General features: G+C 69.9%; 53 protein-coding genes and 4 tRNA genes (1 of these 57 only partly in view). 26 read left to right on the top strand and 31 right to left on the bottom strand.

Annotation, left to right across the window (positions count from 1 at the left end):
• Positions 1–934, bottom strand: the start of a protein-coding gene (locus QSV35_RS09680) for an Rne/Rng family ribonuclease (protein ID WP_286288537.1). Its footprint begins 1526 nt before the window's first position; the window shows 934 of its 2460 coding nt (coding positions 1–934); it begins with the start codon at positions 932–934; its stop codon lies beyond the left edge, outside the window.
• 277 nt (positions 935–1211) lie between these two features.
• On the opposite strand from QSV35_RS09680, the gene QSV35_RS09675 reads away from it, so the two are divergent.
• Positions 1212–1823 (top strand): vitamin K epoxide reductase family protein, encoded by a 612-nt coding sequence (locus QSV35_RS09675; protein ID WP_286288536.1) that lies wholly within the window; start codon positions 1212–1214, stop codon positions 1821–1823.
• 67 nt (positions 1824–1890) lie between these two features.
• Here the strand turns inward: QSV35_RS09675 and ndk are convergent, their stop codons facing one another.
• From ndk to QSV35_RS09650, 5 genes are all read right to left on the bottom strand, one after another.
• The gene (gene ndk / locus QSV35_RS09670; RefSeq protein ID WP_286288535.1) at positions 1891–2304 is read right to left on the bottom strand and encodes a nucleoside-diphosphate kinase; all 414 of its coding nucleotides are present in this window, start codon (positions 2302–2304) and stop codon (positions 1891–1893) included.
• Position 2305: 1 nt separating this feature from the next.
• Complete coding sequence (locus tag QSV35_RS09665) at positions 2306–2821, bottom strand: DUF4233 domain-containing protein (protein ID WP_286288534.1); 516 nt, start codon at positions 2819–2821, stop codon at positions 2306–2308.
• Positions 2818–4170, bottom strand: coding sequence for a bifunctional folylpolyglutamate synthase/dihydrofolate synthase (locus tag QSV35_RS09660; protein WP_286288533.1), 1353 nt, complete (start codon positions 4168–4170; stop codon positions 2818–2820). The genes QSV35_RS09665 and QSV35_RS09660 overlap by 4 nt, the downstream gene beginning before the upstream one ends.
• Positions 4167–7529, bottom strand: a complete 3363-nt coding sequence (gene ileS / locus QSV35_RS09655; protein WP_286289087.1) for an isoleucine--tRNA ligase — start codon at positions 7527–7529, stop codon at positions 4167–4169. Before ileS ends, QSV35_RS09660 begins: the two co-directional genes overlap by 4 nt.
• Before the next feature lie 272 nt (positions 7530–7801).
• On the bottom strand, positions 7802–8284 hold the full coding sequence (locus tag QSV35_RS09650; protein WP_286288532.1) for a hypothetical protein: 483 nt from the start codon (positions 8282–8284) through the stop codon (positions 7802–7804).
• Between the two features lie 98 nt (positions 8285–8382).
• Here QSV35_RS09650 and QSV35_RS09645 point away from each other — a divergent pair, with 98 nt between their 5' ends.
• Together QSV35_RS09645 and QSV35_RS09640 are read left to right on the top strand one after the other, a co-directional pair.
• A complete protein-coding gene (locus QSV35_RS09645; RefSeq protein WP_286288531.1) occupies positions 8383–9714 on the top strand; it encodes an MFS transporter in 1332 nt (443 codons plus the stop codon).
• A complete protein-coding gene (locus QSV35_RS09640) occupies positions 9714–10373 on the top strand; it encodes a pentapeptide repeat-containing protein (protein WP_286288529.1) in 660 nt (219 codons plus the stop codon). The genes QSV35_RS09645 and QSV35_RS09640 overlap by 1 nt, the downstream gene beginning before the upstream one ends.
• A gap of 6 nt (positions 10374–10379) precedes the next feature.
• Here the strand turns inward: QSV35_RS09640 and QSV35_RS09635 are convergent, their stop codons facing one another.
• The 4 genes from QSV35_RS09635 to QSV35_RS09620 all read right to left on the bottom strand — a co-directional run bounded on the left by QSV35_RS09635 (position 10380) and on the right by QSV35_RS09620 (position 13551).
• On the bottom strand, positions 10380–11732 hold the full coding sequence (locus tag QSV35_RS09635; RefSeq protein ID WP_286288528.1) for an MFS transporter: 1353 nt from the start codon (positions 11730–11732) through the stop codon (positions 10380–10382).
• Positions 11710–12387, bottom strand: a complete 678-nt coding sequence (locus tag QSV35_RS09630) for a hypothetical protein (RefSeq protein WP_286288527.1) — start codon at positions 12385–12387, stop codon at positions 11710–11712. The genes QSV35_RS09635 and QSV35_RS09630 overlap by 23 nt, the downstream gene beginning before the upstream one ends.
• Positions 12384–12548, bottom strand: a complete 165-nt coding sequence (locus tag QSV35_RS09625) for a ribbon-helix-helix protein, CopG family (RefSeq protein WP_286288526.1) — start codon at positions 12546–12548, stop codon at positions 12384–12386. Before QSV35_RS09625 ends, QSV35_RS09630 begins: the two co-directional genes overlap by 4 nt.
• Positions 12549–12723: 175 nt before the next feature.
• Positions 12724–13551, bottom strand: a complete 828-nt coding sequence (locus tag QSV35_RS09620) for an endonuclease domain-containing protein (RefSeq protein ID WP_286288525.1) — start codon at positions 13549–13551, stop codon at positions 12724–12726.
• A gap of 398 nt (positions 13552–13949) precedes the next feature.
• On the opposite strand from QSV35_RS09620, the gene valS reads away from it, so the two are divergent.
• Positions 13950–16553, top strand: a complete 2604-nt coding sequence (gene valS, locus QSV35_RS09615) for a valine--tRNA ligase (protein WP_286288524.1) — start codon at positions 13950–13952, stop codon at positions 16551–16553.
• Between the two features lies 1 nt (position 16554).
• On the top strand, positions 16555–16791 hold the full coding sequence (locus QSV35_RS09610) for a hypothetical protein (RefSeq protein ID WP_286288523.1): 237 nt from the start codon (positions 16555–16557) through the stop codon (positions 16789–16791).
• A 136-nt stretch (positions 16792–16927) separates the two neighbouring features.
• Here the strand turns inward: QSV35_RS09610 and QSV35_RS09605 are convergent, their stop codons facing one another.
• Genes QSV35_RS09605 through QSV35_RS09595 form a run of 3 tightly spaced genes read right to left on the bottom strand, consistent with a single transcriptional unit; the run spans position 16928 to position 19078 of the window.
• Complete coding sequence (locus QSV35_RS09605; protein ID WP_286288522.1) at positions 16928–18268, bottom strand: MFS transporter; 1341 nt, start codon at positions 18266–18268, stop codon at positions 16928–16930.
• Positions 18265–18483 (bottom strand): hypothetical protein, encoded by a 219-nt coding sequence (locus QSV35_RS09600; RefSeq protein WP_286288521.1) that lies wholly within the window; start codon positions 18481–18483, stop codon positions 18265–18267. Before QSV35_RS09600 ends, QSV35_RS09605 begins: the two co-directional genes overlap by 4 nt.
• Before the next feature lies 1 nt (position 18484).
• Entirely contained in the window at positions 18485–19078 is a 594-nt protein-coding gene (locus QSV35_RS09595) for a winged helix-turn-helix domain-containing protein (RefSeq protein ID WP_286288520.1), read from the bottom strand.
• A 94-nt stretch (positions 19079–19172) separates the two neighbouring features.
• Between QSV35_RS09595 and QSV35_RS09590 the strand changes: the two genes are divergently transcribed.
• Positions 19173–21218, top strand: coding sequence for a M3 family metallopeptidase (locus QSV35_RS09590; RefSeq protein WP_286288519.1), 2046 nt, complete (start codon positions 19173–19175; stop codon positions 21216–21218).
• A gap of 35 nt (positions 21219–21253) precedes the next feature.
• Here the strand turns inward: QSV35_RS09590 and QSV35_RS09585 are convergent, their stop codons facing one another.
• From QSV35_RS09585 to QSV35_RS09560, 6 genes are all read right to left on the bottom strand, one after another.
• The gene (locus tag QSV35_RS09585) at positions 21254–22453 is read right to left on the bottom strand and encodes a benzoate/H(+) symporter BenE family transporter (RefSeq protein WP_286288518.1); all 1200 of its coding nucleotides are present in this window, start codon (positions 22451–22453) and stop codon (positions 21254–21256) included.
• A gap of 4 nt (positions 22454–22457) precedes the next feature.
• A complete protein-coding gene (clpX, locus tag QSV35_RS09580; RefSeq protein ID WP_286288517.1) occupies positions 22458–23726 on the bottom strand; it encodes an ATP-dependent Clp protease ATP-binding subunit ClpX in 1269 nt (422 codons plus the stop codon).
• Positions 23727–23872: 146 nt separating this feature from the next.
• The gene (locus QSV35_RS09575) at positions 23873–24550 is read right to left on the bottom strand and encodes an ATP-dependent Clp protease proteolytic subunit (protein ID WP_286288516.1); all 678 of its coding nucleotides are present in this window, start codon (positions 24548–24550) and stop codon (positions 23873–23875) included.
• Between the two features lie 27 nt (positions 24551–24577).
• Positions 24578–25162, bottom strand: a complete 585-nt coding sequence (locus QSV35_RS09570; RefSeq protein ID WP_286288515.1) for an ATP-dependent Clp protease proteolytic subunit — start codon at positions 25160–25162, stop codon at positions 24578–24580.
• Positions 25163–25317: 155 nt separating this feature from the next.
• Entirely contained in the window at positions 25318–26745 is a 1428-nt protein-coding gene (gene tig, locus QSV35_RS09565) for a trigger factor (RefSeq protein WP_286288514.1), read from the bottom strand.
• A 71-nt stretch (positions 26746–26816) separates the two neighbouring features.
• Positions 26817–26890, bottom strand: a tRNA-Pro gene (locus QSV35_RS09560).
• Positions 26891–27029: 139 nt separating this feature from the next.
• Between QSV35_RS09560 and QSV35_RS09555 the strand changes: the two genes are divergently transcribed.
• From QSV35_RS09555 to QSV35_RS09545, 3 genes are all read left to right on the top strand, one after another.
• Positions 27030–27103, top strand: a tRNA-Gly gene (locus tag QSV35_RS09555).
• A gap of 262 nt (positions 27104–27365) precedes the next feature.
• Entirely contained in the window at positions 27366–28268 is a 903-nt protein-coding gene (locus tag QSV35_RS09550; RefSeq protein ID WP_286288513.1) for an alpha/beta fold hydrolase, read from the top strand.
• 105 nt (positions 28269–28373) lie between these two features.
• On the top strand, positions 28374–29441 hold the full coding sequence (locus QSV35_RS09545) for a ParB-like protein (RefSeq protein ID WP_286288511.1): 1068 nt from the start codon (positions 28374–28376) through the stop codon (positions 29439–29441).
• 145 nt (positions 29442–29586) lie between these two features.
• Here QSV35_RS09545 and QSV35_RS09540 read toward each other — a convergent pair whose 3' ends face one another.
• The gene (locus QSV35_RS09540; protein ID WP_286288510.1) at positions 29587–30123 is read right to left on the bottom strand and encodes a gamma carbonic anhydrase family protein; all 537 of its coding nucleotides are present in this window, start codon (positions 30121–30123) and stop codon (positions 29587–29589) included.
• Positions 30124–30233: 110 nt separating this feature from the next.
• Between QSV35_RS09540 and QSV35_RS09535 the strand changes: the two genes are divergently transcribed.
• Positions 30234–30719, top strand: coding sequence for a Dps family protein (locus QSV35_RS09535; RefSeq protein ID WP_286288508.1), 486 nt, complete (start codon positions 30234–30236; stop codon positions 30717–30719).
• A gap of 23 nt (positions 30720–30742) precedes the next feature.
• On the opposite strand, the gene QSV35_RS09530 is transcribed toward QSV35_RS09535, so the two are convergent.
• From QSV35_RS09530 to QSV35_RS09510, 5 genes are read right to left on the bottom strand one after another with little or no spacing between them, the layout of a single operon-like run.
• Positions 30743–31417 carry a GAP family protein gene (locus QSV35_RS09530; RefSeq protein WP_286288507.1) on the bottom strand — a complete coding sequence of 225 codons (675 nt, stop codon included), beginning with the start codon at positions 31415–31417 and terminating at the stop codon, positions 30743–30745.
• Position 31418: 1 nt separating this feature from the next.
• The gene (locus QSV35_RS09525; RefSeq protein WP_419956831.1) at positions 31419–32894 is read right to left on the bottom strand and encodes an amidohydrolase; all 1476 of its coding nucleotides are present in this window, start codon (positions 32892–32894) and stop codon (positions 31419–31421) included.
• The gene (locus QSV35_RS09520) at positions 32894–33535 is read right to left on the bottom strand and encodes an FMN-binding negative transcriptional regulator (RefSeq protein WP_286288505.1); all 642 of its coding nucleotides are present in this window, start codon (positions 33533–33535) and stop codon (positions 32894–32896) included. Before QSV35_RS09520 ends, QSV35_RS09525 begins: the two co-directional genes overlap by 1 nt.
• A 58-nt stretch (positions 33536–33593) precedes the next feature.
• On the bottom strand, positions 33594–34610 hold the full coding sequence (locus QSV35_RS09515) for an Fpg/Nei family DNA glycosylase (RefSeq protein ID WP_286288504.1): 1017 nt from the start codon (positions 34608–34610) through the stop codon (positions 33594–33596).
• Entirely contained in the window at positions 34610–35152 is a 543-nt protein-coding gene (locus tag QSV35_RS09510; RefSeq protein ID WP_286288503.1) for a ribose-5-phosphate isomerase, read from the bottom strand. Before QSV35_RS09510 ends, QSV35_RS09515 begins: the two co-directional genes overlap by 1 nt.
• Positions 35153–35209: 57 nt before the next feature.
• Between QSV35_RS09510 and QSV35_RS09505 the strand changes: the two genes are divergently transcribed.
• The 10 genes from QSV35_RS09505 (at position 35210) to QSV35_RS09460 (ending at position 46996) form a co-directional block, all read left to right on the top strand.
• Complete coding sequence (locus tag QSV35_RS09505) at positions 35210–35572, top strand: ArsR/SmtB family transcription factor (RefSeq protein WP_286288502.1); 363 nt, start codon at positions 35210–35212, stop codon at positions 35570–35572.
• Positions 35569–37221, top strand: coding sequence for a SulP family inorganic anion transporter (locus QSV35_RS09500; RefSeq protein WP_286288501.1), 1653 nt, complete (start codon positions 35569–35571; stop codon positions 37219–37221). The genes QSV35_RS09505 and QSV35_RS09500 overlap by 4 nt, the downstream gene beginning before the upstream one ends.
• A 108-nt stretch (positions 37222–37329) precedes the next feature.
• Positions 37330–39909: an aminopeptidase N gene (gene pepN / locus QSV35_RS09495; protein ID WP_286288500.1), complete on the top strand. Its 2580-nt coding sequence runs from the start codon at positions 37330–37332 to the stop codon at positions 39907–39909.
• Positions 39910–40045: 136 nt separating this feature from the next.
• A complete protein-coding gene (locus QSV35_RS09490) occupies positions 40046–40957 on the top strand; it encodes an ABC transporter ATP-binding protein (RefSeq protein ID WP_286288499.1) in 912 nt (303 codons plus the stop codon).
• Complete coding sequence (locus QSV35_RS09485) at positions 40954–41760, top strand: ABC transporter permease (protein WP_286288498.1); 807 nt, start codon at positions 40954–40956, stop codon at positions 41758–41760. The genes QSV35_RS09490 and QSV35_RS09485 overlap by 4 nt, the downstream gene beginning before the upstream one ends.
• Before the next feature lie 10 nt (positions 41761–41770).
• Positions 41771–43060 (top strand): sensor histidine kinase, encoded by a 1290-nt coding sequence (locus QSV35_RS09480; protein WP_286288497.1) that lies wholly within the window; start codon positions 41771–41773, stop codon positions 43058–43060.
• Between the two features lie 71 nt (positions 43061–43131).
• A complete protein-coding gene (locus tag QSV35_RS09475; RefSeq protein ID WP_419956838.1) occupies positions 43132–43749 on the top strand; it encodes a response regulator in 618 nt (205 codons plus the stop codon).
• A 36-nt stretch (positions 43750–43785) separates the two neighbouring features.
• Positions 43786–44877 carry a mechanosensitive ion channel family protein gene (locus QSV35_RS09470; protein ID WP_286288495.1) on the top strand — a complete coding sequence of 364 codons (1092 nt, stop codon included), beginning with the start codon at positions 43786–43788 and terminating at the stop codon, positions 44875–44877.
• On the top strand, positions 44874–45302 hold the full coding sequence (locus QSV35_RS09465; protein ID WP_286288494.1) for a globin: 429 nt from the start codon (positions 44874–44876) through the stop codon (positions 45300–45302). The genes QSV35_RS09470 and QSV35_RS09465 overlap by 4 nt, the downstream gene beginning before the upstream one ends.
• Before the next feature lie 29 nt (positions 45303–45331).
• Positions 45332–46996 carry an FAD-binding dehydrogenase gene (locus tag QSV35_RS09460; RefSeq protein WP_286288493.1) on the top strand — a complete coding sequence of 555 codons (1665 nt, stop codon included), beginning with the start codon at positions 45332–45334 and terminating at the stop codon, positions 46994–46996.
• 190 nt (positions 46997–47186) lie between these two features.
• On the opposite strand, the gene QSV35_RS09455 is transcribed toward QSV35_RS09460, so the two are convergent.
• The gene (locus QSV35_RS09455) at positions 47187–47858 is read right to left on the bottom strand and encodes a DUF8185 domain-containing protein (RefSeq protein ID WP_286288492.1); all 672 of its coding nucleotides are present in this window, start codon (positions 47856–47858) and stop codon (positions 47187–47189) included.
• Between the two features lie 112 nt (positions 47859–47970).
• Between QSV35_RS09455 and QSV35_RS09450 the strand changes: the two genes are divergently transcribed.
• Positions 47971–48819: an acyl-CoA thioesterase gene (locus QSV35_RS09450; RefSeq protein ID WP_286289085.1), complete on the top strand. Its 849-nt coding sequence runs from the start codon at positions 47971–47973 to the stop codon at positions 48817–48819.
• Between the two features lie 36 nt (positions 48820–48855).
• Here the strand turns inward: QSV35_RS09450 and QSV35_RS09445 are convergent, their stop codons facing one another.
• From QSV35_RS09445 to QSV35_RS09430, 4 genes are all read right to left on the bottom strand, one after another.
• Positions 48856–49365, bottom strand: coding sequence for an acyl-CoA thioesterase (locus tag QSV35_RS09445; protein WP_286288491.1), 510 nt, complete (start codon positions 49363–49365; stop codon positions 48856–48858).
• Positions 49358–51037, bottom strand: a complete 1680-nt coding sequence (gene ettA, locus QSV35_RS09440) for an energy-dependent translational throttle protein EttA (protein ID WP_286288490.1) — start codon at positions 51035–51037, stop codon at positions 49358–49360. The genes QSV35_RS09445 and ettA overlap by 8 nt, the downstream gene beginning before the upstream one ends.
• 146 nt (positions 51038–51183) lie before the next feature.
• The gene (locus tag QSV35_RS09435; RefSeq protein WP_286288489.1) at positions 51184–51732 is read right to left on the bottom strand and encodes a DUF6993 domain-containing protein; all 549 of its coding nucleotides are present in this window, start codon (positions 51730–51732) and stop codon (positions 51184–51186) included.
• 51 nt (positions 51733–51783) lie between these two features.
• Positions 51784–52368, bottom strand: a complete 585-nt coding sequence (locus QSV35_RS09430) for a single-stranded DNA-binding protein (protein ID WP_286288488.1) — start codon at positions 52366–52368, stop codon at positions 51784–51786.
• Positions 52369–52595: 227 nt separating this feature from the next.
• On the opposite strand from QSV35_RS09430, the gene QSV35_RS09425 reads away from it, so the two are divergent.
• Positions 52596–52865 (top strand): hypothetical protein, encoded by a 270-nt coding sequence (locus tag QSV35_RS09425; RefSeq protein ID WP_286288487.1) that lies wholly within the window; start codon positions 52596–52598, stop codon positions 52863–52865.
• A gap of 7 nt (positions 52866–52872) precedes the next feature.
• Here QSV35_RS09425 and yczR read toward each other — a convergent pair whose 3' ends face one another.
• Complete coding sequence (gene yczR, locus QSV35_RS09420) at positions 52873–54300, bottom strand: MocR-like transcription factor YczR (protein WP_286288485.1); 1428 nt, start codon at positions 54298–54300, stop codon at positions 52873–52875.
• A 62-nt stretch (positions 54301–54362) separates the two neighbouring features.
• Between yczR and yczE the strand changes: the two genes are divergently transcribed.
• From yczE to QSV35_RS09400, 4 genes are all read left to right on the top strand, one after another.
• Complete coding sequence (gene yczE, locus QSV35_RS09415) at positions 54363–54995, top strand: membrane protein YczE (RefSeq protein WP_286288483.1); 633 nt, start codon at positions 54363–54365, stop codon at positions 54993–54995.
• Positions 54986–55058 (top strand) — tRNA-Arg (locus tag QSV35_RS09410). Before yczE ends, QSV35_RS09410 begins: the two co-directional genes overlap by 10 nt.
• A gap of 65 nt (positions 55059–55123) precedes the next feature.
• Positions 55124–55750: an oligoribonuclease gene (orn, locus tag QSV35_RS09405; RefSeq protein WP_286288482.1), complete on the top strand. Its 627-nt coding sequence runs from the start codon at positions 55124–55126 to the stop codon at positions 55748–55750.
• A gap of 37 nt (positions 55751–55787) precedes the next feature.
• A tRNA-His gene (locus tag QSV35_RS09400) sits at positions 55788–55863 on the top strand.
• The last annotated feature ends 9 nt before the right edge of the window (positions 55864–55872 follow it).

Below are 55872 nucleotides of genomic sequence, written 5' to 3'. Positions count from 1 at the left end.
CCATGCTGGGGAGGACGTTCTGCACGCGACCGAGGTACACGTTGCCGATGAGGGATGCGTCCTGGTTGCGCGCCACGTAGTGCTCGACGAGGACCTTGTCCTCGAGGACCGCGATCTGCACGCGGCCGTTCTTGGACCGGACGATCATGACGCGGTCGACCGCCTCGCGGCGGGCGAGGAACTCCGCCTCGGTCACGACAGGACGACGGCGCCCGGCCTCGCGGCCGTCGCGACGGCGCTGCTTCTTGGCCTCGAGACGCGTCGAGCCCTTGATGCGCTGCGGCTCCGTGATGAGTTCGACCGCGCGCTGGCGCGGCTGCTGCTGTACGACGGGCTGCTCGTCGGCGCCATCCTCACGGCCGCCGCGGCGGCGACGCCGGCGGGAGCTGCTGGATGCGGACTCCTCCGGCTCCGGCTCGGGCCGCGCGGGAAGGTACGTGACCGCGGGGGCGTAGAAGTGCAGCTGAGTGGAAACCGCCGAGACGAACACCTCGGGAAGGAGACCGAGCGAGACGGCCGTGACTTCGGCGGGCTCGGACTCGACCTCGACTTCGGGCTCCGCCGGCGCCTGGGACTCTGCGGGCGCCTCGGGCTCGGCGGGCGTCTGGTGCCCCGCGGTTGCTTCCGGGGCTTCGGCGGGCGACTCGGAGTCGTCGGCAGACAAGGCCTGCTCCGGAGACGACCCCTCGACAGGCTCGGGGACCTCGGAAGGCTCGACGTCGTCGGCTGCCGCACGTTCGGGCACCTCGACGGTCTCCAGAGCATCAGCCTCAGCGATCTCGACCGCTTCAGGCACCGCGGCCTCCGGGACCGCGGTCTCTGTGGTCTCCGCCTCTTCGGCGGGCGCGTCAGCCTCGCTCGGGCGCGGCGTCAGGGACGCCGCATCCTGTTCTGCATCGAAGTCGAGGTTGTCGTTGTTCTCATCGGTCGTCACCGGCGTACTCCCAGCGGGGCGACACCGCGCGTCGCCCGGCGAAATTCTCGTGCGGCGCCCGCACCTGCGGTGCCGCGAACTCACTCGGTCTGCAGCCGGCCCGTGGCTCGAGCTGCGAGGGCTTTCATCGCCCTGAAGTCTTCTGTGATGCGCTGTGCGGCGCGGCCGCCGCGCATCGACCTCCATTATCGCACCAAGTGGGCCGGATGCGCGAAGCGAGACGTCGAGGGTGTCGCGAACGCGCTCCGTGGACAGCCGCGGATGCCATAATCCGAGCATGGTCACCGAACCCGACGCCGCCCCCGAGACGCGGACGCACTACGCCCTCGCCATCCTGCTGATCATCGGCGGTGCCCTGGGTCTCCTGGCCGCCTTCAACCTGACGATGGACGAGATCGCGCTCCTGAAGACGCCCGATGCGGCTCTGACGTGCAACATCAACGGCCTCCTCAACTGCGGTAAGAACATCGATTCCCCGCAGGGCAGCACGTTCGGGTTCCCGAACCCGATCCTCGGCCTCATGATGTTCCCGGCCCCGGTCGTCGTCGGGTTCGCCCTCCTCGCCCGCGCGAAGTTCGCCGCGTGGTTCTGGTGGATCTTCAACGCCGGGATGCTCTTCGCCATCGTCTTCATCTACTGGCTGGCGTTCCAGAGCATCTTCGTGATCGGCACGCTGTGCCCGTGGTGCGCGCTCGTCTACCTCGTCGTGATCCCGATGTTCCTCGGCGTCACGGTCAGGAACTTCCGCGCCGGACTCGCAGGGCGCGCGCTGCAACGGTTCGGCGACGCGATCGGGGCGTGGATCCCGCTCATCGCCATCGTGGGCTACGTCATCATCTTCGGCGCGGCGCAGCTGCACCTCAACATCCTCGGCTCGCTCTTGCGCTAGTCGACGAGACGAAGAACGCCGGGGTGCACCAGACGGTGCACCCCGGCGTTTCTCGCAGGATCTCGGATCAGAACCAGATGTCGAGCTCGCGCGCGGCCGACTCGGTGCTGTCCGAGCCGTGGACGAGGTTCTGCTGCACCTTGAGGCCCCAGTCGCGGCCGAAGTCGCCGCGGATCGTCCCGGGTGCCGCGGTGGTCGGGTCAGTGGTGCCCGCGAGCGAGCGGAAGCCCTCGATGACGCGGTTGCCTGCGACGCGGATCGCGACCGACGGGCCGGACATCATGAACTCGACGAGCGGCTCGTAGAACGGCTTGCCCTCGTGCTCCGCGTAGTGGCGCTCGAGGCGCGCACGGTCGGGCTCGACGAGGCGGACGTCGACGAGCGCGTATCCCTTCGCCTCGATGCGGGCGAGGATCGCGCCGGTCAGTCCGCGGGCGACACCGTCGGGCTTGACGAGGACGAGGGTCTCTTCCGTGGTCATGTCAGACTCCGTTCGAGGATTCGGGTTCTTCGGGGGTGGATGCTTCGGCCTCGCGTGCGAGCCGAGCGTTGCGGCGGTCGAGCGACGCCCCCTTGATGGTCGCATACGCCCACATGCCGCCGAAAATCACCGCGATGACCAGGATGGCGGGCACCCAGAACGCGGCGAGCGCCACGACGACCTGAAGGAGCCAGCCCACGACGATCGCCCAGCGATACCGCAGCAGGCCGGACACGACGAGCATGAGCACCGCGACGACGGCGCCCCCGACGATGCCCCACCACGGCTCGATGCCGGGCGGCGTCGCCTTCAGGCCGTAGACGACGAGGCCGGCGAGGAACACGATGATCGACTCGAAGGCGAGCACGATCGATCCGAGCGATTCGGCGGCGCCACGCGCGCGGCGGGGGCGCGGCTGCCTCCCCGTCTTCTGATCGGGCGTCCCCGACACCGCGTCGGACGTCGCGTCGGGGTCGGGCGTCGCACCGTCCGCGGGGATGTCGGCGTGTTCGCTCACGACTCCCACCCGCCCTTCCAGTCCTCGGCAGCGGCGAGGGCGAGCGCCTCGCCCGCGAGCACGACCGAGCCCGCGATGACGACGGCACGCCGATCGGATGCCGCGGCCCACTCACGCGCGGAGTCGGCAGCATCGGCGAGGTCGTGGTGGACGGTGACCGGGAGCTCGAGCTCTTCGACCAGGTCGGCGACCGCATCCGCCTCGCTCGCTCGCTCCGAGTTCGGCGCCGTCGCGAAGACGTGGGCGGCCATCGGCGCGATCTCGCGAACGATGCCGACCGCATCCTTGTCGCTCAGAACCCCGAGGACCACGCCCCACTCGTCGAAGTCGAAAGACGTTTGCAGCGCCTCCACGAGCGCGTGCGCGCCGTGCGGATTGTGCGCGGAGTCGACCAGGACCGTCGGCGCGACGCCGACGAGCTGCAGACGTCCGGGCGACGTCGCTTCGCCGAGCCCTTCGGCGAGCACGTCGCCGGCGATCGGCTGGTCTCCCCCGCCGATGAGCGATTCGACGGCGGCGATCGCGAGCGCCGCGTTGCGCGCCTGATGCGAGCCGTACAGGGGCAGGTACTCGTCGTCGTACCTGCCGGCGAGCCCGCGCACCGAGATCTGCTGGCCTCCGACCGCGAGGCGGTCGTCGGTGAGCGCGAAGTCGTCGCCCTCGAACGCGATGGTCGCTCCGCGCTTCGCCGCGGCGGCGCGCAGCACGGCCTCGGCGGCCGCATCCTGCCGCGCCGAGACGGCGAGCGCGCCGTCCTTGATGATGCCGGACTTGACGGTCGCGATCTCCGCGATCGTGTCGCCGAGGCGGTCGGCGTGGTCGATGTCGATCGGTGCGAACACGGCGACGTCCCCATCGGCGGTGTTCGTCGAGTCCCACGATCCGCCCATGCCGACCTCGATGACCGCGACGTCGACGGGAGCGTCGGCGAACACGACGAACGCGAGCGCGGTAAGGAGCTCGAAGAAGGTCAGCGGCGCTTCATCCTGGGTCGCGAGCTCGGCGTCGACGAGCGCGACGAACGGCGCGAGCTCCTCCCACGCATCCGCGACGGCGCCGTCGTCCGCCGGCTTGCCGTCGACGGCGATGCGCTCGGTGAAGCGCTCGAGGTGCGGGCTCGTGAACAGGCCGGTGCGCAGTCCGTGCGCACGCAGCAGGCTCTCGATCATGCGGCTCGTCGACGTCTTGCCGTTCGTGCCGGTCACGTGCACGACGCGATAGGTGCGCTGCGGGTTGTCCAGGAAGTCGAGGAGGCGCTGGGTGCGCTCCACACGCGGCTGGACCCAGCGCTCACCCTGACGGGTCAGCAGCTCGGCGTACACGGCGTCGGCGCGGGTGCGGTCGCTCATGCGCGACCTCCCGTCCGGCCCACCGACACCGTGAAGGCGCCGCGATTCGCGTACGTGCCCGCGTCGATGACCGCCTCATACTCGACGGGCACATCACTCCCGCCCGCGGCGATCAGCTCGGCCGTGCGCGTCCGGACCGCATGCGCGACGGCGAGCGTCTCCCGCGCGACGTCCGCGACACCGAAAGCCGAGGCGACCGCATCGCCGTCGGCGCCGTCGTCGAAGAGCAGACCGAGGCGGATGCGATCGCTGACGTCGAATCCGGCGGCTTTGCGGGTGTCCTGCACGGCGCGGATGACGTCACGGGCGAGCCCCTCAGCCTCCAGTTCTGGTGTGGTCGTCGTGTCGAGGAGTACGAAGCCGCCGTCGGCCAGGAGGGCGATCGCGGTGCCCTCCGCGACGCCGCCCGCCTCAAGAGTCAACTCGTATTCGCCGGGCTCCAGGGCAATCCCGTCGACGACCACGACACCGTCGAGCTCCTCCCACACGCCCGCCTTCGCGCCGGTGATGACGTGCTGCACACGCTTGCCGAGGCGCGGGCCCGCAGCGCGGGCGTTGACGGCGAGCCGCTTGCTGACCCCGTAGCGCTCCGAGACGTCGTCGGTCAGCTCGACCAGCTCGACGGCCTTGACGTTCAGCTCGTCGCGGAGGATCCCGTCGAACTGCGCGAGGGATGCGGCATCCGCGATGGCCACCGTCAGGGATCGCAGCGGCAGGCGCACGCGCTTGCCCTCCTTCTTGCGCAGCGCGTTCGCGACGCTGGACACTTCGCGCACCGCATCCATCGCGGCGCGGATGTCGGACGCGGACGCGAAGGCGTCCGCATCCGGCCAGTCCTCGAGGTGCACACTGCGGCCGCCGGTGAGCCCCTGCCACACCCGCTCGGCGACGAGCGGGATGAGCGGGGCCGCGACGCGCGTGAGCGTCTCCAGCACCGTGTACAGGGTGTCGAACGCCTCCGGGTGCTCCTCGGCGCCCACCCAGAAGCGGTCGCGCGACCGACGGATGTACCAGTTCGTCAGCACCTCCGCGAAGTCGCGCAGACGCTCGGCGGCGGTCGTCGAGTCGAGCCCCTCGAGGTCGGCGGCGACGTCGCGGACCAGGTCGCCGGTGAGCGCGAGGATGTAGCGGTCGAGCACGTCGGGCGAATCGGTGCGCCAGGATGCCTCGTACCCGCCGGCGGATGCATTGGCGTACGTCGCGAAGAAGTACCACGCGTTCCACAGCGGCAGGAGGAACTCGCGCACGCCGGCGCGGATGCCCTCCTCCGTGACGATGAGGTTGCCGCCGCGCAGCACGGAGCTGCCCATGAGGAACCACCGCATCGCGTCGGAGCCGTCGCGGTCGAAGACCTCCGAGACATCCGGGTAGTTGCGCAGCGACTTCGACATCTTCAGCCCATCGCTGCCGAGCACGATGCCGTGGCAGGCCACCCCGGTGAACGCAGGCCGGTCGAACAGCGCCGTCGACAGCACGTGCATCAGGTAGAACCATCCGCGCGTCTGACCGATGTACTCGACGATGAAGTCCGCGGGCGAGTGCGAGTCGAACCACTCGCGGTTCTCGAACGGGTAGTGCACCTGGGCGTACGGCATCGAGCCGGAGTCGAACCACACGTCGAAGACGTCCTCGATGCGGCGCATGGTGCTCGCACCCGTCGGGTCGTCAGGGTTCGGACGGGTCAGCTCGTCGATGTACGGACGGTGGAGGTCGACCTCGCCCTCGGGGTTGCGCGGCAGCATCCCGAAGTCGCGCTCGAGCTCTTCGAGCGACCCGTACGCGTCGACGCGCGGGTAGGCGGGGTCATCGCTCTTCCAGATCGGGATCGGCGAGCCCCAGTACCGATTGCGGCTGATCGACCAGTCGCGCGCGCCCTCGAGCCACTTGCCGAACTGGCCGTGCTTGACGTTCTCGGGCACCCACGTGATCTGCTCGTTGTTGGCGAGCATGCGGTCCTTGAAGTCCGTAACGCGCACGAACCAGCTGGAGACCGCCTTGTAGATGAGGGGGTTCCGGCAGCGCCAGCAGTGCGGATAGGAGTGCTCGTAGCTCGCCTCGCGCAGGAGGCGGCCCTCCTCGCGCAGCAGGCGGATGAGGGGGCGGTTCGCGTCCATCCACAGCTCGCCGGCGACATCCGTCACGTGCGGGAGGAACCGTCCGCCGTCGTCGAGGCTCAGGATCGTGGGGATGCCTGCGGCCTCGGTGACGCGCTGGTCGTCCTCGCCGTACGCCGGGGCCTGGTGGACGATGCCGGTGCCGTCGCTCGTCGTGACGTAGTCGTCGACGAGGATGCGCCAGGCGTTCTGCATCCCCCACGCGTCATCCGCGTAGTAGTCGAAAAGGCGGTCATACGAGACGCCCTCGAGGTCGGCGCCGCGGACCGTCTGCTCGACGGCGGCCTTCGCGTCGTCGGCGGACGCGTAGCCGAGATCCTTCGCATAGCCGGACAGCAGCTCCTGAGCGAGGAGGTACCGATGCGCGGTGGCGCCCTCGCGGTCGTACACCTCGGCCCCCGGGCCCGTCGAGGGGACGTCCGCAGCACCGGCGGGGCCGCCGGGGACCACGACGTACGTGATGTCCGGGCCCACCACGAGCGCGGCGTTCGTCGGGAGGGTCCACGGGGTCGTCGTCCAGGCAAGCGCCCGCACACCGGTGAGCCCCATCGTCTCGGCCTTCACCCCGACGAGCGGGAAGGTCACCGTCACGGACGGGTCCTGACGCATCTTGTAGACGTCGTCGTCCATCCGCAGCTCGTGGCTCGAGAGCGGCGTTTCATCCCGCCAGCAGTACGGCAGCACGCGGTAGCCCTCGTAGGCGAGGCCCTTGTCGTAGAGGGTCTTGAACGCCCACAGGACGCTCTCCATGTACGACGTGTCGAGCGTCTTGTAGCCGCGCTCGAAGTCGACCCAGCGGGCCTGGCGGGTGACGTAGTCCTCCCACTCGCGCGTGTACTCGAGCACCGATCCGCGCGCCTTCGCGTTGAAGGTCGCGATGCCCATGCGCTCGATCTCGTCCTTCTCCGTGATCCCGAGCTGCTTCATCGCCTCGAGCTCGGCAGGAAGGCCGTGCGTGTCCCAGCCGAAGACGCGGTCGACCTTCTTGCCGCGCATGGTCTGGAAGCGCGGGAAGAGATCCTTCGCGTAGCCGGTCAGGAGGTGCCCGTAGTGCGGCAGGCCGTTCGCGAACGGAGGGCCGTCGTAGAAGACCCACTCCTCGGCGCCCTCGCGCTGCGCGATCGACGCGCGGAACGTGTCGTCGGCCTTCCAGAAGGCGAGCACGTCGCGCTCGATCTCTGGGAAGCGGGGGCTCGGAACGACGTCCGCGGCGGGGCCAAAGGCGGAGGGCTTCGGGTAGGTCATCGTCATCTCTCGCAGAAATCCAACGGATGCTTCTGCCGGGACGACCCTCGCGGACCGCGGTACCACCCTGCGTGCCCTGCGTTTCGACTCGGCTGGCGCCTCGCTCAACGACCCGTAGGGCCCCTCTCACTGCGGCTGTGACGGGCCTGCCCCGCTCGGGTCTAATGAACCCCGGTCCCCCGCGATCCCCGCGCTTGTCGAGGGGTCGAGGGGTCGAGATCGTTCTTCCGAGTGCTCCCCGGTGATGGCCGGATCGACGCTGTCCGTAGATTCTACGCGGTCGCCCGCCGCTTCCGCGCGTCGCGTTCGCGTCGACGTCCGTCGGCGATGAGCCCGCCGACGAGGGAGGTCACCGCGCCCAGCCAGCAGCCGGCCATGATCGCCGAGGAGAAGTCCTCGCCGTAGTCGACGAAGCTCATGCCGTTGAAGAACGCGCCGAAGGTGAAGAGCGCGGTCAGCCCCCAGGCCCATCGCCATCCGCTCGCCCGCTGCACGAGCGCCATGGCGAACACCATGATCGCGAGAAGGAAGATGAGCGAGCCGAGTGCCGCGTGGAGGAACAGCGGGATCCCGCCGCCGAGCGACAGCGCCCACACGAGGCTCGTGAACGACCGCGAGAAGTACTCGTCGCCGGTCGAACCCGGGTGCGTGGTCGGCAGCACCACGAAGAGGTTCAAGAACATGCCGGCGGCGAACTGGATGCCGAGGAGCACCAGCATCCCGATCGTCCGCGCACGGAACCCGCTGTCTCGCACCCCCCTTGTCCTACGCCGACCCGGCGCGAGCCGCAAGGCCGCATGGGAATGAGTCATCCCGCCCCGGAGTACTTGGACTCGTGCCAAGATCGTTGACCGTGACCACCGCATCCCCCGCACTCGCACCGTCGACCACGCCCGTCCGCCGGGTGGCGTGGGCCTCGATGGTCGGGACCTCGCTCGAGTCGTTCGACTTCTACGTCTTCGCGTACTTCTCGGCGTATTTCGCCGGCCCCGCGTTCTTCACGCCTCTCGGGCAGTTCGGCGGCTCGATGCTGGCGTTCTCGACGATCGCGCTGGCGTTCGTCGTGCGGCCGATCGGCGCGATCATCTTCGGCCACATGGGCGACCGGCTCGGCCGCCGCGCGACGCTCCTGTGGACCGTCGGGATCATGGGTGTCGCGACGGGCCTCATCGGCCTGCTGCCCACCTACGCGCAGGCCGGGTGGTTCGGGGCGTGGGCGCTCGTCGTCCTGCGCATCGTGCAGGGGCTGTCGCTCGGCGGCGAGTGGGGCGGGTCGATCCTCCTCGCGACCGAGCACTCGGGCCGTGTGAAGCGCGCGTTCTACGCCGCGATCCCCCAGCTCGGCTCGCCGGTCGGCTCGACCCTGACCGCGGCGGCGTTCCTCATCATGGCGTTCACGCTCAGCCCGGAGCAGATCGTGGCGTGGGGATGGCGCATCCCCTTCCTTCTCGCCATCCCGATGCTGCTCATCTCGCTGTACCTGCGCTTCTCGATCGACGAGACGCCGGTGTTCAAGGAGGTCGTCGCCGAGAAGCGGCGCGACCGCGTGCCGTTCGTGACGATGTTCCGCAACGCCCCCACCGCGTTCCTCCTCGCGGTCGGCGCGGCCCTGCTCGGCATCGGCTCGTACTCGCTGATGAACACCTACACGCTGAACTACGGCTCGGAGCACCTCGGCTACGACTACATGCAGCTGACCCTCGCGACCACGATCGGCGCGCTCGTGCAGTTCGTCACGATCCCGCTGTTCGGCATGTGGGCGACCCGGATCGGCTCGGCGAAGGTCGTCATGTGGGGCGCGCTCGGCACACTCGTCATCGCGTTCCCGATGTACTTCCTCCTGCAGTCCGCGACGTTCGCGGTGCTCGTCGGTATGATGATCATCGGCGGCATCCTCCCGACCGCCGCATGGGCGGCCCTCGGCGGGCTCATGAACGATCTGTTCCCCGACCACTTCCGCTATTCAGCGCTGTCGATCGCGTACGCGATCGCCGCGACGCTCTCCGGCTTCGTGCCGCTGATCACGCTCGAGCTCGGGAAGGACACCTCCTACGCCTGGTGGCACCCGGGCATCGTCCTGGCCGTGATGTCCGTCGTCACCCTCGTGTGCGCGTGGCTCGCCGCGCGACGCCCGCGCGTTCCCGAGTCGCAGACCGACGAGGCACCGGCAGCCGTGGCGGCCTGATGGCCCGTCCCCCTGCCGGCGTGCTCGCCCCGCGCATCTCGGCGCCCGATCTCCCGCGCGGGCTCGATGACGTGCGGACCCTGACCGCAGGCGACGACGTCCTGCAGGCACGCGTCACCGGGCTCCGCGGAGCCGTGGATGCGGCGCGCCTGACCCTCACGGAGTCGGTCCTCGCGGACGTCGACGCCGACCGGTTCGACCTCACGCTCGCGCGGCTCGCCGATGTCGACATCGACGCGCCGCGGGCGACCGAGCTCATCGCCAGCCGCGGGTCGTGGCGCAACGTGCGGATCACCGGCGGCCGGATCGGCGCGCTCGACCTCGGCCGCGCCGACCTCCACAGCGTCGAATTGCGCGGCGTTCGGATCGACTACCTCGCGCTCGGCGAAGCCGACGTCTCCGACCTCCTGGTCGCCGACTGCACGATCGGCACCCTCGATCTCCCCCGTGCGACGCTCGCGCGCGTGCGGTTCGAACGCACGCGCGCCGACGAGGTCGACACGCGTGAGCTGCGGGCCTCGCATCTCGACCTGCGCGGACTGGATGCGGTGACCTACACGTCTCCCGCGGGGCTCCGCGGTGCGACCCTCGCGCCGCGGCAGGTCGAACTCCTCGCGGCGGACCTCGCCGCCGCGTTCGGCATCGACGTCCGGGACTGAGGCGGCCTACGCGGGAGCGGGGATGCGGCGCCGTCGCCGCACGGCGAGCACGATGCCCGCCGCACCGATCACCGCGAACATCCCGTAGACGAGGGCGAGGGCGGGGCGCGGCATCCATCCCGCGGTGTGCAGGGCCGAGTACAGCCCGCCGCCGAGAAGCGCCGCCCACGCCGTGCCCGCAGTCTCGGCGAACGCGACGAGGGCGCCTGCCGTCGTCGCCGACCCGCTGAGGGCGAAGGGCTCGGTCGACAGGAGCGGGTACGCGAGTCCCATCCCCCAGCCCGCGAGACCGGCGGCGGCGACCGACAGCATGATCGCGACGAGGCCGGATGCAGCGGTCACCGTCACCGCGAGCGCGATCGTCGCGACGACCGCGAGCACCATGCCGACGATGACGCGGTCGGGCCGTGCGTCCGGACGCGGACGGAGCCCCGCAAGCGACCACGCGATGAGCCCCGCCATGAGCACGGCCGACGCCCAGACCACGGTGAACGAGAATCCCTCGATGACGGCGAGCGCGAGGAGCTCGTACGCCCCGAAGAAGGCCGCGCACAGCACGGCGAACGTGATCAGCACGCGCGCTGCATCCCGACCGCGCAGGAGGAACACGACGATCGCGGCACCCGCACCCGCGACGCCGACGGCGAAGGCCGTGACGGCCCACGGTCCCGAGGATGCCGATCCCCATGCGCCGAGCGCGAGGCACACGGTCACGACGAGACCGGCGACGGGCCGCACGGGCTCCTCACGGCGCTGCCACGGGATCGCGCGAACGGCCGTCCCCATGAAGACACGGGCGATCACGACGGCGATCGCGGGCCAGCCGATGGCCCACCGCCATCCCGCGAACTCCGTGATCACCCCGTTCAACGCAGGGCCGACGAGCGACGGCAGCAACCACACGAGGGCGAACAGGCCCATGACGCGCGGGCGCTCCGTCTCGTCGTAGAGGCCGCCGATCGCCCCCATCCCGAATCCGCCCATGAGGCCGGCCGCGATGCCGCGGACGAGCGACCCGGTGAGGACGACGGACATCGTGGGCGCGAACGTGCAGGCCGCCGCTCCCACGACGTACAGCACCGTCGCCGCGAGCAGCACCGTCCCCGGACGGACGCGTGCGAGCAGCGGCGCCGAGAACCCGAGCATCAGGACCGCGGAGACCGTGCCCGCGGCGAGCGTCGCACCGAACAGCGCGTAGCCGTCGAGGTCGTTCGCGATGACCGGCAGCACCGTCGTGTACGCGATCCCCTGCATCGCGGCGGCGAGCTCCGCCAGCAGGAGCGCACCGAGGAACGCCCCACGCGACCCGTGGAAGATCCGGCGGAGCGGGATGCGGTCAGCCCGCTGCGTGATAGCCATACAGATCGTCGATCGTGCCGTTGATCCAGAGCTTCCCGCCCTCGGGCGTGTCGACGAGCAGCGTGCGGTTGTACGCCTCATCGACGATGTGCGCCGGGAAGCCGGCATCCGCCACCCGCTTCGCGAGGGCGTCGAGGTCCCCGGCGTATTCGAAGGACAGCTCGATGCGCGGGTCGCCACCGTGGAGAGCCGCCAGTCCCCCGCCGTCGGCTGAGAAGTCGGACCACCCGCCCCCGTCGGACGAGATCCGCGGTGCGAGCCCGAGCGCGCGGTAGACGGTCCGTGCGCGATCGAGATCGGTGTCATACCAGATCGGCATGACCGCGAGCGGGCCGTGGTCATCGGCGCCGGCGCCCACGCTGACGGTCAGTGTCCCGGCCACGTGCAGGATGCTGCCGACACCGTCGAGCTCCGTGCGTCGGAAGAGGATGCCGGCATCCGCGAGCGCACGTTCGGTCGCTGCCAGGTCGTCGACGAGCGCGTGCCAGTCGGGTTGCCTGCTCCTCTCCGCCTGATGGATCGCGAGGACGCCCCCTCCCGCGAACTCGGTCCACATGTCGTCGAGGGGAGTCCGTGCGGCGAGCCCGAGCGCCGCGGCGAGAGCGTGCCACCTCCGCGGCTCGGACGTGTACACGATCGGCTGGACGGTGATCACTTGCCCTCCCCCACGTAGTCGCTCAGGACGCGCTCCACGAGAGCCGACAGAGAGACGCCCTCGTCGATTGCGCGGTGCTTGACCTCGCGGATCAACGGCGCCGGCAGGTACACGTTGAACTGCGCCTTGCGCGGGGCCTCCGCATCCTCATCTGCGAGCATGCTAGCAATTTAGCACGCCGTGATTTCCGCTATCGCGAGTATCCGGCGCTTGCGGACTCGCTGCGCCGAGGGCCTCCGCTCAGCGGAGGTTCTCGCGGGAACGGAGGGTCCGAATCCCCTGGATCACCCTCCCGTCGCGCGGTTCCCTCCGCTGGGAGGAGAACCCGTGCCCAGGTCACGCAACATGGAGGCCCTGCCCGATGGCCCGCATGATCAGGTCCTGCACGGCCGGCCAGTCGTTGACCACCTGGTCGTAGCCGACGCGGATGACGTGATACCCGCGGATCAGCAGAGCGGCATCCTGGACATTGTCCGCCTGCCGTTGCTGACCGACGTGGTGTCCACCATCGACTTGAAGCACAAGTCGCTCCCCGATGAGGAAGTCGACGCGATGTCCGTCGATCCATGCCTGGGCGACCATGCGCACGCCCATCCACGCCAGGCGCGGAACGATGTAGCTCTCGAGGCCGGAGTCCGAGAACGGGCGCGCCACGCGGAGCAGTTCACGCGCCCGCCCGTTCAAGGGCAGGCGGCTCAGCACGAGCCGGTCAGCCCGCTTCTTGCGAAAGGCCGACTCCCAGATGGCGAGCGCGGTCTCGAACGGCTGGCAGATGGCCACCCCGGCGAGCACGTTCTCCGCGTGATCGGCCAGCAGATCGGGGTGACGCGCGACGAGCGGCTCGTGCCAGTGGATGACCAGCGCGGAAGAAGGCGCGACCCGACCCGCGTGGCTCGGCGCCGCGACATGAAGTGGGCCTGATGCATCCTTCACCCACAGACCAGCCCTCTTGGCCTGGGTGATGCACGTCAGCACCGTGCCGGTGCGCGCCGCCGCCACCATCTGCTGGTCGCACCATGGAGCCGCGATCCATCGACGACGGATCCGTCGAAGCTCTCCTTCGGCCACCAGTCGAGCGATGAGGTGGGCCTTCGCACCCTCTCGCACCAGACGTGCGGACGGAACGATGCCGCCGTGCTTCTTCACCATCATCAGGATGTCCACAGCTCGAGCGTCGCGGTGCCCATCGCGCGTGGCATGAGTTTCCCGAACGTTGCGGACAAGTCGTCGGGACCTCGGCCGCCGCTGCAGCTGTGGACGAATCCATCCTCCTACCAGCGCAGAGCCCTCCGCCCGGCGGAGGGCGACGACCGGCGGGAGGGCCCGTCACGAGGCTGCCCCCTCCGCTCATCGGAGACCCTCCGCTCAGCGACTCCGTTCTGGGCGGCCCGGGCGGCCGGGTCGCGAGCGGGCGCGGGCGGCGCGCATAGCGGGCGCGGGCGGCCCGCCGGGCGAACACGCGCCACCCGCCGGGCGAACACGCGCCACCCGGTAGACTGACTGCACATCCCACACTCAGGCACGCTCACACAGTGCCGCACATATCGCTCGAGGAGACTTCCATGACCATTCCCGAAAAGCCGGCACTCGAAGGCCTCGAGCAGAAGTGGGATGCCGCGTGGCGCGACCAGGGCACGTACCTGTTCGACCGCGACGCAGCCAAGGCCAAGGGCCGTGCGGGCGTCTACTCGGTCGACACGCCGCCGCCCACCGCATCCGGAAGCCTCCACATCGGCCACGTGTTCAGCTACACGCACACCGACATCAAGGTGCGCTTCGAGCGGATGCAGGGCAAGACGGTGTTCTATCCCATGGGCTGGGACGACAACGGTCTGCCCACCGAGCGCCGCGTGCAGAACTACTACGGCGTGCGGTGCGACCCGAGCCTGCCGTACGACCCCGACTTCACGCCCCCGTTCGAGGGCGGCGAGGGCAAGTCCACCAAGCCGGGCGACCAGATCCCCATCAGCCGCCGCAACTTCATCGAGCTGTGCGGGCGTCTGACCGTCGAGGACGAGAAGAAGTTCGAGGAGCTCTTCCGCCAGCTCGGCCTCTCCGTCGACTGGACCCAGACCTACCGCACGATCTCGGACGAGACGATCCGCACGAGCCAGCTCGCGTTCCTCCGCAACCTCGACCGGGGCGAGGCCTATCAGTCGCTCGCCCCGACCCTGTGGGACATCGACTTCCGCTCCGCGATCGCGCAGGCGGAGCTCGAGGACCGCGAGCAGCAGGCCGCGTTCCACAAGATCGTCTTCCACCCGGAGGCCGGTGGCGAGGACATCGCCATCCAGACCACGCGCCCGGAACTCCTCCCCGCGTGCATCGCCCTCGTCGCCCACCCCGACGACGAGCGCTACCAGCCGTATTTCGGCACGTACGTGACGACCCCGTTCCTCGGTGCCCGCGTGCCGGTGCTCCCGCACCACCTCGCCCAGCAGGACAAGGGCTCGGGCATCGCGATGGTCTGCACGTTCGGCGATGTCACCGACATCGTGTGGTGGCGCGAGCTCCGCGACCCGGCGACGGGCGACGACCTCCCGAACAAGACGGCGCTCGGCCTCGACGGCCGGTTCCTGGCGACCGCGCCGGCCGGCCTCACGGACGAGGCGACCGCCTGGTACGAGACGGAGATGGCGGGCAAGACCGTGTTCTCCGGGCGCAAGGCGCTCGTCGAGAAGCTGCAGGAGACGGGCGAGCTGCTCGAGATCGGCAAGCCGTTCTCCCACGTCGTGAAGTTCTACGAGAAGGGCGACCGTCCGCTCGAGATCGTCTCGACGCGCCAGTGGTACCTCCGCAACGGCGCCCGCGACGAGGCACTCCGCGACGAGCTCATCGCGCGCGGCAAGGAGATGTCGTGGCACCCCGACTTCATGCGCGTGCGCTACGAGAACTGGGTCGGCGGCCTCACCGGCGACTGGCTCGTCAGCCGCCAGCGCTTCTTCGGCGTGCCGATCCCGATCTGGTACGGCCTCGACGAGAACGGCGAGCGCGACTACGACCGCGTCATCACGCCCGCCCTCGCCAGCCTGCCGGTCGACCCGACGTCCGACGTGCCGCCCGGGTACACCGAGGCCCAGCGCGGAGTCGCGGGTGGCTTCGACGCGGAGCGCGACATCTTCGACACGTGGGCGACCTCCTCGCTCACGCCGCAGCTGGCCGGCGGCTGGCAGCGCGACGAAGAGCTCTGGAACCTCGTCGCGCCGTTCGACGTGCGTCCGCAGGGCCAGGACATCATCCGCACGTGGCTCTTCTCCACGATGCTGCGCAGCATCCTCGAAGACGGCCGCGCACCGTGGACGGACGCCGCGATCTCCGGCTTCATCGTCGACCCCGACCGGAAGAAGATGTCGAAGTCGAAGGGCAACGTGGTCACGCCCGCCGACATCCTCACGCAGCACGGGACGGATGCGGTGCGCTACTGGGCTGCCTCGAGCCGCCTCGGCGCGGATGCGGCATTCGACCCGCAGAACCCGACGCAGGTGAAGATCGGGCGCCGCCTCGCGATCAAGGTCCTGAACGCCGCGAAGTTCGTCCTGTCCTTCCCGGTTCCCGAAGGGGCCGAGATCACGCACGCTCTGGATGCGTCGATGCTCGCCGCGCTGCACCACGTGGTCCGGGAGGCCACCAAGGCGTTCGCGGCGTATGACCACGCTCGTGCCCTCGAGCTCACGGAGTCGTTCTTCTGGACGTTCTGCGACGACTACCTCGAGCTCGTCAAGGAGCGCGCCTACAACCAGGCGGATGTCGGGCAGCCCTCCGCGGCGCTCGCCCTGCGCCTCGCCCTCTCGGCCCTCCTGCGCCTGCTCGCTCCGGTGATCTCGTTCGCGACCGAAGAGGCGTGGTCGTGGTTCGAGGAGGGCTCGGTGCACACCGCCGCATGGCCGGTCGCCCCGGAGACGGAAGGCGGAGACCCCGCGATCCTGAAGTCCGTCGGCGAGGCCCTCATCGGCGTCCGCCGCGCGAAGACCGAGGCCAAGGCGTCGCAGAAGACCCCGGTCGCACGGGTCGTCATCGCCGCTCCGGCCGATGCGATCGCGCGACTGCGCCTCGCCGAGGGCGACCTCAAGGCGGTCGGCCGCATCCGCGTGATCGAGTACGTCGAGGCGGACGCGATCGGGGTCGCCGAGATCGAGTTGGCCCCCGAGCCCGTCGCGGAGGTGTGACATGCAGCTCGGAACGCGCTGGAGCGCCGGTGACACGCCGCCTGCAGCGGTCCCCGCATCCCTGCACGCGCAGCTGAAGGCGGTCGAAGCCGATCTTCCGGCGGGCCCCGCGCCGCGCTGGACGCTGACATGGCTGGAGGGACGCCCGGTGGCCGAACTCGACACCGGCGTGATCGTGACGCTCGACCGCGACGGGTCCGTCGTCGTCCGTCATGACGACGACGACGAGTTCGGGTGATCCACACCAGACACCCACAGCGATCCGCAGCGCCCGGCGTCGCCGCGCGCGCTGGACAGCAGCGGGTGTCTCGGCGCGCGACATGACGAACCGGCCGAGCCCCTTGCGGCTCGGCCGGTTCGTCGGGCCGCCCCTGTCAGACGGCCGCTGGATCGCCGATCTCGGCGCCCGCGGTGCGGGTGCCGACGATCAGCAGGCGCATGGCGAGCAGCGTCGTGATCGCGACGATGATCCCCGCGATGACGAACGGCACCTGCAGGCTCGCCCGTGACACGAGCCCGCCGAGGAGCGTCGCGATCGGGAACAGGCCCCACGTGAGCATCCGCGCGATGCCGAGCACGCGGCCGAACAGTCGCGGCGGGACGATCTGCTGACGCAGCGCCCCCCATGGGACGTTCCACGTGGACACTGCGAACGCCATGAACGCGTACGCGATGATCGCGGTCGTGACGTTCGGCGCGAGGCCCGTGAAGACGCACGCCACCGCCATCACGAGGTTGGCCCCGACCATGATCGGTCCGCGGCCGAAGCGGGCGACGAACCGCGAGGCGGTGAGGGAGCCGGCGAGTGCGCCGATGCCGATCCCCGCGGTGACGAAGCCGATCGCCGCCGGGGTGACGTGGTGCACCTCGATGAAGAACAAAATGGTGGCGGCCTGCGCGAAGGACAGGCAGCATCCGACGATCGAGGTGAACAGGATCATCGAGCGCAGATATCTGTGGTGCCACAGGAACGTGATGGCTTCACGAGCCGAGACCGAGGACGGCGCGAGCGGCGTCGGGACGGGCTCCGCCGTAAGGGTGGCCGCCTCCACATCGGGCGCGTCGGGATCCGGCACGAGCGCAGGAGCACGCACCTGTTCCGGCTCCCGCAGCGGACGAGCGGCCGCGACCGGCAGCATGAGCGCAAGCGCGATCGGCACGAGATAGGCGGCTCCGCCGATCCACAGCGGCAGCGCGAGCGCGACGCCGAACAGCACACCGCCGATCGGGGTGGCGATGAAGCTGTCGATCGTGACCTGGGCCGCCTGCATCCAGCCGTTCGCCCTGTCGAGCTGATCGCGCTTGACCACTCCCGGGATCACCGCGTTCGTGGCGTTGTCGAAGAGCGTCTCGCCGATGCCGAAGACGAGCGTGCCGGCGAACAGCGCCCAGATCGACAGCGTCCCCGTGACGGTGAGGACCGCGAGGACGAGCGCCGCCCCGCCGCGCACCGTGTTGGCGATCGCCATCACGATGCGCCGGTCGAACCGGTCGACGATCATGCCCGCGGGAAGCCCGAAGATGAGCCACGGCAGGAACGCCAGGGCGCCCAGCACGGAGATCATGAACGGGTCGCGCGTGAGGGTCGTCGCGATGAGCGGGACGGCGGTGCGCCCGATGCCGTCGGCGAGATTGCTGAAGGCAGCGGCGGTCCACAGCTCGCCGAAGGCGCGTCCGAGCTTCGTGCGGGGCGCGCCCTCAGCCACGGCTGTCATCGCGACAGCAGCTGCAGACCCGCCGCAGCCTGCGCGTCGCGGCGCACCTCGGCGGCCGTCTCACGGCGGCGCTCGATGTCGGTGGCGGCCGTGCGGCGGATCATGTGCTGCAGCGCGATGCGCTCGAGCAGGGCCGAGCCGCGCAGGAGCAGGCGCTCTGAGCGCGACGGCGCGGTGTGGCGAGGTGCACGGGTGGAGACGGAGATGGTGCTCATTTCAGTGTCCTTCCTCGGGGAGCGGGAAAATGTCGGTGCGGATGGTGACGGGGCGGATCCCCTCACCCTCCTGGTCGCGGTACTGGTCGACCGTCTCGTCGACGATCTTCTGGATGCGGCGCGTCAGCGCGTGGAGCTGTTCGAGCGTGAGGCGCGCGGTGCCGGTCGAGATCATGGATGCCTCGCCCCAGTCACCGAGCTCTGCGAGATCCGTCATCGCGAACTCCGTGAGCTGCTGATGGCGGCGGTTGAGGAACTCGGTCATGACCACCTGGGTGGCGGCCCGCCCCGAAGGCGTCTTCAGCGCATCGGGGTTCGTGAACGTGATCGAACCCGGCGGGCGCTCCCACCAGCGCTCGCGCGCGGTGCCGAGGCCGTCGACCTCGCGGATCAGGTCGTGCTTCGCGAGGGCCCGCAGATGGTAGCTCGTGGCACCCGAGGACTCCCCGGTCATCGCCGCAAGCGTGCTCGCGGTCTGCGGCCCGTACTGGCTGATGATGTCGTAGATCTGGATGCGCAGCGGGTGGGCCAGCGCACGGAGAGCGCCGGCATCGAGGATGCGCTGGTCGCGCTCCCTGGGTTCCTCGTCGGTCATGGTTACAAAGATAGCTTTGCATCACATTCTTTGCAAGTGTTTCTTTGCAAGAGTTTGTTTGCGATGCATTCGGCCGTCTGTCTACGCTGGAACGATGACGGATGCCGCAGCCAACCCCCTCCTCGCGCCCACTCCTCTCCCCTACGACCTGCCGCCCTACCGAGACATCCGTCCCGAGCACTATCTGCCGGCGTTCGAGGTCGCCTTCGCCGAGCAGCTGGCCGAAGTCGCGAACATCACGCGGGTGCGCTCGATGCCGACGTTCGAGAACACGCTGGAACCACTCGAGCGCAGCGGTGAGCTCCTGCACCGTGTCGCGAGCACGTTCTACACGGTGTCGTCGGCGGATGCGACCGACGAGATCCAGGCGATCGAGGAAGAGCTCGCTCCGCTGATGTCCGCCCACCAGGACGCCATCCAGCTCGACGGCGACCTGTACTGGCGGATCAAGACGATCCACGACCAGCTCGAGTCGCTCGCGCTCACTCCGGAGCAGCGCTACCTCGTGGAGCGTCGCCACCGCGAGATGACGCACGCGGGCGCCGCTCTGGACGGCGAGGCGAAGGCGAAGCTCACCGACCTCAACAGCCGCCTGTCGGTGCTCAGCACGACGTTCGAGAAGAACCTGCTCGCCGACACCAACGACCTCGCCGTCGTCTTCGACGACGTCGCCGACCTCGACGGCCTGACCGACGGCGAGATCTCGGCGGCCGCGCAGGCGGCCGCGGACCGCGGCCTCGAGGGGCGCTACGTCGTCACCCTCACTCTCTTCACCGGACACCCGTACCTGTCTTCACTCACGAACCGTGAGAGCCGCCGTCGCCTGCTCGAAGCATCCCGCTCCCGCGCATCCCGCGGCAACGAGCACGACAACCGTGAGGTCCTCCGCGAGATCGTCCGCCTCCGCGCGGAGCGCGCGGCCCTCCTCGGCTACAGCACGCACGCCGCGTACATCACCTCGGACGAGACCGCAGGATCCCCCGAAGCCGTCCACGCGCTGCTGCGCCGGCTCGCCGTGCCCGCCGCGGCGAACGCCGTGCGCGAGCAGGTGGCTCTGCAGGAGATCGCGGGCTCCGAACCGGTCGAAGCCCACGACTGGGCGTTCTACACGGAGAAGGTCCGCGCCGCCGAGTACGACCTGGACCGCGCCGCGCTCCGGCCGTGGTTCGAGGCTGAGCGCGTGCTGCGCGACGGCGTGTTCGAGGCGGCGCATCGCCTGTACGGCGTGTCGTTCGTCGAACGCCCGGATCTGCCCGCCTATCACGAGGACGCCCGCGTGTTCGAGGTGTTCAACGAGGACGGCTCCGCGCTCGGCCTCTACATCCTCGATCTCTACACGCGCGACACGAAGCGCGGCGGCGCGTGGATGAACTCGATCGTCGATCAGTCCTTCCTCCGGGGAGGCATGCCCGTCGTGGTGAACAACCTCAACGTCCCGAAACCTGCCGCGGGAACCCCCACGCTCCTGACCCTCGACGAGGTGACGACGCTCTTCCACGAGTTCGGCCACGCGCTGCACGGCCTGTTCGCGGTGGTCACTTACCCGCACTTCGCCGGCACGGCGGTGTTCCGCGACTTCGTGGAGTTCCCGAGCCAGGTGAACGAGATGTGGATCTACTGGCCGGAGATCCTCGACGGCTACGCCCGCCACATCGAGACCGATGAGCCGCTCCCGGCGGAGGTCGTCCAGAAGCTGCACGACTCGGAGGCCTTCAACCAAGGGTTCGCGACGAGCGAGTACCTCGCCGCCGCGTGGCTCGACCAGGCATGGCACTCGCTCGACGCGGCGCAGTCCGAAGAGGACATCGACGTCGCCGGATTCGAGGCGTCCGCGCTGGCCGACATCGGCCTCGACAACGCCGCCGTGCCGACGCGCTATTCGTCGACGTACTTCGCGCACGTCTTCTCAGGCGGGTACAGCGCCGGTTACTACTCGTACATCTGGAGCGAGGTGCTCGATGCCGATACCGTGGAGTGGTTCCGCGAGAACGGCGGGCTGACGCGTCCGAACGGCGACCGGTTCCGCGGGCGTCTGCTCGGCGTCGGCGGGTCGAAGGACCCGCTCGAGGCCTACCGCGACTTCCGCGGGCGGGATGCCGACATCCAGCCCCTTCTGAAGCGCCGCGGCCTCGACGGCTGAAACGAGCGGGCGGACCGGCGATCGGTCCGCCCTCCTCAGCTCGCCGTCTCGGTGCGACGGCCGGTGCGCAGGACGAGCCAGAGGATGCCGCCGACGACGAGTCCCCAGAACGCGGAGCCGAGTCCGGCCACCACGATGCCGGAAGCGACGGTGACGAATGTGCCGATCGCGACGACGCGGCCGTCGGGGTCGGCCAGCGCGCCCGTGATGGCGGTGATGAGGGCGCCGAGGAGCGCGAGACCCGCGACCGACTCGATGAGGATCGGCGGGCTCGCGGTCACCAGCGCGCCTGCGACTCCTGCGCCGAGACCGAGCAGGATGTAGCAGCTTCCGGCGGTGACGGTGGAGATCCACCGGCGATCGCGGGGCGTGTGCGGGTCGCCGACCATGATCGCCGCCGAGAGCGCTGACAGGTTGATCGTCTGCGCGCCGAAAGGGGCGATGGCGGCGCTCGCGAGACCCGACGAAGTCAGGATCGCGCGTGCCGGGACGGGCTCGTAGCCGTAGGTGCGCAGCACCGTGAATCCGGCGATGTTCTGGCCCGCCATCGTGACGAGGTAGAGCGGCACGGCGAGCGAGATCACCACGAGCGGGTCGAACACCGGGGCGACGAGTTCCAGTCCGGGTGCGAGGGTCGCACTGCGGGCCCAGTCGGGCCCCGCGGCGACGATGACGGCCACCGCGGTGACGGCGACCGCCGCGGGAACCGCCCACCGCGGCGCGAAACGCGACAGCACGAGCCACACGACCATCGGCGGCAGGGCGAGGAGCGGCAGCTGGACGGCCGCTTCCACCGGGGAGATGCAGATCGGCAGGAGGATGCCGGCGAGCATCGCGCTCGCGATGGGAGCCGGGATGCGCGTCATCATGCGCGCGAGCCACGGCCAGGCGCCTGTGATCGCGATGAGCACGCCGGCGACGAGGAACGCGGCGACCGCGACGCCGAAGTCGTGGGTGAGGGCCCCGGCTGTGATGAGAACCGCCGAGCCCGGCGTCGACCACGCGATGGAGATCGGGAGCCGGGTGGTGAGCGACAGCACGATGGCGAGAGTCCCCTGCACGACGCACAAGACCAGCAGCCCGGAGGACGCCTGGGAGGACGTGGCCCCGACGGCGTGGGCGCCCGCAAGCACCAGCGCGAACGAGGAGGCGAACCCGGTGACCGAGCCGACGACGCCGGCCAGGACGGGATGCACGAGCGATCCGCCGGGACCGCTCGACGCGTCACGCGTCAAAGGATCAGGCGCTCTTGCGCTTCTGGCGCAGCACGAGCGTCGGAGGGGCGCCCTCGTCGACGGCGGCGCGCGTGACGATCACCTTGTCGACGTCCTCCGTCGACGGGATCTCGAACATGATCGGACCGAGCACGTCTTCGAGGATCGCGCGGAGGCCGCGGGCGCCGGTCTTGCGCGCGACGGCGAGGTCGGCGATGCCTTCGAGCGCGTCGCGGTCGAACTCGAGCGTGACGCCGTCGAGCTCGAACATGCGCTGGTACTGCTTGACGAGCGCGTTCTTCGGCACCGTCAGGATCTCCATGAGCGCCTCGCGGTCGAGCGGCGACACGGACGCGACCACCGGCAGGCGCCCGATGAACTCGGGGATCAGACCGAACTTGTGCAGGTCTTCCGGCTGCACCTCGCTGAAGAGGTTGAGGTCTTCGTCCTTGCGGTGCAGGGATGCGCCGAAGCCGACGCCGTGCTTGCCGACCCGCGAGGAGATGATGTCTTCCAGGCCGGCGAAGGCGCCGGCGACGATGAACAGGACGTTCGTCGTGTCGATCTGGATGAACTCCTGGTGGGGGTGCTTGCGGCCGCCCTGCGGCGGGACCGAGGCGACCGTGCCCTCGAGGATCTTCAGCAGCGCCTGCTGCACGCCCTCGCCGGATACGTCGCGCGTGATCGAGGGGTTCTCGGCCTTGCGGGCGATCTTGTCGACCTCGTCGATGTAGATGATGCCCGTCTCGGCGCGCTTCGTGTCGAAGTCGGCGGCCTGCAGGAGCTTCAGCAGGATGTTCTCCACATCCTCTCCGACGTAGCCGGCCTCCGTGAGGGCCGTGGCATCCGCCACCGCGAACGGGACGTTCAGCCGCTTCGCGAGCGTCTGCGCGAGATACGTCTTGCCGCAGCCGGTGGGACCGAGGAGCAGGATGTTGCTCTTCGCGATCTCGATCTCGTCGGCGCGCTGCTCGGCGGACTGGATCGTGCCGTGCGCCCGCACGCGCTTGTAGTGGTTGTAGACGGCGACGGACAGGGCGCGCTTCGCGTCCTCCTGGCCGACGACGTACTCCTCGAGGAAGGCGAAGATCTCACGCGGCTTGGGGAGATCGAAGTCGGAGACGACGCCCGAGCCGGCTTCCGCCATCCGCTCTTCGATGATCTCGTTGCACAGCTCGACGCACTCGTCGCAGATGTACACGCCCGGCCCCGCGATCAGCTGCTGGACCTGCTTCTGGCTCTTGCCGCAGAAGGAGCACTTGAAGAGGTCCGCGCTCTCACCGATGCGTGCCATGGGCTCCCCCTCCGGTTCCGGCGACGACGTCGCCGTTCGGTCGCGGCACTGGCGTGCCGATTGTTTCCGAGCCTATCCGCTGGCGGGGACATCCGGCTGGATTGCGCCACGCCTGTGGATGACGCGCCGGATGCCCCGCCAGGGACTCACTTGGAGATGGCCGCCTGACCGCGCTTGCGGGTCGTGAGCACCTGGTCGACGAGGCCGTACGCGACCGCCTCGTCCGCGGACAGGATCTTGTCGCGGTCGATGTCGCGGTGCACGTCCTCGACGGAGTGGTTGGAGTGCTTGGACAGCGTCTCCTCCAGCCACGTGCGCATGCGCATGATCTCGTTCGCCTGGATCTCGATGTCCGAGGCCTGGCCGTGGCCCGCCTCGCCCATCGCCGGCTGGTGGATCAGGATGCGCGCGTTCGGCAGCGCGAGGCGCTTGCCCGGTGCACCCGCGGCGAGCAGCACGGCGGCCGCGGACGCCGCCTGCCCGAGCACGACCGTCTGGATCTGCGGGGACACGTACTGCATCGTGTCGTAGATCGCGGTCATGGCTGTGAACGAGCCGCCCGGGGAGTTGATGTACATGATGATGTCGCGGTCCGGGTCCTGGCTCTCGAGGACGAGGAGCTGCGCCATCACGTCGTCGGCGGACGCGTCGTCGACCTGCACGCCGAGGAAGATCACGCGGTCCTCGAAGAGCTTGTTGTACGGGTCCTGGCGCTTGAAGCCGTAGGCCGTGCGCTCCTCGAACTGGGGCAGGACGTAGCGGCTGCCCGGCATCTGCAGGCTCTGAGGCGCCATTCCCGGCATCCCGAAGGTCGGAGTGTTCATTCCGTCTGTCTCTCTTTCCTTCGTCGCTTACTTGCTCGTCCCGCCGCCGCCGATGACATCGACGGCCGACTCGCGGATGTGGTCCACGAACCCGTAGTCCAGCGCCTCCTGGGCGGTGAACCAGCGGTCGCGGTCGCCGTCGGCGTTGATCTGCTCGACGGTCTTGCCGGTCTGGGCCGCGGTGATCTCCGCGAGGCGCTTCTTCATGTCGAGGATCAGCTGCGCCTGCGTCTGGATGTCGCTCGCGGTGCCGCCGAAGCCGCCGTGCGGCTGGTGCAGCAGAACGCGCGCGTTCGGCGTGATGTAGCGCTTGCCCTTCGTGCCGGCGGTCAGCAGGAGCTGGCCCATGGATGCCGCCATGCCGATGCCGACCGTGACGATGTCGTTCGGCACGAACTGCATCGTGTCGTAGATCGCCATGCCGGCGGTGATCGAGCCGCCCGGCGAGTTGACGTAGAGGTAGATGTCCTTCTGCGGGTCCTCTGCCGCAAGCAGCAGGATCTTCGCGCAGATCTCGTTCGCGTTGTCGTCCCGCACCTCCGATCCGAGCCAGATGATGCGGTCCTTCAGCAGCCTGTCGAACACACTGGTTGCGACAAGGGGTTCAGCCATGAGAGCTCCCGTTCGTTACGTGGCTTCGAATCTACCGGCGCGTCGCGTGCGACCCGCCCGTGTTCGCCGTGGGCAGAGCCGGGCGGGCGGTGAACCCGCCCGGGAACGACGAGAGGGCGGATGCCGGAAGCATCCGCCCTCTCGTCTGTCATGCCTTACTCGGCGGCAGGCGCCTTCTTGGCACGCGACTTCTTGGCGGGCTTGGCCTCCTCGTCCGCGACGATCTCGTCGGCCTCGGCCGCCGCATCCGCGAGCTCCTCCGCCTCCGCGACGACCTCTTCCTCAGCCTCGGCCTCGGTCTCGTCCTCGGTGGCGACGAAGCCCGTGAGGTCGACCGTCTTGCCGTCGGTGTCGACGACGGTGACGGTGCCGAGCGCGACCGCGAGGGCCTTGTTGCGGGCGACCTCGCCGACGATGGCGGGCAGCTGGTTGCCCTGCTGCAGCGCGTTGATGAAGTCCTGCGGGGCCATGCCGTACTGGGCGGCCGACTGGACGATGTACTGGGTCAGCTCGTCCTGCGAGACCTGGACGTTGTGCTTCTCGGCGATCTTGTCCAGGACCATCTGGGTGCGGAACTGCTTCTCGCTGGCCTCGGTGACCTCGGCACGGTGCTCGTCGTCCTCCAGGCGGCCCTCGGACTCGAGGTGCTGGTGCACCTCGTCCTCGACCAGCTGGGCCGGGACCGGGATGTCCGACTGCTCGATGAGCGTCTCGACGAACTTGTCGCGCGCGGCCGACGCCTGCGTGAACGCGCCCTGCTCGCCGACGCGCTCGACGAGGCTGGCGCGCAGCTCCGCGATCGTGTCGAACTCGCTCGCGATCTGCGCGAAGTCGTCGTCGGCCTCGGGGAGCTCGCGCTCCTTGACGGCCTTCAGCGTCACGGAGACCTCGGCCTCCTCGCCGGCGTGGTCGCCGCCGATGAGCTTCGAACGGAACGTGGTGTCCTCACCCGCAGTGAGGGAGTCGATGGCCTCGTCGATGCCCTCGAGCAGCTCGCCCGAGCCGACCTCGTAGGACACGCCCTCGGCGCGGTCGATCTCGGCGTCGTCGATCGTCGCGACGAGGTCGAGCTCCACGAAGTCGCCGGACGAGGCCGGACGGTCGACCGTCACGAGCGTGCCGAAGCGCGCGCGGAGACGGTCGAGCTCGGCGTCGACGGCGGCCTGGTCCACCGGGACGGCGTCGACGGTGATCGTGGTGCCCTCGTAGGCGGGCAGCTCGAACTCGGGGCGGACGTCCACCTCGACCTCGACCTTGAGGTCGCCGGAGAAGTCCTTCTCGGCCGGCCACTCGACGACATCGGCGCTGGGGCGGCCCACGACGCGGACCTCGTTCTCCTCGACGGCCTGACGGTAGAAGGTGTCGAGACCCTCGCTGACGGCGTGCTCCAGGACGGCGCCGCGGCCGATGCGCTGGTCGATGATGGGGGCCGGCACCTTGCCCTTGCGGAAGCCGGGGACCTGCACGTCCTGAGCGATGTGCTCGTACGCGTGGGCGATGCTGGGCTTCAGCTCGTCCGGGGTGACCGTGATGTGGAGCTTCACCCGGGTGGGGCTGAGCTGCTCGACGGTGCTGGTGACCATACCTGTTCGTTCTCCTCTGATTTCCGCGCGCGAGCGCGGCGGCTGAGTCTGGGTCGTGTGGGGCCTTCGTGTCGGGGCGACAGGATTTGAACCTGCGGCCTCCCGCTCCCAAAGCGGGCGCTCTACCAAGCTGAGCTACGCCCCGGGCGGGTGCGCACGCGCGCGTACGCCGAATCGGCCCCGGCAAGTCTAGCCGACACGGATGCGCAGTTCCTGACCCTGACGGTGTCAGGGGCATCCTTCAGCATCCAGTAGACTCGTCGACGGTGCGCTTGCGCGCCAGCGGGGCGGTAGCTCAATGGTAGAGCCTCAGTCTTCCAAACTGATTACGCGGGTTCGATTCCCGTCCGCCCCTCCAATGTCCGCCCGGGCCGGCCGAAGGTCGCCCCGGGCGGACATTCGCGTTGCGGCCGCCGGAGTCGATCGCGCGCGCGGGGGGTCCCGCTCCGCCGGAGGCTCCGCGCAGCGCGAAGCGATGCGTGGAGTGGCGGAGTGGCCGATTCCCGTCCGCCCCTCCACACTCCGACATCCGGCGCATTCTGCGGCGCGCCCCTCTGTCGAACGCGAGGCATCCCACGGCAGACTGGGCTGACGCATCCATGCCGTCGAGGGGAGTCGTCATGAGCCGCCCGAAAGCCGCCGCTCAGCCTGGAGAGCCGCCCAAGCTGCCGCGCAAGCCCGCGTCCAGCCTCGCCGAGAAGTGGACGCACATCGACGGTGTGAACGTCTTCTACCGCGAGTCGCCGGTCCCGCCGGAGGGCGCCCGCGTCATGGCGCACGTGCACGGCTTCGGCCTGTCCGGTCGCTATCTGCTGCCGACGGCCGAGAAGCTCGCCGACGAGTTCCACACCTACGTCCCGGACCTCCCGGGATTCGGGCGCAGCGGCAAGCGCAAGGACATGCTCGACATCCCGGATCTGGCGCGGGCCACGATCGACTTCTTCGACGATCGCGGCGTCGAGAAGGCGACGCTCGTGGGCAACTCGATGGGATGCCCGGTCATCATCGAATGCGCGCACGCCTATCCGGAGCGGATCGAACGCGCCGTCCTGGTGTCGCCTGCGGGCGGGGTGCACAACCAGCCGCTGCGCCGGGCCATCGGCCAGCTGTCCAAGGACGCGCCCCGAGAGCCCACGCGCATGGCCCGTGTCGCGGTGCCGGACTACGTGCGGTTCGGGGTGCCCAGCACGGCGCGCATGTTCCGCTCGCTGACGCAGTATCCGTCCCTGCAGCGGCTGCTGGAGCTCCGCATCCCGACCCTCGTCGTCCTCGGCCAGCGCGATCCGCTGCTTCCGCACGCGCACCGCGTCGATGAGATCGCGAGCCAGACCGACAGCCACGTCCTCGTCGTGCTGCTCGAGGGCGCCGCGCACGCGATCAACTTCAGCCACCCGGACCAGCTCGCGCACATCATCCGCGCGTTCATGGACGACAAGCCGATCGAGAACGATCCGGAGTGGCCTGGCCACGTCCGCATCTACGAGGTCCACCGCGGGAAGCACCACCCGCCGGCCCAGGCCTGACGCGTTCCCCGCCGTTCACCTCCGCGCCACCGCTTCGGCACCCGGGAGACACGGGTCCATACGAGATTCATAGGGACAGGCATCCCGAATCCCGGAAGGACTCCCGTGACGACTCGAACGATCCGCCGCATCCTGCAGGCGGCGCTTGCGACGGCGCTCATCGGCGCCGGCGCCCTCGTGGCGGCGCCCGCCCAGGCGGCGCCGAAGTGCCCGTCGCCGAGCGATGCGGCGCGCCCGAACTACATGTGCGCGCAGGTCGGCGACCTCGTGGACGTGCGCATCGGCGACGTGCACCCCACGCAGCCCTCGCTCGGCTACGACGAGGTCTACTACAAGCTCGGCCGGTACACGCTCGGCAAGGACGCGGTCAACAAGAAGTTCGACGACTGGTGCGAGGCGAACGGACAGGGCCAAGCCGCGACGGTCGCGCCCTATGCCCGCCTCGACGACCCGGCGAGTTTCACGTGCACGATCCCGGTCGGCCAGGAGACCGAGGCGAGCATCGAGCCGATGAAGACGGTCGTGATCGGCCCGGGCGGCAAGCTCTATCTGAGCGACGGCCACCACACCCTCACCTCGTTCTACGAGCTCGCCGACGGCGGCCCGAACCTGCATGTGCGCCTGCGCGTGCTCGGCAATCTGTCGGGTCTCGGCCAGCCCCAGTTCTGGGCCGCGATGCAGGCGAACGGCTGGACGTGGCTGAAGGATGCCCACGGCGAGCCGATCTCGCCGAAGCAGCTGCCCTCGAGCGTCGGCCTCGCGAATTTCCAGGACGACACGTATCGGAGCCTCCTCTACTTCGCACGCGACATCGGCTACAGCGCGGACAGCGTGCCGTTCCAGGAGTTCTACTGGGGCGACTGGGTGCGCACCTCGGGAGCGGTCGACCTCACCGGATGGGACCGCGACGATCTCGCGAGCTACCTCGCCGCGGTGAAGACCCTCTCGCTGGTGCAGACGTCCCTCGCGCCCTCGACGGTCATCTCCGGCGGGTTCACGGCAGCGCAGCTCGACGTCCTGCCCGCGTGGAACAACGGTGCCGCCGCCGCCAAGGGCGAGTTCGGCAAGCTGTCGAAGCCATACACCGACGCCAAGCCGGGCAAGCTCGCCTACGCGCTCGCCTTCAAGGCGCTGCACGGCATCACGTCGGGCACGCTCGCCGGGACGCGCTGACGCAGCGGGATGCCGAGACGCGCTCTCGCGTCCCGCGCGCCCGGCGCCGCCGGGCGTTCAGGACGGCAAGGGGTGTCTCGGCGAACGGCGCGAACACAGAGGGCCGACATCCGCTCGATGGATGCCGGCCCCTCTGCGCTTCGGGTCAGACGGGTGTCGCGCCCTCGTGCTCGGCGAGGTGCGCGCGGTACGTCGTCGCGTTGCGGACGAGCGCGGCCTTCTCCTCGTCGCTGAGTTCGCGGCGCACCTTGGCCGGCACCCCCGCGACGAGGGAGCCCGGCGGGATGACGCTGCCTTCGAGCACGACCGCTCCCCCGGCGACGAGCGACCCGGCGCCGATCACCGCGCCGTTGAGGACGACCGCGCCCATCCCGATCAGCGAACCGTCCTCGATCGTGCAGCCGTGCACGACCGCGTTGTGACCCACGGAGACGTTCTCGCCGATGACCACAGGCTTGCCGTGGTCGACGTGCACCGACACGCTGTCCTGCAGGTTGCTGCCGGCGCCCACCGTGATGGAGTCCCCGTCTGCGCGCAGCACCGCGTTGTACCAGACGCTCGATCCCTCCGCGAGCCGCACGTCGCCGATGACGCGCGCGCCGGCGGCGAGGAAGGCGGACTCGTGGAGGACGGGGGTCTTCCCCGAGACGGAGAGGACGGAGGCACCTTCTGCGATGGTCATGCACCGACTCTCTCACGTGGGGCGCTGGTGAGCCGAGCCTTCGCTTCCTTGCGGAATACACCCCGCTGGGTAGCGTTGAAGGGAGCACTCCAGGAAGAAACGGAACACAGATGACTGAGACGCAGACCACCCCCGCATCCGCCGTCGACCCGACCGTCGCCGCAGGCGCCGCACAGTTCCTCACGCCCGTCGTGCTCGGGATGCAGGCGCTCGCCGTGAACGGCAAGCAGGCGCACTGGAACGTCCGCGGCGTGAACTTCCTCGCCATCCACGAGCTCTTCGACGGCATCGTGACGCGCGCACAGGGCTGGGCCGACGAGGCCGCCGAGCGCATCGTCGCCCTGGGTCTGCCGGTCGACGCGCGCGTCTCCACGGTCGCCGCGAAGGCGAAGCCGAGCACGGTGGCCGCAGGCTTCGCGCAGTGGGACGTTCTCGTGCGCGCGATGATCACCGACATCGACGGAGTCCTCGCCGACCTCCAGGCCGCGATCGACGGCCTCGACGAGATCGACCTCACGAGCCAGGACGTCGCCATCGGCATCAAGGAAGGCCTCGAGAAGGACCGCTGGTTCCTCTTCGCCCACCTGGCGGAGTGAGCGCATCGCCGCGCTCGGACCGGTCAGCTGAGTGCGGCGATCGCCTTCCCGAGGAAGTCCACGCCGATCACGAGGAAGACCACGACAACGGTGGTCGGGCCGTGCTTCTCGAGCCAGTCGTGGAGACGACGTAGCGGCACTTCGGTGCGCTGCGGCGCAAGGATCGCGGCGCCGACAGGGACTGTCACCGAGCTCGTGCAGATCACGATGAACACGAGTCCGATGGCGATCTGATCGCCCACCGACAGACCGGCGCCGGCGATCGCAGCCCCCGCCGCGGCGATCGCGAGCAGATGCGTGGGACTCACGATCGAGAACGCGAAGCCGAGGCCGAGTGCCGACATCGGTGTCAGCCGGTCGATCATGAGCATCCACCGCGGCGTCGGCCGCTTCACGCCCGGCCGGGGGCGCGAACGCCAGGCGACGCCCGCCATCGCGATCATCGTGAGACCGACGACGAGATAGAGGAGGGGCGTGGAGCCCGTCGTGCTGTGCGACGTGGCGGCGGTCGCGAGCGCCGCGCCGATCGTGAAGGCGACGACGCACAGCGAGATCCCCAGAACCCAGCCCACGGCGTAGCCGCCCGCGACGGGGCGTGCGCGGCCGGAGAACAGCAGGAGCGTCGCCGCCATGACGCGCGTCGGGCTGAACCACACGATGAGCGCGAGCGGCAGGGTGTACCCGATGACCGCGAGCATGTCAGCCTCCGTACGTCAGGCGGCCGGCGAGCAGAGTGGCCGAGACGCGCATGGCGCGCAGGGCGGGGTCGTCCGCCGTCATCGGGTCGATATCGCACATCGCGATGTCGGCGGGCGCCCCGGGCGTCAGGGCGTCGGGGCTCGCGGAGCCGGCGCGGGTGGACGCCCCGAGGGCGGTCATGGCATCCACGGTCTCCTCGGGACGCCACGGCTCCCGGCCGTCACGCGCGCGGAACACCGCAGCGGCGATCGCCGCCCACGGGTCGAGGGGTGACACCGGAGCGTCGGAGCCGAGCAGCAGCGTCGCTCCGGCATCGACCAGCGAGCGCATCGGATAGGCGATCGAGGTCTGCCCGGCCCACAGCGCGTCCGCCATGTCGCGGTCGTCGAGCGCGTGCTCGGGCTGGACGCTCGCGGCCACGCCGAGCCGGGCGAATCGCGGGATGTCGGCATGGGCGACGAGCTGCGCGTGCTCGATGCTCCCCCACGCCCCGGTCGCCGCGAACGCGTCGAGGGCGCGCGAGTTCGCCTCGTCGCCGATCGCATGGATCGCGCAGCGCAGGCCTCCGGCCGTCGCCGCCGCCATCAGCTCACGGAGCTCAGCCGGCCGAACGGTGAGGAGGCCGTGGTCGTGCCCGTCGTAGGGATGGGTCACTGCCGCCGTCCGCGTGCCGAGCGAGCCGTCCGTGATGACCTTCAGCGGGCCCACCGTCACGAGGTCGGAGTCGGCACCGCGCACGGGGTCGCCGGTGCGCAGCCCCTCGGCGAGCGCACGCGGGAGGAGGTCGGGATAGACGCCGAACTCGACGCGCAGCGTGTCGAACCCGGCGGCGAGCCGCCGCATCCACGACTCTTCGTTCCAGGCCATGTCGAGGTCGACGATGCCGACGACACCGCGGGAGGCGGCCTCCTTCGCCATGCGGGTGACAAGACGATCGCCGACGTCGGGATCGACCGCGTTCAGCCGCTTGGAGACCTCGAACGCGGGCTCTTCGCGCAGGATGCCGTCGGCCTCGGTCGAGATGCCCTCCCGGCGCTGCGCGGCGGAGTTCAGCCACATGCTGTGCGCGTCGGCGTTGAGGAGGTAGGTCGGAGTCTCGCCGGTCAGTTCGTCGAGGAGCGCGAGCGTCGGCGTCTCCGCCCAGAGCGCGTCGCGGTAGCCTGCGCCGACGCGCCGCCCGTCCGGCACGAGGTCGGAAGCCGCCACGAGACGCGCGGCATGCGCCGCGCTCTCCGCGCCGCCGAGGTCCGCGCGCTGGGCGGTGAGCGCCCATTGCGTCGTGTGCACGTGGTGGTCCCAGAGCCCGGGGATGAGGAAGCGTCCCGCCGCGTCGAGGATCTCACCCCGCGGGCGCAGCACCCCGGCGGGCGCGATGTCGGCGATCTCGCCGCTCTCGAGGAATACGTCGAAAGGCCCGCTCGTCGGCAGCATCTCGGCGCCGGGGCCGCGCAGGAAGGCGCCGGTGATCGTCGTCATCACGCGCGGGCCGCCCCCATGGCGTCGTGGGCGCGGCGCATCTCGGCCGCGAGCGCCGCGTTGGCGTAGGGTCCGTCCCCGTCGAGCTCCGCGATGACTGTCTCCACCATGTCGGCAGTCTTGTTCTGGCTGAGCTTGCGCTTGGCGACGACCTTCGTCGGGGTCAGGCGGAACCCGATCGTGCCCTTCTCCATGCGCTCGACGAACGCGGCGTCGTTCGGGCGCTCCCACATGAGCCGCGGCTGCTCCAGCGCGGACTCGAAGTGCGCGACGAGCTTGTCGAGGACCGCGAGGTTCTCCTCGGTCGAGAGGATCTCCGGGATGCCGGACAGCTGCACCGAGATGAAGTTCCAGGTCGGCACGCTCGGCACATCGCCGTACCAGCCCGGAGAGATGTACCCGTGCGGGCCCTGGAAGATCACCATCAGCTCGCGTTCGCCGAGGCCGTGGATGAGGTCGTCGGGGCGTCCCATATGAGCGACGATCGTCAGGTCGTCGCGCGAGTCGTCCAGGAGCACCGCGTAGTGGGAGGCGACGAGCCCGTCGGGCGTCGCACTGACGAGGGTCGCCCACGGATTGTGCTCGATGATCCGGCGGAGCTCCGCGACATCCGTCATCGCGAAACTGGGATTCTGGCGCATGGACTCATGCTAACGAGATCACCGCGTCCCACCGCGGTCGCGGCTCCGCGGTTCGTCGTCAGGTCTGGTCGACGGGGCACCAGTAGAGCTTGCGCGCCCCCATCTCCTCCAACAGGATCGCGGTGCCGCACACGCGGCAGGGCAGCCCCGCGCGGTGGTACACCCAGTGCCGGTCATCGCGGCTGGCCATCGCCTTGCGCCAGTCGTCGTCCGACAGGTCGTCCATCGTCATCATCTGGCCGGTCTCGACGCCGATCCGCAGCAGCCGGGACCAGTCGCGCCAGATCGCCCGCACCGTCTCCTCGGGCACATCGCGGCCGGGCGTGTGCGGGTCGAGGCCGGCACGGAACAGGAGCTCCGCCCGGTAGACGTTGCCGATGCCGCTCACGACGTTCTGATCCATGAGGAGCAGCCCGATCGGCGTGGGCTTGCGGAGCACGGCGCGGGTGAACCGCTCCTCCCCTTCGGCCGGGTCGTCGACGAGCGGGTCCGGGCCGAGCTTCCCGATCGTCTGCGCGACCTCGTCGGGCGTCTGCAGCTCGCAGGCCGTCGGACCGCGCAGGTCGGCGCACGTGATGTCCGTCATGAGGCGCAGGCGCACCTGTCCGACGACGGGCGGCGGCCACTCGTCGCCCTCGTCGGCGAGGCCCTTCGTCTGCTCGGACATGCGCACGTGCACGCGGGCGCGCCGGGGCGCGCCGATAGAGGTCAGCGAGTTCTCCCCCGCGGCATCCATGATCGGGATGCCCGCGCGCGCCGTGTCTTCTAGAACCGTGCCGCGCTGGTTCGTCTGACCCATGCGGCCGTTGGCCGACGCGATCGTCGGGTCGACGAGGATCTCCCCCGCGAAGTCCCACGCCCCGTACATGCCGAGGTGCACACGGAGCCACACGTCGCCCTCGAACTCGAGGAACATCTGCTTGCCGACCGCACGGACCGATGCCGCCTCGTGTCCGTTCAGAACGGCCGCGCCCTCGGCGAACCGCCCTTGCGGGCTGGACGCCGACACGCGGCGTCCGACGAAGTTGCGCTCGAACTGCCGCGCGATCCGATGGACGGAGTGTCCCTCCGGCATCAGCCTTCCTCGGGATCGAACGCGCTGGCGTCGTCCGCGATGACGTTCGGCGCGACAGCGCCGCGCGGGTCGGGCTCGAGCGACCCGTCGGCCTCGAACGCGGCGATCTGGCCGATGCGCCGGATGTGACGCTCCTCGTCGGAGAACGGCGTCGCGATGAACGTGTCGACGAGCTCGAACGCCTCTTCCAGCGTGTGCTGGCGTGCGCCGATCGCGATGACGTTCGCGTCGTTGTGCTGGCGGGCGAGCTCCGCCGTCGAGGTGTTCCACACCAGGGCGGCGCGGATGCCTCGCACCTTGTTGGCCGAGATCTGCTCGCCGTTGCCGGACCCGCCGAAGACGACCCCGAGCGTCCCGATGCCCGCAGCCTGGTCGCGCACGACCGCCTGGGCGGCGCGGATGCAGAACGCCGGGTAGTCGTCGAGCGCGTCGTACTCGATCGGGCCGTGGTCGACCACCTCGTGCCCCTGGTCGGCCAGATGGCGCTGCAGCTGCGTGGAGAACTCGAGGCCCGCGTGGTCGGTCGCGATGTGGATGCGCATGCGTCAATCCTAGAGAGCGGGACGGCTTCAGCCGATGCGCGATATGATGATTTCATCATGCCATTCAGTCAGCGTCAGCGACCGCTCTACGAGGTCAAGGCGGGCCTGTTCAAGGGGCTCGCGCATCCCTTCCGCATCCGCATCCTCGAACTGCTCTCAGCCTCGCCGGAAGTGAGCGTCGCCGAACTGCAGGAGGAGACCGGCCTGGAGGCGTCCCACCTCTCGCAGCATCTCTCGGTCCTCCGACGGCACCGGCTGGTCGAGTCCGAGCGCCGGGCGAGCCACGTCTACTACCGACTCGCCGACCCGCGGGTCGCAGAGCTCCTCGCGGTCGCACGGGCACTGCTGCTCGGCATCCTGGAGTCCGACGGCGCCCGCCTCGACGACGCGCTGGCGCTTCCCGCCATCCCCGTCTCATGAGTTCGGTCTGGACAGCGGTGCGCGGCCTCGTGCCGAGCGCCGCGGACTACCGGATGCTGCGCCGCACGTGGCGCGGCGACCTCCTCGCCGGGGTCACGGTGGGCATCGTGGCGCTGCCGCTGGCCCTCGGGTTCGGCGTCAGCTCCGGCGTCAGCGCGGAGGCGGGGCTCGTCACCGCGATCGTCGCCGGCGTGATCGCGGCCGTCGCCGGCGGATCGAACGTCCAGGTGTCGGGGCCGACAGGCGCCATGGTCGTGATCCTCGTGCCGATCGTCGCGGCGCACGGCGTCTCCGCCGTAGCGACCGTCAGCGTGCTGGCCGGCGTCATCGTGCTGGCCGCCGGCGTGCTGCGGCTCGGCCGGGTGGTCTCGTTCATCCCGTGGCCGGTCATCGAGGGGTTCACCCTGGGCATCGCGATCATCATCTTCCTGCAGCAGGTGCCGCTCGTGACCTCTCCGCACCGCGCCGCGCCCGGCGAGCTGAGCTCGAACGCGGTCGTCGCGGCGTTCCAGTCGATCCAGCACGCCGACTGGGCGTACGTCCCGTGGTCGCTCGGTGCGGTCGCGGTGGTCGCGATCGTGATGCTGGCGGCTCCCCGCATCCATCGTTCCCTACCGGGCTCGCTCATCGGCATCGTGATCGTCACGATCGCGGCGTCGCTCCTGGGCGCGCCGCTCACGACGATCGGGGTGCTCCCGGCGTCGCTGCCCGCGCCCGCGCTCCCCCAGGTGGATGCCGGCATCCTCGCCTCCCTCGCCCTGCCGGCGTTCACCGTCGCGGCCCTCGCCGCGATCGAGTCGCTGCTGTCCGCGCGCGTGGCCGCGTCCCTGGCCGACACAGGACCCTACGATCCCGATCGCGAACTCGTGGGGCAGGGGCTCGCCTCCATCGGCTCGGGACTGTTCGGCGGAATGCCGGCGACCGGCGCGATCGCGCGCACCGCGGTCAACATCCGGTCCGGCGGCCGGTCGCGACTCGCCTCCATCACGCACGCGGTCGTGCTGCTGCTCATCGTGCTCGTCGCCTCGGGGCCGGTCGGCCGCATCCCGCTCGCCGCGCTCGCGGGGGTCCTGATGGTGACCGCCACCCGGATGGTGCACCGCGGCACCGTGCGGTCGATCCTGGGATCGACGAAGGCGGATGCGGTCGCCTTCGTCGCCACCGCGGTCGTCACCGTCTCCGTCGACCTCATCGTCGCGGTCGTCATCGGCGTGGCCGTCGCCGGCGTCTTCGCGATCCGGGGCCTGGCGCGGGCGACGGGCGTCCACCGCGAGCCGCTGCCCGAGCCGGCGGAGCCCGGGGACGACCACATCGCCGTCATCCGGATCGACGGTCCCCTCTTCTTCGCCGCGGCAGACCGCGTCTACGCCGCAGTCACGAATCTGTCCGGCGTGACCGTCGTCATCCTGCGGATGTCGCAGCTCGAACTCGTGGACGCCACCGGTGCGCGCGTCCTCACCGATATCGTGACGTCCCTCGAGCGGCGGGGGGTGACCGTGCTCATCAAGGGCGTGCCGCCCGGACACGAGGAGCTCTTCCGCACCGTGGGCGTGCTCGACTCGCTGCGCCACCACAACCACCTGTTCGACGACCTCGACGCGGCGGTCGAGCACGCACGGTCGCACGTGCGGCGCACCGCCGCGGCCTAGACCCTTTCAGCCGTTCGAATGGTCTCTGGCGTAGGGTTGAACGGTTGTCGCCGGCGCCATCCGCGCCTGTCCGCGGCGATTCCCCCACACGCAACGGGAGCAAAACCAGTGCCTGGAGAGAACCTCACCCGCATCGAAGCGCAGGAGCGACGGGCGGTCATCGACCCGTCGACGCCCGCAGGGATCGAATCGGGAGCCGGCATCGAGTACGACGTCGTGCTCGACCTCACCCGGGGTGCCGACGTGTTCGGCTCGCACACCACCGTCCGCTTCGCCGCCGTCCCCGGCGCCGACACGTTCATCGACCTGATCGCCCGTGAGGTGCGCTCGGTGACCCTCAACGGCGTCGCGCTGGATCCGGCCTCCGTCTTCGTCGACTCGCGCATCGCGCTGACCGGGCTCGCCGCTGACAACGTGCTCGTCGTCGACGCCGACTGCCTCTACACCAACACCGGTGAGGGCCTGCACCGCTTCGTCGACCCGGTCGACGGCGAGGTCTACCTCTACTCCCAGTTCGAGGTGCCCGACTCGCGTCGGATGTTCACCGTCTTCGAGCAGCCCGACCTCAAGGCCGGCTTCCGCTTCACCGTGACGGCCCCCGAGCAGTGGAAGGTCGTCTCCAACTCCCCCACGCCCGAGCCCAAGCTCCACGGCGACGGCACGGCGACGTGGGCGTTCGAGCGCACGCAGCGCATGTCCTCCTACATCACGGCGCTCATCGCCGGCCCGTACGAGGCGACGTTCTCGGAGCTCACGAGCGCGTCGGGCCGTGTCATCCCGCTCGGCGTCTACGGTCGCAAGAGCCTCTGGCAGCACCTCGACGCCGACTACATCTTCGACAAGACCCGCCAGGGATTCGCGTACTTCGAGGAGAAGTTCGGCGTCGCCTACCCGTTCCTCAAGTACGACCAGCTGTTCGTCCCCGAGTTCAACGCGGGCGCGATGGAGAACGCGGGCGCGGTCACCTTCACCGAGACCTACGTCTTCCGCAGCAAGGTGACGGATGCGGTCAAGGAGCGTCGCGTCGTCACGATCCTGCACGAGCTCGCCCACATGTGGTTCGGCGACCTCGTCACGATGAAGTGGTGGAACGACCTGTGGCTGAACGAGTCGTTCGCCGAGTGGGCGTCGACGATCGCGACCGCCGAGGCCACGGAGTGGACCGAGGCGTGGACGACCTTCAACGCCATGGAGAAGACCTGGGCGTACCGCCAGGACCAGCTCCCCTCGACGCACCCGGTCGTCGCCACGATCAACGACCTCGAGGACGTGCAGGTCAACTTCGACGGCATCACGTATGCCAAGGGCGGCTCGGTTCTCAAGCAGCTCGCCGCGTGGGTCGGGATCGACGCGTTCTTCGCGGGCGTCGGCGCGTACTTCCGCAAGCACCAGTGGGGCAACACGGAGCTGCGTGACCTCCTCGTCGAGCTCGAGGCCACGAGCGGCCGCGATCTGTCGACGTGGTCGCGCAAGTGGCTCGAGACGGCCGGCGTCAACACGCTGTCGCCTGTCATCGATGAGGGCGTCGACGGTCGCATCACGCGATTCGCGATCGTGCAGACCGCTCCCGCGGACTACCCCACGATCCGCCCGCACCGTCTCGCTGTCGGCTTCTACAGCCTGCAGGGCGATGCCCTCGTGCGCGTCCACCGCATCGAGATCGATGTCGACGGCGACCGCACCGACGTTCCGGAGCTGAAGGGCATCACGCGCCCCGACCTCGTGCTCCTGAACGACGACGACCTCGCGTACGCGAAGATCCGTCTCGACAACCGTTCGCTGAAGACCGCGATCGACCACCTCTCGAAGATCGCCGACCCCCTCGCGCGTTCGCTCGTGTGGGGCGCCGCGTGGGACCAGACGCGCGACGCCGAGACGGCCGCGAGCGACTACATCGCCCTCGTGCTGCGCAACCTCGGCAGCGAGACCGAGTCGACGACCGTCCGCACGACGCTCGGTCAGTTGCTCCTGACCGCGAACTCGTACGTCGCCCCTACGCGGCGTGAGGCCGCGCGGGCCGCCGTCGCGGAGGGCCTGTGGGAGCTCGCGAAGCGCGCGGATGCCGGCAGCGACAGCCAACTGCAGCTGGTGCAGTCGTTCGCGGCGGCCGCCTCCACCCCCGCGCAGTGGGATCGCGTGCGCCGCGTGCGCGACGGCGAGCTCACGTTCGAGGGTCTCTCGATCGACACCGACCTGTCGTGGCAGCTCCTGGTCTCCCTCGCCGCCGGCGGCGTCGTGACAGCCGCCGACATCGACGCGGCGCTCGTCGACGACAACACGGCCAAGGGCGGCGAATTCGCCGCGCAGGCGAAGGCCGCGCTGCCGGACGCCGAGTCCAAGGGGATCGCGTGGGCGGGACTCGTCGAGCACCACGACCTGCCGAACACGGTCGTGCGCTCCGCGGCCGCCGGCTTCGTGAACCCGGCATCCCGCGAGCTGCTGACCGCGTTCGTCCAGCCGTACTTCGACATGCTGCTGCCGATCTGGGAGTCGCGCACCTACCAGATCGCCCAGTACCTCATCATCGGGCTCTACCCGGCAGCGCTCGCCGATGTCGCCCTGCGCGACGCGACGCGCGCGTGGCTCGCGGCGAACGCGGACGCGCCGGCGGCCCTCCGCCGCCTCGTCAGCGAGAACCTCGCGGGCGTCGAGCGCGCCCTCGCGGTGCAGGAGCGCGACGCGCAGTAGGTCGCGTCGAAGGATGCCTCGGCCTGTGCGGGCCGAGGCATCCTTTCTGTTTCGGCACCGTGGTACCACGCGACCGCGCGGGATTCAGTCTTGAGGCGGATGCGCTCGCACACAGGCTGCTCATAGCGTGGTGGACATGATCGTCGCAGAACAGCTCACCAAACGGTTCGGGGACAAGACCGCGGTCTCCGACGTCTCGTTCACCGTGCAGCCCGGGAAGGTCACCGGATTCCTCGGACCCAACGGCGCGGGCAAGTCCACCACCATGCGGATGATCGTCGGCCTCGACCGGCCGACGGCCGGCGCCGTCACGGTCAACGGCACCGCATACGCGAAGCTGCGCGCACCCATCGCCGAGGTCGGCGTGCTGCTGGACGCGAAAGCGGTCCACACCGGCCGCACCGCCCGCAATCACCTGCGTGCGATGGCCGCGACACACGGCATCGGCCGCGCACGCGTCGACGAGGTCATCGAGCTCACCGGGATCGGATCGGTCGCGAACAAGCGCGCAGGCAAGTTCTCCCTCGGGATGGGCCAGCGCCTCGGGATCGCGGCGGCGCTGCTCGGCGATCCGCACACGCTGATCCTCGACGAGCCCGTCAACGGGCTCGACCCCGAGGGCGTGCGCTGGGTGCGCCAGTTCGTCCGCTACCTCGCCTCCGAGGGCCGAACGGTCCTGCTCTCCAGCCACCTGATGAGCGAGATGTCCCAGACGGCCGACCACGTCATCGTGCTCGGCCGCGGCCGGGTGCTCGCCGACGCCGACCTCACCGACCTCGTGCGCGCGTGGACGAGCAACACGGTGCGCGTCCGCTCGCCGCGCCTCAGCGACCTCGTGACGGCCGTCGCCGGCCCCGACGTGACGGTGACCGCCGCCGATCCCGGAGTCGCCGACATCAGCGGCGTCACCGCGGCCGCGATCGGCGACCTCGCCGCATCCCTCGGCATCCCGGTGCACGAGCTCACACCCCGAACCGGCTCCCTCGAAGACGCGTATCTCGCGCTCACGGGCGACGCCGTCGAGTACAAGTCCAAGGAGATCTCATGACCGCCCTCGCCACCGAGCCCACGACCCGCTCGCGCACGACCGCCTCGCCGTACCGCCTGAGCTTCGGACACGTGCTGCGCAGCGAGTGGATCAAGATCGTCACCGTCCGCTCCACGTGGTGGTCGCTCGCCGTCGCCGCGGTGCTGTCGATCGCCATCTCGATGATGATCGCCGGCGCCTCCGCGGGCTTCGGCGTCGGCTTCCAGGCCGTGGGCGCGATCCTGATGCCGACGCAGTTCACCATGCTCGTCGCGGGCATCCTCGGAGCCATCGTGATCACGGGTGAGTATTCGACGGGCATGATCCGTTCGACACTCACAGCCGAACCGCGTCGCGGCGCCGTCGTCCTGTCCAAGGCCGTCGTCGTCGCCGCGCTCATGGCGGTCGTGACCGCCGTCATCTACGCGATCGCCATCCTCGCGACGGCGCCGATCTTCACGCACGGCATCGACTGGTCGACGCCGGCCGACTCGATCGTGCCGCTGGCGTTCGGCGTGCTGTCGATGGTCGCGTTCACCCTCATCGGCCTCGGTTTCGGATTCATCATCCGCAACGGCGCCGGTGCGATCGCGGCCACCGTCGGCGTGCTGTTCGTGCTGCCGATCGTGACGAGCCTCTTCTCGATGGCCGGCGAGGGCTGGCGGTGGGTCGTCGACCTGGGCAAGTACCTGCCCATGAACGCCGCGAGCGCCCTGACCGCCCCCGGTGCCCACGACCTCGGGCCGTCTCTGCTCGCACTGGCCGGCTGGGCGCTCATCCCGCTCCTCATCGGCTGGGGCGTCCTGCGCACCCGCGACGCGTAGAGTCGGCCGCATGTCGGTCTCCCGCGGCTCCGCGCCCGCTACGGCGGACGTGGAGCTGCGGCTTCCACGTCCGCCGGGCGTGATCCGGAGGTTCTGGGCGCGGCATCCGCTGCTCACCGACATCCTGGTCACGCTGCTCGGTCTGCTGGTCGCGGTGGCCACCGCGGCTCCGGGGCGCACGGTATCGGGCGCGGAGGAGCTGTCGGCGGCCACTGCTTCCGGTCTGTCGATCGCGGCGAGCGTGATCGCCGTCGCGGCGGCGGGCTCGTTGATGCTGCGACGGCGCTGGCCCCTGGTTCCCTACGCGCTCGGCATCGGGATGCTGATCCTGCTGCTCGGCTACCCGTCGGCGGCCGGCTCGCCCTTCCTCACCATCCCGATGTACGCCGTCGCCGTCTACGGTTCGACGAGGCTCTGCTGGGTCGCCTACGGCGCCGGCATGGGGGCCATCGCCCTCGCCGGCGCCCTCGGCGTCGTGACGACGGCCGTGTCCCTCCAGAATGCGGTGAACTCTTTGATCGCCGCCGCAGTCGCGGGACTGATCGGCGCCCTCGTCGGCATCAATGTCGGCAACCGGCGGCGGTACCTCGAGGCGATCATCGACCGCTCGCGTCAGCTCGTGGTGGAACGCGACCAGCGCGCCCGGCTCGCCGCCGCAGACGAGCGCGCCCGCATCGCACGGGAGATGCACGACGTGGTCTCGCACTCGCTGACGGTCATCGTCGCTCTCGCCGACGGGGCGAGCGCCACGCCCGACATCGGACGGGCGCGGGGAGCGATGGATGCGGCGGCCGCCACCGCCCGCGAAGCGCTCGCCGAGATGCGCACGATGCTCGGGGTGCTGCGCGACGGAGACGCGGACGCCCCACTGGCGCCCCTCGAGCCCGTCTCACCGTACGAGGTGGTGGCGGCGGCCCAGCGCGCGGGATTCCCCGCGACCATCGCGGTGACGGGTGGCGGCGATCTCCCCGACGCGACCCGCTACGCCGTCGGCCGCATCGTCCAGGAGGGCGTCACGAACGCGATGCGGCACGCGCCGGCGGCGACCGCGATCCGAGTCGCGATCGGCCAGACGACGGATGCCGTGACCATCGCGATACGCAACGACGGTGCGGTGCCGGAAGAGCCCTCCGGCGGATTCGGCCTGCGCGGACTGGCCGAGAGGGTCGCGCACATGGGCGGCACAATAACCGCAGGCCCCGACGGCGACACCGGCTGGGAGCTCACCGCAACGCTGCCCCTCGCCTCCGCCGATGCGACCGCGCCACACCCCCACCCCGACCCCGAGGAGCCGACGTGACGGACGAACGACCCGAGGGGATCCACATCCTGATCGCGGACGACCAGGCTCTCATCCGCGTGGGCTTCCGCATGGTGCTCGAGGCGGAGCCGGACCTCATCGTCGTCGGCGAGGCGGGGGACGGGCGGGAGGCCGCGAACCTGGCGCGCACGCTGCGCCCGGACGTCGTGCTGATGGATGTGCGGATGCCGGTGCTCGACGGCATCGCCGCGACTGCCCAGATCGTCCACGAGGTGCCCGACACGCGCGTCCTCGTGCTCACGACGTTCGACCTCGACGAGTACGCGTTCGGCGCCCTCGAGGCGGGTGCGAGCGGTTTTCTCCTGAAGGACGCGCAGCGGGCGGAGCTGACCGCCGCCGTCCGCGCCGTCCACCGCGGGGACATCCCCCTCTCGCCGCGCATCACACGCCTGCTGCTGGAGCGACTCGCGGAGCAGCCGACCCCGACGGCCGTCGACGACCCGACAGGCACCCTGACCGACCGCGAACGCGACGTCTTCCTCGCCATGGGCCGCGGGCTCACCAACACGGAGATCGCGCAGCAGCTGTTCCTCAGCGAGTCCACGGTGAAGACCCATGTCGGCCGGGTCCTCGCGAAACTCGGCGCCCGCGACCGCGTCCACGCGGTGATCCTCGCCCACCGCCTCCGGCTCGTGGGCGACGGCGATCCGCTTCCGCCCCTCCTCTGACGAGACACCAAGGCGCGCTCGTTAGGCTGGGAGGCGATGCGCATCATTCCTCTCGCCGCCACACCGGAGCCCACCACGCCCAATCCCACGAGCCCGCAGTTCTGGGAGGACACCGCAAAGTTCCTCTGGGGCGTCGGATCGAACCTCGTGCAGGTTGTGGCGATCATCGTCGTCACGATCCTCATCGTCTGGATCCTGCACGTCGTGATCCGCAAGATCGTCCGGCGCATCGTCAGCAGCGCGAAGAACAAGGCGAACGTCGACGACACGCAGGCGCTCGAACGCTCCCCGCTCGCGTCGGTGCGCCTCGTGCAGCGCACGCGCACGCTCGGGTCGATCCTGAAGAACATCGTGAACGTGACGGCGGTCATCATCGCGATCCTTCTGATCGTGAATGTCCTCGCTCCGACAGCGCTCGGCTCGCTCACCCTGCTGACCGCCGCGATCGGCGCCGGCCTCGGTTTCGGAGCGCAGAACATCGTCAAGGACGTCCTCAACGGCATCTTCATCGTCGCGGAGGACCAGATCGGCATCGGCGACGTCGTCGACGTCGGGCTCGCGACCGGCATCGTGGAGTCGGTCAGCGTCCGCATCACGCAGGTGCGCGACGTCAACGGCACCCTCTGGTACGTCCGCAACGGCGAGATCACGCGGATCGGCAACATGTCGCTCGGCTGGTCGCGCGTCATCGTCGACCTCGCCGTGCCGACGGATTCCGACATCGACGAGGTCGAGAAGGCGATGCTCGTGACGGCCAAGTCGATCGCGAAGGACCCGAAGTGGCGCACCCGCGTCATCGAGGAGCCGGAGATCTGGGGCCTCGAGTCGATCTCGGGCGACGCGCTCGTCATCCGTCTCGTCATGAAGACGCGCGCGGGTGCGAAGGACGACGTCGCACGGGAGCTCAGGATGCGGCTGAAGCACGCGATCGACGAGCTCGGGCTGAAGCTGCCGCAGCTGAACTCGATCACCCTCACCGGGTTCGAGGCCGCCCAGCGCGTGCGCGGCGCGAATCCGCCGAAGACGAAGCCTGTCGGGGTCACCGGCACGGCCGCGCCCGCAGACGTGGTGTGGAAGCCCAAGCGCACTCCCAAGAAGAAGCCCCCGCAGGAGGAGTCGCCGCAATGACCGAAGTCATCACGTTCTACGAAGAGGTCGGCGGCCACGACACGTTCGTGCGCCTCGTGGAGGCGTTCTACCGCGGCGTCGCCGAGGACGAGGTGCTGCGTCCGATGTACCCCGAGGAGGATCTCGGGCCGGCCGCTCACCGCCTCACGATGTTCCTCGAGCAGTACTGGGGCGGGCCGACGACCTACAGTGAGGAGCGCGGGCACCCGCGCCTGCGGATGCGACACGTGCCGTTCCACGTCAACCCCGACGCGCGGGACCGCTGGCTCGCCCACATGCGAGCGGCCGTCGACGAGATCGGCCTCTCCCCCCTGCACGAGGCGACCCTGTGGGACTACCTGCAGCGTGCCGCTTTCGCGATGGTGAACACGTTCGAGCCCTCCCCGACGGCCGGTTCTCCGACGCAGCCCGACACCACCCGCTGATCACCCTCCCCGCCGACGAAGGAGTCGACATGCCCTCTGCCACCCATGCCGCCGACGTGCTCGTGATCGGATGGGGGCTGTCCGGACTCGTCGCGGCATCCGAAGCCGCCGCGGCGGGCAAGACGGTCGTCATCGTCGACCAGGAGCCCCGCTCGAACCTCGGCGGCCAGGCGTGGTGGTCCTTCGGCGGCCTCTTCTTCGTCGACTCGCCCGAGCAGCGCCGCATGGGCATCAAGGACTCCTACGACCTCGCGCGCCAGGACTGGTTCGCCACCGCAGGCTTCGACCGCGACGACGACCACTGGCCGAAGGCATGGGCGGAGGCCTACCTCGCGTTCGCGGCCGGCGAGAAGCGCTCCTGGCTGCGCCAGAAGGGCGTCGGGTTCTTCCCCGTCGTCGGCTGGGCCGAGCGCGGCGGATACACGGCACTCGGGCCCGGCAATTCGGTGCCGCGCTTCCACATCACGTGGGGCACCGGTCCCGGGATCGTCGCGCCGTTCCGCGCGGCGGTCGAAGAAGGCGAGCGCGCCGGTCTCGTCACGATCCTGCCGCGCCACCGCGTGACGGCGCTGATGACCGTCGACGGCACCGTGACGGGAGCGTCCGGGGAGGTGCTCGCGCCCTCCGGCGCAGCGCGCGGAGTCGCGACGTCGCGCGAAGTCGTCGGCGAGTTCTCCGTGACCGCGGGGGCGACGATCATCACGTCCGGCGGCATCGGCGGGAACCATGACCTCGTCCGGCGCAACTGGCCGGCAAGCCTCGGCGCTCCGCCCGCGACGATGATCACCGGCGTCCCGGCCTACGTCGACGGGTCGATGCAGGAGCCGGCCGCGGCGGCCGGTGCGCGCCTCATCAACGGGGACCGCATGTGGCACTACGTCGAAGGCATCCAGAACTGGGATCCGGTGTGGCCGTCGCACGGCATCCGGATCCTGCCCGGACCGTCGTCGATCTGGCTCGACGCGACCGGCGAACGCCTGCCCGTCCCCTTGTTCCCCGGCTTCGACACCCTCGGCACCCTCGCGCACCTGCGTGCCACGGGTCACGACCACTCGTGGTTCGTGCTCTCGCAGCGGATCGCCGAGAAGGAGTTCACGCTCTCCGGGAGCGAGCAGAATCCCGACCTCACCGGCAAGGACGTCTCGCTGCTCATGAAGTCACGCCTCGGCAAGGGCGCATCCGGCCCCGTGCAGGCATTCCTCGACCAGGGCGCCGACTTCGTCGTGCGGGACACCCTCGACGAACTGATCGAGGGGATGCGGGCCCTCCCTGGAGGCGAGCACCTCGACGCCGACCGCGTCCGTCGCGAGGTCGAGGCGCGCGACCGCGAGATGGACAACGACTTCACGAAGGACGCGCAGATCGCGATGCTGCGCTCGGCACGCTCGTATCTGGGCGACAAGCTCATCCGGGTCGCGGCGCCCCACCGCATCCAGGACCGGGATGCGGGCCCCCTCATCGCCGTGAAGCTCCACGTGCTCACCCGCAAATCGCTCGGCGGAATCGAGACCGATCTGTCCGGTCGCGCGCTCGGCGCCGACGGACAGCCGGTCCCCGGCTTGTACGCGGCCGGCGAGGCGGCGGGCTTCGGCGGCGGCGGCGTCCACGGCTACCGTGCTCTCGAGGGCACCTTCGTCGGCGGATGTCTGTTCTCCGGACGTTCGGCGGGCCGCGCGGTGGCCGCGGCACTGTAGACCGATCGCGGGAGTCTTCGGGCCTGCCGCTGGCAACGGTCGTCGAGCGCGGGAGGAACGACCGAGACGAAACGCGTCGACGTCGCGAGCCCCGTTCGCCGCGTTTCTACTCGCAGGCTCGCTCAACGACCACGCTGATCTCAGGCGTGCGCGAAGGCGGTCGCGACCCTTGCCGGCCTGCGGTGTCCGCCTACGCGCGTCCTGTGGGACGCACAGGGGTCAGGCCGCTGACCGACGGGCCGCGGACGATGACGTGACCGCGCGCGAGGGCGATGCGCGTCCACGGGCCCGAGGCCAGCACACGCGCCTGCTCCGACCCGCCGATGAAGCCCAGTGTGAAAGCGGCGAACGCGACGCCGAGCGGGAGTCCGGCGAGCGTGTCGTCGACCTCCCCCCACACGCGGGCGCGCACCGCGCGGACAGCATCCTCGCCCGCATCCGTCGGCACCGCCTCCGCGACCGCGGCGATCCCCCACTGCGCCCGCGCCGCGAGCTGAGCCGCGGCGATCTCGCCGCGCGGCTCCCACCCGGACCGCGGGGGCGCGATGCCTGCCCACGCGGGCGCGAGCGCCGTCTCGGGCAGGACGACGGCGGTGCGGTCATCCGCGGCGGCGTGCAGGGCGGATGCCGCCACCACGAGGTCGCACTCCAGCTCGGGGTCGACCGGCAGCGCGCGCAGGCCCAGCACCGTCGGCGTCGCGTCGAAGAGCCCCCGGGGGGCGAGGGCGGCAGCGGTGGTCGCGAGCGTCCCCCCTCCCGCGGTCAGGCGGACCGCGTCCTCGCCGAGCCGTGCGGCCCGCCCGGCGAAGGTCAGAAGGTCGGCCGCGGCGAGCGGGTCGGGGAACAGAAGGCGCTCGGACATCCGCCCTAAACTACCAATCGTGCGGCCAGGTGGGCGCGAGATGGAGGCTCACGTGACTGTGGATGACACGACGGACGACGGCGGAACGCTCGCGATAGACCCGGTCTCATCGATGCTCACCGTCCTCGACCTCGCCGAGTCCGCCGCACGGACGACGGAGGACATCTTCACCGGGGTGTCGCAGCCGATGCCGATCGGTCGCGTCTACGGCGGGCAGGTGCTCGCACAGTCGATCGTGGCGGCCTCCCGCACCGTCGCTCCGGGGCGGATCGCCCACTCGATGCACGGCTATTTCCTGCGTCCTGGCGACGCGGGTCAGGGCATCACGTTCTCCGTCGATCGCATCCACGACGGCCGGTCGTTCTCGACGCGCCGCACGCAGGCATACCAGGACGGCGTCCCGATCTTCTCGATGATCGCGTCATTCCAGGACGACGATCCCGGGATCGAGCATCAGGAGCCGATCCCGGAGGGCGTTCCCGCCCCCGACGATCTGCCCCTGCTCGAGGAGATGATGACGGGCCTGCATCCGATGACGAAGCGGTTCTACGTCGACCTTCCGGTCGACCTCCGCCACGTCCCCTCCCCCATCTACGCGCGCGTCGAGGGCGAGCACGAGCCTCGGCAGGCGGTGTGGATGCGGGCCAAGCGGCGCATCGGCGACGACCCGGCGTTGCATCGCGCGGCACTGGCCTACCTCAGCGATCTGACCATCCAGGAGTCGATCCTGCGCGCCCACGGCATCGCGTGGTCGACGCCGGGCCTCAAGGTCGCGAGTCTCGACCACGGCATGTGGTGGCACCGTCCTGGCCGCGTCGACGAGTGGATGCTGTACGTCCAGGAGTCGCCGTCCGCCCGCGGCGGACGCGGCCTCGCACAGGGACGCATCTACGCGCAGAGCGGCGAGCTGCTGGCGACGGTCGCGCAGGAGATCATGATCCGCGTTCCCGAGGTCCGCTGACCTGGGCGTTCCCATCCCGGCCTCGGGAAATAGGGTTCAGCCGCGGTGCGTGAAGGTGACGACCGGCCCCAGGTACGGTGTCCACGCTGTGCGCTCCTCGGCCGACAGCCGCATCGGGCGGCCGGACGCGGCATCCACCTTCACGACGGTCGACTGGGCCCGGGCGTACACGACCTGACCGTTCTCCCCCGCCGTCTCGACGGGGCTGCGAACCTCGTAGCAGACCTCGATGCTCGAACCGCCGAGACGGCCGAACCACAGCTGCACGTCGAGCGGATGCCGCTGGTACGGCACGGGAGCGAGGTACTCGATCTCCTGACGTGCGATGAGGGTCAGGATGCCGGCATCCAGACTCGAACTGAGCACCGCGGTCGGCGGCGCCACCTCGCCGGGCTCCGGAACCCAGAACGCGCGCACGCGCGCCTCCTCGAGGAGCTTCAGCATCGACGTGTTGTTCACGTGGTTGAACGCGTCGAGGTCGCCCCACCGCAGGTGGATGGGGATGTGCAGGCGCTGCGGCGACGTCTCCGTGCCGGTGTCAGTCACGCGTGAGCTTGCGGTAGGTCGTGCGGTGCGGGCGAGCCGCCTCCGCCCCGAGTCGCTCGATCTTGTTCTCCTCGTACGACTCGAAGTTGCCCTCGAACCAGTACCACTGGTCGGGGTTCTCGTCGGTGCCCTCGTAGGCGAGGATGTGCGTCGCGATGCGGTCGAGGAACCACCGGTCGTGGGTGATGACCACCGCGCAGCCGGGGAATTCGAGCAGCGCGTTCTCGAGGGACTGGAGGGTCTCGACGTCGAGGTCGTTCGTCGGCTCGTCGAGGAGGAGCAGGTTTCCGCCCTCCTTGAGCGTCAGCGCAAGGTTCAGGCGGTTGCGCTCGCCTCCGGAGAGAACACCCGCCTTCTTCTGCTGGTCCGGTCCCTTGAAGCCGAACTTCGACACGTAGGCACGCGAAGGGATCTCCGTCTTGCCGACCACGATGAAGTCGAGCCCGTCGGAGACCACCTCCCAGAGCGTCTTCTCCGGGTCGATGTTCGCGCGTGACTGGTCGACGTAGCTGATCTTGACGGTCTCGCCGATCTTGAGGTCGCCGCCGTCGAGCGGTTCGAGGCCGACGATCGTCTTGAAGAGCGTCGTCTTTCCGACGCCGTTCGGGCCGATGACGCCGACGATCCCGTTCGGCGGGAGGCTGAAGCTCAGGCCGTCGATGAGCGAGCGCCCGTCGAAGCCCTTCTGGAGCTTCTTCGCCTCGATGACGACGTTGCCGAGGCGCGGGCCCGCGGGGATCTGGATCTCCTCGAAGTCGAGCTTGCGCGTGCGCTCGGCCTCGGCCGCCATCTCCTCGTAGCGCGCGAGACGCGCCTTCGACTTCGTCTGGCGGCCCTTGGCGCTCGAGCGCACCCACTCGAGCTCGTCCTTCAGGCGCTTCGCGAGCTTCGCGTCCTTCTTGCCCTGGACGTCGAGGCGCTCGGCCTTCTTCTCGAGGTAGGTGGAGTAGTTGCCCTCGTACCCGATGAGCCGGCCGCGGTCGACCTCGGCGATCCACTCGGCGACATGGTCGAGGAAGTACCGGTCGTGGGTGATCGCGATGACCGCGCCCTTGTAGGCCTGGAGGTGCTGCTCGAGCCACAGCACGCTCTCGGCGTCGAGGTGGTTCGTGGGCTCGTCGAGAAGCAGCAGGTCGGGCTTCTGGAGGAGGAGCTTCGCCAGGGCGACGCGACGCTTCTCACCACCGGACAGCGGGCCGATCGCCGCGTCCGCCGGAGGCGTGCGCAGAGCATCCATGGCCTGCTCGAGCTGGGAGTCGAGGTCCCACCCGTCGGCGGCGTCGATCTCCTCCTGGAGAGAGCCCATCTCCGCGAGCAGCGCGTCGAAATCGGCATCCGGGTCGGCCATGAGCGCCGAGATCTCGTTGAACCGGTCGAGCTTCGCCTTGATCGCGATGCCGTCCTGGATGTTCTCCAGCACGGTCTTGGACTCGTCGAGCTCCGGCTCCTGCATGAGGATCCCGACCGAGAAGCCGGGCGTGAGCCGGGCCTCGCCATTGGACGGGACGTCCAGTCCCGCCATGATCTTCAGGATCGTCGACTTTCCAGCGCCGTTCGGACCGACCATGCCGATCTTGGCCCCGGGGAGGAACGCCATCGTGACGTCGTCGAGGATGAGCTTCTCGCCGACCGCCTTGCGGGCGCGGACCATCTGGTAGATGTACTCGGCCAAGCCTGGTACCACCTTCTGTTGCGGAGTGGGGGTCGCCAGGTCGGAGGTTCTGCGGGAGAACCGCTCCGGACCGGGCAGGAAGTCGGCCTCAAGCCTACCAACCGGCCGACCCGCGGATCAGCGCGGACTCGTACGGCGATGGCCGATCACCAGTTGATCGGGCGGGTCTTCCCGAGAAGACAGACGCCGCCGCCGAGGACGGGCAGAACAGTCGTGACCGGGTCGCCGGTCGCGGGCCCGACCTGTCCGACGAGGCACTGGTCGCCCATCCGCACCGAGAACTGGATGCTCTCCGCGGCATTGCCGACCGTGGAGGTGTCGCTGGTCACCTGCATGGCGGCCTTGTCGAATCCGACGGCGACGAGCGCGTCGACATACGCGCGGCCCTGTGCCTTGTCGGACGAGCCCCACACCGTCTCCACCGTCGCGGTGAAGGCGGGGAGGTTCTGCTCCGCGGTGCCTCCGGCCTGATACGTCGGCGCCGGAGCGGAGGCATTCGTCGGGCCGGATGCGCCAGGGGACCCGGACGGCCCGTGCGTCGCGGTGCTTCCGGGCGACGTGGTGCCCGGCGTGCAGCCGCTCAGCGTGAGGGCGAGGATCGAGGCCGCGATGATCGTCCGTCCGTGCCTCGTCAGGCGGCGCCCATACTCCCTGGGCCTGTGTCCCGCAGAGGGGGCAGCGGTCGGGCGTGGCACGGCACGAGTCTACGTGGGGTCTTCCGTGCAGCGCCCGACCGCCCGACGCCGTCAGAACGGCGCCTCCTCCCCGGTCCCGACGAGGGCCAGTGCCCGATCGCCCTCGGGTGAGCGATCGTCTTCGGGGAGAAGCTCGTCGAGCCGGCGCTTGGCGTCCTCATCCGCCTCGGGGACGACCGTCGCCCCGGCGTCGGAATCGACGCCGGGTGCGACCCACGCGGTATCCGCCGACCCCTCGTCGGCGCCCGCACCGGGCACGGCCCACGACTCCTCGGAACCCGCGCGGTGTTCGAACCTGCGGAACACCGACGTCCCCCACAGAAGGTCGTGCCCCAGCGCATCGGCGTCGATCTCGACCGACGTGCCGCGCTTGGTCGGCGTCTCCCAATCGCGCAGCCGCAGCCGGCCGGTGACGATGACGCGCTCTCCGCGATGAAGCGACATGTAGGCGTGCTCGCCGAGCGCGCGGAAGGCCGAGACCGTGTACCAGTTGGTCACCGAGTCCTCCCACTTCTCGCTCTCCTTGTTGAACCTGCGCTGGCCGCTGGCGATGCGGAAGGTCGTGACGGTGCCGCCGCCCGGCAGGTTTCGCTGTTCGGGCGCCGTGATGTTGCCCGTGATGGTGATGGTGTCCATGACGCAGTCCTTTCCTCCGGGGACGATCCCCGGATGCTCCGGCGCCCCGTGCCCATTCGGGCGCCGGAGCGGTTCCCACTCTGCGACTGCGGCGAGCGGCGGTGAGCTCCGATCGATCGATCCGTGGAGTGCTGACGCTTCCGGGGATCTGGGGAGGAGACGACGATTCGACACCCCGACGGGAATGTCGGAGGTCGAATCTATCTTCGATATCAGAGGGGGTTGCCATGACCACGACAATCGAACGGCCGCTGCTCGCAGACGAGTCGCCCGCGGTGAGTCACCTGCTCGGGGTCCAGCTGATCCATGTCGCCCAGGGCCGGTGGCGGGTCGTGGATGCCACCGGCCGGGCGATCGGCCACATCGCGAGCGATGAGGCGTCCGCAGGCACGCGCTATCGCGCGCAGCGCTTCCACGCCGCGACGCGCATGTTCCGGGACGTCGGGAGGTTCTGGTCCGCCGACGATGCCGTGACGGCGCTGCGGTACTCCCGATGAGTGCGCGTCAGACGACGGCCTCGAGGCGACCGACGAGGTCAGCGGGCGCGCCGTCCCGCACGCGGTCCCAGCACTCCGCGATGATCGCGACAGCGCGCTCGACCTCGGCAGGGGGAACGGTGTACGGGAGCCGCAGGCGCGCCTCATGCCCGCCGTCCACGCCGAAGAGCGGCCCGGCGGAGACGAGGAGCCCGTGCGATCGCGCCTCCAGGACGAGATTCGTGCTCAGCGGCGCATCGAGACCGATCCAGAGCGCTACTCCCCCTCGGGGCATCGGCACGTCCCATTCCGGAAGTCGCTCAGAGAGCGCAGCGACGGCCGCGTCCCGGCCGTCGCGCAGCAGCTGCGACCGCTGGGGAAGGATGCCGTCCAGCATCTCGACGAGCCGCTGCGCTATCGCCTGCTCGAGGTCGGGCGTGCCCAGATCGTGCGCCGAGCGGCGCGCGGCGAGTCGCCGGATGAGTGCGGGGTCTGCGCGGATCCATCCGACGCGCAGCCCGCCCCAGACGGTCTTCCCGAGCGAGCCGATGCGCACGATCTCGGCATTCCGCTCGCGGGCGCCGAAGGGCAGGAGCGACCGGTCGCTGTCGATGTCGAGGTCAGCGGTCGTCTCATCGACGATGAGGATCGTCCCCGTGCGCGCCGCCGCGGCGATGAACGCCTCACGTTCGACCGGACCCATCGAACGGCCGGTGGGGTTCTGGAAGTCGGGCATCAGGTACGCGACGGTCGGGAGGGTCCGCGCGAAGGCTTGCGTGGCTCGGTCGACATCCCATCCCCCGCTCGTCGACACCGGCACCGGGACGAGACGCCCGCCCGCGTGGCGGAAGGCTTCGGCGGCGTGCGGATAGGTCGGCGTCTCGATCACGACCCTGTCGCCTCGAGAGACCAGGAGGGAGGCGAGCAGGTGGATGGCGCTCTGCGCCCCCGGGGTCACCATGATGTGGTCGGGTGCGGTCGGCACTCCGGCGGCCGAATATCGGTCCGCGATGGCAGCGCGCAGCCCTGTCGATCCGATGATGTCGTATCCGTGTCGGCCGAGCAGCGAGGTCGCGGCCGTCGTCACGTCGGCGACCACACCGGCAAGTCCCGGCCATGCGGGCGGGCACGCCTGCTGGAGGTCGAGGTCGCCTTCGCGCGCTCCGAGCGCGGGCGCACCCGAGCGGGCGAGCGGGAGGGTGACACTCCCGGAGCCCCGCACACTCTCGATCTGTCCCGCGTCGCGCAGGCTCCGGTACGCGGCGGCGATCGTCGTCCGGCTCACGCGGAGGGCGGCCGCGAGCTCCCGTTCGGCGGGCAGCGCCGTCCGCGCGGCGATCCGCCCGTCGAGACACAGCACGCGGATGCCGTCGGCGAGCGCTTCGTACGCCGGCTCGCGCGTGCGCCAGCCGCCGAGCTGCGCGGCGAGGGCACGAGCGGACAGTCGGGAGTCCATGCATCCACATTATGCGAATTGGACTGCGTAGAACAGGCCACTCATGCGATTGGATTGACCCTGTGACTCGTCGTGTGATCCAGCTGCTCGTCGGCCTCGCCCTCTACGGATTCGCAGACGGGCTCTGCATCCAGGCCGGTCTGGGCCTCGACCCGTGGACGGTCTTCGCCCAGGGCGTGTCGATCCACACCGGCATCGGCATCGGCTGGATCACGAACATCATCGGCCTCCTCGTGCTGCTCTTGTGGATTCCGCTGCGGCAGCGTCCGGGGCTCGGGACGGTCCTCAACATCCTCACGGTCGGAACCTTCATCCAGCTCACCGTGACGGTCGTGCCCCCGGCATCCGGACTCCCGCTGCAGCTCGCGATGCTCACGGCGGGGGTCGTCCTCGTCGCCGTCGCGAGCGGGCTGTACATCGGCGCACACTTCGGTCCGGGGCCGCGCGACGGCCTCATGACCGGCATGCACGCGCGTCTCGGGTGGCCGATCTGGGCATGCCGGCTGAGCGTGGAGGCGACGGTGCTGGTCGTCGGCTGGTTCCTCGGCGGCACCGTGGGCATCGGCACGGTGATCTTCGCGCTCGGGATCGGACCGCTCGTCCACGTCTCACTGCCCCTGTTCGACTCCCGGCGCCGGTGGAGCCGACGCGGCGACGCGGGTCACGGTAGCCTGGAGGAACCCCTCCCCCAGTAGCTCAGTGGATAGAGCAGCGGCCTTCTAATCCGCCGGTCAGGTGTTCGAATCACCTCTGGGGGGCTTCAGCGCCACGGTTCGAGCACGGCATCAGCGGCGTGTCGGGCGCTCTCATTAGGATGGTGCGCATGGTGGGAACCTCCGAGAACGACCGGCTCGTCTGGATCGACTGTGAGATGACGGGCCTCGATCCGGAGGTCGACGAGCTCGTCGAGATCGCGGTGATCGTGACCGACTTCGAGCTGCGCCCGCTCGACGACGGCTTCCAGATCGTCATCAAGCCCGACGCATCCGCCCTCGCGAACATGAGCGAGTTCGTCACGAACATGCACCGCACCTCGGGGCTCCTCGAGGAGATCCCCAACGGCGTGACGACGGCCGATGCCGAGTTCCAGGTCCTCGAGTACATCCAGCGCTTCGCCCCGGTCGAGGGCAAGGCGCCGCTCGCGGGCAACACGATCGGCACCGATCGCATGTTCATCTCGAAGTACATGCCCCGCGTCGACCGCTGGCTGCACTACCGGAACATCGACGTGTCGAGCATCAAGGAGCTCTCGCGGCGCTGGTTCCCCCGCGCCTACATCCACGCTCCCTCGAAGGATGGCGGGCATCGGGCGCTCGCCGACATCCGCGAATCGATCCGCGAGCTGGCGTACTACCGTCAGGCCGTTTTCGTGCCGCAGCCCGGTCCGACGAGCGACACGGCGCGCGCTGCGGCGGATGCGGCCGTGTCATCGTATGCCCCGCAGGTGTGAGAGAATCTTCTAGTTGCCCCGCCGAGCGGGGCGCATGGTGGGTATAGCTCAGTTGGTAGAGCACCTGGTTGTGGTCCAGGGGGTCGCGGGTTCAAGTCCCGTTACTCACCCCACGAGTGGCG

It is taken from the genome of Microbacterium candidum (genome assembly GCF_030315975.1).
GTDB lineage: Bacteria > Actinomycetota > Actinomycetes > Actinomycetales > Microbacteriaceae > Microbacterium > Microbacterium candidum.
This window is presented reverse-complemented; position numbering and strand designations above follow the sequence as displayed.

Coding starts and splice junctions, on each gene's coding strand:
- QSV35_RS09675 (WP_286288536.1), top strand. CDS start 1,212: ATGGTCACCGAACCCGACGCCGCCCCCGAGACGCGGACGCACTACGCC.
- ndk (WP_286288535.1), bottom strand. CDS start 2,304: ATGACCACGGAAGAGACCCTCGTCCTCGTCAAGCCCGACGGTGTCGCC.
- QSV35_RS09660 (WP_286288533.1), bottom strand. CDS start 4,170: ATGAGCGACCGCACCCGCGCCGACGCCGTGTACGCCGAGCTGCTGACC.
- ileS (WP_286289087.1), bottom strand. CDS start 7,529: ATGACCTACCCGAAGCCCTCCGCCTTTGGCCCCGCCGCGGACGTCGTT.
- QSV35_RS09640 (WP_286288529.1), top strand. CDS start 9,714: ATGGCCCGTCCCCCTGCCGGCGTGCTCGCCCCGCGCATCTCGGCGCCC.
- QSV35_RS09635 (WP_286288528.1), bottom strand. CDS start 11,732: ATGGCTATCACGCAGCGGGCTGACCGCATCCCGCTCCGCCGGATCTTC.
- QSV35_RS09625 (WP_286288526.1), bottom strand. CDS start 12,548: ATGCTCGCAGATGAGGATGCGGAGGCCCCGCGCAAGGCGCAGTTCAAC.
- valS (WP_286288524.1), top strand. CDS start 13,950: ATGACCATTCCCGAAAAGCCGGCACTCGAAGGCCTCGAGCAGAAGTGG.
- QSV35_RS09610 (WP_286288523.1), top strand. CDS start 16,555: ATGCAGCTCGGAACGCGCTGGAGCGCCGGTGACACGCCGCCTGCAGCG.
- QSV35_RS09605 (WP_286288522.1), bottom strand. CDS start 18,268: ATGACAGCCGTGGCTGAGGGCGCGCCCCGCACGAAGCTCGGACGCGCC.
- QSV35_RS09600 (WP_286288521.1), bottom strand. CDS start 18,483: ATGAGCACCATCTCCGTCTCCACCCGTGCACCTCGCCACACCGCGCCG.
- QSV35_RS09595 (WP_286288520.1), bottom strand. CDS start 19,078: ATGACCGACGAGGAACCCAGGGAGCGCGACCAGCGCATCCTCGATGCC.
- QSV35_RS09590 (WP_286288519.1), top strand. CDS start 19,173: ATGACGGATGCCGCAGCCAACCCCCTCCTCGCGCCCACTCCTCTCCCC.
- clpX (WP_286288517.1), bottom strand. CDS start 23,726: ATGGCACGCATCGGTGAGAGCGCGGACCTCTTCAAGTGCTCCTTCTGC.
- QSV35_RS09575 (WP_286288516.1), bottom strand. CDS start 24,550: ATGAACACTCCGACCTTCGGGATGCCGGGAATGGCGCCTCAGAGCCTG.
- QSV35_RS09570 (WP_286288515.1), bottom strand. CDS start 25,162: ATGGCTGAACCCCTTGTCGCAACCAGTGTGTTCGACAGGCTGCTGAAG.
- tig (WP_286288514.1), bottom strand. CDS start 26,745: ATGGTCACCAGCACCGTCGAGCAGCTCAGCCCCACCCGGGTGAAGCTC.
- QSV35_RS09550 (WP_286288513.1), top strand. CDS start 27,366: ATGAGCCGCCCGAAAGCCGCCGCTCAGCCTGGAGAGCCGCCCAAGCTG.
- QSV35_RS09540 (WP_286288510.1), bottom strand. CDS start 30,123: ATGACCATCGCAGAAGGTGCCTCCGTCCTCTCCGTCTCGGGGAAGACC.
- QSV35_RS09535 (WP_286288508.1), top strand. CDS start 30,234: ATGACTGAGACGCAGACCACCCCCGCATCCGCCGTCGACCCGACCGTC.
- QSV35_RS09530 (WP_286288507.1), bottom strand. CDS start 31,417: ATGCTCGCGGTCATCGGGTACACCCTGCCGCTCGCGCTCATCGTGTGG.
- QSV35_RS09525 (WP_419956831.1), bottom strand. CDS start 32,894: ATGACGACGATCACCGGCGCCTTCCTGCGCGGCCCCGGCGCCGAGATG.
- QSV35_RS09520 (WP_286288505.1), bottom strand. CDS start 33,535: ATGCGCCAGAATCCCAGTTTCGCGATGACGGATGTCGCGGAGCTCCGC.
- QSV35_RS09515 (WP_286288504.1), bottom strand. CDS start 34,610: ATGCCGGAGGGACACTCCGTCCATCGGATCGCGCGGCAGTTCGAGCGC.
- QSV35_RS09510 (WP_286288503.1), bottom strand. CDS start 35,152: ATGCGCATCCACATCGCGACCGACCACGCGGGCCTCGAGTTCTCCACG.
- QSV35_RS09505 (WP_286288502.1), top strand. CDS start 35,210: ATGCCATTCAGTCAGCGTCAGCGACCGCTCTACGAGGTCAAGGCGGGC.
- QSV35_RS09500 (WP_286288501.1), top strand. CDS start 35,569: ATGAGTTCGGTCTGGACAGCGGTGCGCGGCCTCGTGCCGAGCGCCGCG.
- QSV35_RS09490 (WP_286288499.1), top strand. CDS start 40,046: ATGATCGTCGCAGAACAGCTCACCAAACGGTTCGGGGACAAGACCGCG.
- QSV35_RS09485 (WP_286288498.1), top strand. CDS start 40,954: ATGACCGCCCTCGCCACCGAGCCCACGACCCGCTCGCGCACGACCGCC.
- QSV35_RS09480 (WP_286288497.1), top strand. CDS start 41,771: ATGTCGGTCTCCCGCGGCTCCGCGCCCGCTACGGCGGACGTGGAGCTG.
- QSV35_RS09475 (WP_419956838.1), top strand. CDS start 43,132: ATGGTGCTCGAGGCGGAGCCGGACCTCATCGTCGTCGGCGAGGCGGGG.
- QSV35_RS09470 (WP_286288495.1), top strand. CDS start 43,786: ATGCGCATCATTCCTCTCGCCGCCACACCGGAGCCCACCACGCCCAAT.
- QSV35_RS09465 (WP_286288494.1), top strand. CDS start 44,874: ATGACCGAAGTCATCACGTTCTACGAAGAGGTCGGCGGCCACGACACG.
- QSV35_RS09460 (WP_286288493.1), top strand. CDS start 45,332: ATGCCCTCTGCCACCCATGCCGCCGACGTGCTCGTGATCGGATGGGGG.
- QSV35_RS09455 (WP_286288492.1), bottom strand. CDS start 47,858: ATGTCCGAGCGCCTTCTGTTCCCCGACCCGCTCGCCGCGGCCGACCTT.
- QSV35_RS09450 (WP_286289085.1), top strand. CDS start 47,971: ATGCTCACCGTCCTCGACCTCGCCGAGTCCGCCGCACGGACGACGGAG.
- QSV35_RS09430 (WP_286288488.1), bottom strand. CDS start 52,368: ATGGACACCATCACCATCACGGGCAACATCACGGCGCCCGAACAGCGA.
- QSV35_RS09425 (WP_286288487.1), top strand. CDS start 52,596: ATGACCACGACAATCGAACGGCCGCTGCTCGCAGACGAGTCGCCCGCG.
- yczR (WP_286288485.1), bottom strand. CDS start 54,300: ATGGACTCCCGACTGTCCGCTCGTGCCCTCGCCGCGCAGCTCGGCGGC.
- orn (WP_286288482.1), top strand. CDS start 55,124: ATGGTGGGAACCTCCGAGAACGACCGGCTCGTCTGGATCGACTGTGAG.